Annotated in this window: 61 protein-coding genes (2 of these 61 cut by a window edge); 44 read left to right on the top strand and 17 right to left on the bottom strand. The window is 57.1% G+C overall.

The annotated features are described in order from the left end of the window. The 9 genes in view from RDL77_RS01095 to RDL77_RS01055 are tightly spaced (at most 29 nt apart) and all read left to right on the top strand, a layout consistent with a single transcriptional unit that may run on beyond the window. On the top strand, window positions 1-99 hold the end of the coding sequence (locus RDL77_RS01095) for a class 1 fructose-bisphosphatase (protein WP_288191498.1). The gene continues 951 nt to the left of window position 1, outside the view; 99 of the gene's 1050 nt are visible here — the last part of the coding sequence; its start codon lies off the left edge, out of view; it ends in the stop codon at window positions 97-99. Window positions 100-116: 17 nt separating this feature from the next. Continuing rightward, a complete protein-coding gene (locus RDL77_RS01090) occupies window positions 117-989 on the top strand; it encodes a phosphoribulokinase (RefSeq protein WP_288191497.1) in 873 nt (290 codons plus the stop codon). Between the two features lie 10 nt (window positions 990-999). Further along, window positions 1000-3024, top strand: coding sequence for a transketolase (tkt, locus tag RDL77_RS01085; RefSeq protein WP_288191496.1), 2025 nt, complete (start codon window positions 1000-1002; stop codon window positions 3022-3024). Between the two features lie 2 nt (window positions 3025-3026). Beyond that, window positions 3027-4106 (top strand): class II fructose-bisphosphate aldolase, encoded by a 1080-nt coding sequence (gene fba, locus RDL77_RS01080; protein WP_288191526.1) that lies wholly within the window; start codon window positions 3027-3029, stop codon window positions 4104-4106. Window positions 4107-4135: 29 nt separating this feature from the next. Continuing rightward, window positions 4136-5596 carry a form I ribulose bisphosphate carboxylase large subunit gene (locus RDL77_RS01075; protein ID WP_288191495.1) on the top strand — a complete coding sequence of 487 codons (1461 nt, stop codon included), beginning with the start codon at window positions 4136-4138 and terminating at the stop codon, window positions 5594-5596. Window positions 5597-5606: 10 nt separating this feature from the next. After that, window positions 5607-6026 carry a ribulose bisphosphate carboxylase small subunit gene (locus RDL77_RS01070; protein WP_223614374.1) on the top strand — a complete coding sequence of 140 codons (420 nt, stop codon included), beginning with the start codon at window positions 5607-5609 and terminating at the stop codon, window positions 6024-6026. Next, entirely contained in the window at window positions 6019-6957 is a 939-nt protein-coding gene (cbbX, locus tag RDL77_RS01065; protein ID WP_288191493.1) for a CbbX protein, read from the top strand. Before RDL77_RS01070 ends, cbbX begins: the two co-directional genes overlap by 8 nt. Beyond that, the gene (rpe, locus tag RDL77_RS01060; RefSeq protein WP_288191492.1) at window positions 6954-7643 is read left to right on the top strand and encodes a ribulose-phosphate 3-epimerase; all 690 of its coding nucleotides are present in this window, start codon (window positions 6954-6956) and stop codon (window positions 7641-7643) included. The genes cbbX and rpe overlap by 4 nt, the downstream gene beginning before the upstream one ends. A gap of 15 nt (window positions 7644-7658) precedes the next feature. Next, window positions 7659-8216, top strand: a complete 558-nt coding sequence (locus RDL77_RS01055; RefSeq protein WP_288191490.1) for a thioredoxin family protein — start codon at window positions 7659-7661, stop codon at window positions 8214-8216. A gap of 39 nt (window positions 8217-8255) precedes the next feature. On the opposite strand, the gene RDL77_RS01050 is transcribed toward RDL77_RS01055, so the two are convergent. Further along, a complete protein-coding gene (locus RDL77_RS01050; RefSeq protein WP_105734829.1) occupies window positions 8256-8645 on the bottom strand; it encodes a cytochrome c family protein in 390 nt (129 codons plus the stop codon). A gap of 634 nt (window positions 8646-9279) precedes the next feature. On the opposite strand from RDL77_RS01050, the gene RDL77_RS01045 reads away from it, so the two are divergent. The 5 genes from RDL77_RS01045 (at window position 9280) to RDL77_RS01025 (ending at window position 13671) form a co-directional block, all read left to right on the top strand. Next, window positions 9280-10233, top strand: coding sequence for an ABC transporter substrate-binding protein (locus tag RDL77_RS01045; RefSeq protein WP_288191489.1), 954 nt, complete (start codon window positions 9280-9282; stop codon window positions 10231-10233). Between the two features lie 81 nt (window positions 10234-10314). Next, the gene (locus tag RDL77_RS01040; RefSeq protein WP_223614369.1) at window positions 10315-11049 is read left to right on the top strand and encodes an ABC transporter permease; all 735 of its coding nucleotides are present in this window, start codon (window positions 10315-10317) and stop codon (window positions 11047-11049) included. Then, window positions 11009-11767: an ABC transporter ATP-binding protein gene (locus tag RDL77_RS01035; protein ID WP_223614368.1), complete on the top strand. Its 759-nt coding sequence runs from the start codon at window positions 11009-11011 to the stop codon at window positions 11765-11767. Before RDL77_RS01040 ends, RDL77_RS01035 begins: the two co-directional genes overlap by 41 nt. Continuing rightward, window positions 11764-12723, top strand: a complete 960-nt coding sequence (locus tag RDL77_RS01030; RefSeq protein ID WP_288191488.1) for a quinoprotein relay system zinc metallohydrolase 2 — start codon at window positions 11764-11766, stop codon at window positions 12721-12723. Before RDL77_RS01035 ends, RDL77_RS01030 begins: the two co-directional genes overlap by 4 nt. Next, window positions 12724-13671: a quinoprotein dehydrogenase-associated SoxYZ-like carrier gene (locus RDL77_RS01025; RefSeq protein WP_288191487.1), complete on the top strand. Its 948-nt coding sequence runs from the start codon at window positions 12724-12726 to the stop codon at window positions 13669-13671. Between the two features lie 17 nt (window positions 13672-13688). Here RDL77_RS01025 and RDL77_RS01020 read toward each other — a convergent pair whose 3' ends face one another. Continuing rightward, complete coding sequence (locus tag RDL77_RS01020) at window positions 13689-14039, bottom strand: hypothetical protein (RefSeq protein WP_288191486.1); 351 nt, start codon at window positions 14037-14039, stop codon at window positions 13689-13691. Between the two features lie 473 nt (window positions 14040-14512). On the opposite strand from RDL77_RS01020, the gene xoxF5 reads away from it, so the two are divergent. The 9 genes from xoxF5 (at window position 14513) to pqqE (ending at window position 21760) form a co-directional block, all read left to right on the top strand. Next, window positions 14513-16318 carry a lanthanide-dependent methanol dehydrogenase XoxF5 gene (gene xoxF5 / locus RDL77_RS01015; RefSeq protein ID WP_223614586.1) on the top strand — a complete coding sequence of 602 codons (1806 nt, stop codon included), beginning with the start codon at window positions 14513-14515 and terminating at the stop codon, window positions 16316-16318. Between the two features lie 146 nt (window positions 16319-16464). Further along, window positions 16465-16989 (top strand): c-type cytochrome, methanol metabolism-related, encoded by a 525-nt coding sequence (locus RDL77_RS01010; protein ID WP_288191485.1) that lies wholly within the window; start codon window positions 16465-16467, stop codon window positions 16987-16989. Between the two features lies 1 nt (window position 16990). Beyond that, window positions 16991-17851, top strand: coding sequence for a substrate-binding domain-containing protein (locus RDL77_RS01005; protein ID WP_288191484.1), 861 nt, complete (start codon window positions 16991-16993; stop codon window positions 17849-17851). A 49-nt stretch (window positions 17852-17900) separates the two neighbouring features. Beyond that, window positions 17901-18410: a PQQ-dependent catabolism-associated CXXCW motif protein gene (locus tag RDL77_RS01000; RefSeq protein ID WP_288191483.1), complete on the top strand. Its 510-nt coding sequence runs from the start codon at window positions 17901-17903 to the stop codon at window positions 18408-18410. 77 nt (window positions 18411-18487) lie between these two features. After that, window positions 18488-18583 (top strand): pyrroloquinoline quinone precursor peptide PqqA, encoded by a 96-nt coding sequence (locus tag RDL77_RS00995; RefSeq protein WP_223614361.1) that lies wholly within the window; start codon window positions 18488-18490, stop codon window positions 18581-18583. Between the two features lie 69 nt (window positions 18584-18652). Continuing rightward, window positions 18653-19591 carry a pyrroloquinoline quinone biosynthesis protein PqqB gene (gene pqqB / locus RDL77_RS00990; RefSeq protein WP_288191482.1) on the top strand — a complete coding sequence of 313 codons (939 nt, stop codon included), beginning with the start codon at window positions 18653-18655 and terminating at the stop codon, window positions 19589-19591. Continuing rightward, on the top strand, window positions 19588-20343 hold the full coding sequence (gene pqqC, locus RDL77_RS00985; protein WP_288191481.1) for a pyrroloquinoline-quinone synthase PqqC: 756 nt from the start codon (window positions 19588-19590) through the stop codon (window positions 20341-20343). The genes pqqB and pqqC overlap by 4 nt, the downstream gene beginning before the upstream one ends. Further along, the gene (gene pqqD / locus RDL77_RS00980; protein WP_288191480.1) at window positions 20340-20639 is read left to right on the top strand and encodes a pyrroloquinoline quinone biosynthesis peptide chaperone PqqD; all 300 of its coding nucleotides are present in this window, start codon (window positions 20340-20342) and stop codon (window positions 20637-20639) included. Before pqqC ends, pqqD begins: the two co-directional genes overlap by 4 nt. Beyond that, the gene (gene pqqE, locus RDL77_RS00975; RefSeq protein ID WP_288191479.1) at window positions 20636-21760 is read left to right on the top strand and encodes a pyrroloquinoline quinone biosynthesis protein PqqE; all 1125 of its coding nucleotides are present in this window, start codon (window positions 20636-20638) and stop codon (window positions 21758-21760) included. The genes pqqD and pqqE overlap by 4 nt, the downstream gene beginning before the upstream one ends. Window positions 21761-21763: 3 nt before the next feature. Here the strand turns inward: pqqE and RDL77_RS00970 are convergent, their stop codons facing one another. The 6 genes from RDL77_RS00970 to RDL77_RS00945 form a co-directional block, all read right to left on the bottom strand. Further along, a complete protein-coding gene (locus tag RDL77_RS00970) occupies window positions 21764-22291 on the bottom strand; it encodes a hypothetical protein (protein WP_288191478.1) in 528 nt (175 codons plus the stop codon). A gap of 95 nt (window positions 22292-22386) precedes the next feature. Continuing rightward, window positions 22387-23190: an ABC transporter permease gene (locus tag RDL77_RS00965; protein ID WP_223614585.1), complete on the bottom strand. Its 804-nt coding sequence runs from the start codon at window positions 23188-23190 to the stop codon at window positions 22387-22389. A 56-nt stretch (window positions 23191-23246) separates the two neighbouring features. Beyond that, window positions 23247-24053, bottom strand: coding sequence for an ATP-binding cassette domain-containing protein (locus RDL77_RS00960; protein WP_223614353.1), 807 nt, complete (start codon window positions 24051-24053; stop codon window positions 23247-23249). A gap of 55 nt (window positions 24054-24108) precedes the next feature. Then, a complete protein-coding gene (locus RDL77_RS00955) occupies window positions 24109-24603 on the bottom strand; it encodes a hypothetical protein (RefSeq protein WP_223614352.1) in 495 nt (164 codons plus the stop codon). A 30-nt stretch (window positions 24604-24633) separates the two neighbouring features. Continuing rightward, window positions 24634-25596, bottom strand: a complete 963-nt coding sequence (locus RDL77_RS00950; protein WP_223614350.1) for a YVTN family beta-propeller repeat protein — start codon at window positions 25594-25596, stop codon at window positions 24634-24636. A gap of 36 nt (window positions 25597-25632) precedes the next feature. Continuing rightward, a complete protein-coding gene (locus RDL77_RS00945) occupies window positions 25633-26865 on the bottom strand; it encodes an ABC transporter substrate-binding protein (RefSeq protein WP_374042634.1) in 1233 nt (410 codons plus the stop codon). 160 nt (window positions 26866-27025) lie between these two features. On the opposite strand from RDL77_RS00945, the gene RDL77_RS00940 reads away from it, so the two are divergent. From RDL77_RS00940 to RDL77_RS00920, 5 genes are read left to right on the top strand one after another with little or no spacing between them, the layout of a single operon-like run. Continuing rightward, window positions 27026-28195, top strand: a complete 1170-nt coding sequence (locus RDL77_RS00940) for a (5-formylfuran-3-yl)methyl phosphate synthase (protein ID WP_288191525.1) — start codon at window positions 27026-27028, stop codon at window positions 28193-28195. After that, on the top strand, window positions 28192-28827 hold the full coding sequence (locus RDL77_RS00935) for a dihydroneopterin aldolase (RefSeq protein WP_288191475.1): 636 nt from the start codon (window positions 28192-28194) through the stop codon (window positions 28825-28827). The genes RDL77_RS00940 and RDL77_RS00935 overlap by 4 nt, the downstream gene beginning before the upstream one ends. Continuing rightward, a complete protein-coding gene (locus tag RDL77_RS00930; RefSeq protein ID WP_288191474.1) occupies window positions 28824-29366 on the top strand; it encodes a flavoprotein in 543 nt (180 codons plus the stop codon). Before RDL77_RS00935 ends, RDL77_RS00930 begins: the two co-directional genes overlap by 4 nt. Window position 29367: 1 nt before the next feature. Continuing rightward, on the top strand, window positions 29368-30768 hold the full coding sequence (locus RDL77_RS00925) for a DUF6513 domain-containing protein (protein ID WP_288191472.1): 1401 nt from the start codon (window positions 29368-29370) through the stop codon (window positions 30766-30768). Continuing rightward, window positions 30765-31370 carry a DUF447 domain-containing protein gene (locus RDL77_RS00920; RefSeq protein ID WP_223614343.1) on the top strand — a complete coding sequence of 202 codons (606 nt, stop codon included), beginning with the start codon at window positions 30765-30767 and terminating at the stop codon, window positions 31368-31370. The genes RDL77_RS00925 and RDL77_RS00920 overlap by 4 nt, the downstream gene beginning before the upstream one ends. A gap of 1 nt (window position 31371) precedes the next feature. On the opposite strand, the gene RDL77_RS00915 is transcribed toward RDL77_RS00920, so the two are convergent. Further along, on the bottom strand, window positions 31372-32436 hold the full coding sequence (locus RDL77_RS00915; RefSeq protein ID WP_288191470.1) for a hydantoinase/oxoprolinase family protein: 1065 nt from the start codon (window positions 32434-32436) through the stop codon (window positions 31372-31374). 27 nt (window positions 32437-32463) lie between these two features. On the opposite strand from RDL77_RS00915, the gene RDL77_RS00910 reads away from it, so the two are divergent. After that, complete coding sequence (locus tag RDL77_RS00910; protein WP_288191469.1) at window positions 32464-33180, top strand: HisA/HisF-related TIM barrel protein; 717 nt, start codon at window positions 32464-32466, stop codon at window positions 33178-33180. Window positions 33181-33298: 118 nt separating this feature from the next. On the opposite strand, the gene fae is transcribed toward RDL77_RS00910, so the two are convergent. From fae to RDL77_RS00875, 7 genes are all read right to left on the bottom strand, one after another. Next, window positions 33299-33805: a formaldehyde-activating enzyme gene (gene fae / locus RDL77_RS00905; RefSeq protein WP_105734854.1), complete on the bottom strand. Its 507-nt coding sequence runs from the start codon at window positions 33803-33805 to the stop codon at window positions 33299-33301. 153 nt (window positions 33806-33958) lie between these two features. Further along, the gene (locus RDL77_RS00900; RefSeq protein WP_288191468.1) at window positions 33959-34822 is read right to left on the bottom strand and encodes a triphosphoribosyl-dephospho-CoA synthase; all 864 of its coding nucleotides are present in this window, start codon (window positions 34820-34822) and stop codon (window positions 33959-33961) included. Next, window positions 34819-35733: a RimK family alpha-L-glutamate ligase gene (locus tag RDL77_RS00895; RefSeq protein ID WP_288191467.1), complete on the bottom strand. Its 915-nt coding sequence runs from the start codon at window positions 35731-35733 to the stop codon at window positions 34819-34821. Before RDL77_RS00895 ends, RDL77_RS00900 begins: the two co-directional genes overlap by 4 nt. A gap of 8 nt (window positions 35734-35741) precedes the next feature. Continuing rightward, the gene (mch, locus tag RDL77_RS00890) at window positions 35742-36695 is read right to left on the bottom strand and encodes a methenyltetrahydromethanopterin cyclohydrolase (protein WP_288191466.1); all 954 of its coding nucleotides are present in this window, start codon (window positions 36693-36695) and stop codon (window positions 35742-35744) included. Further along, a complete protein-coding gene (locus tag RDL77_RS00885) occupies window positions 36692-37816 on the bottom strand; it encodes an ATP-grasp domain-containing protein (RefSeq protein ID WP_288191465.1) in 1125 nt (374 codons plus the stop codon). The genes mch and RDL77_RS00885 overlap by 4 nt, the downstream gene beginning before the upstream one ends. Further along, a complete protein-coding gene (locus RDL77_RS00880; protein WP_288191463.1) occupies window positions 37794-38690 on the bottom strand; it encodes an NAD(P)-dependent methylenetetrahydromethanopterin dehydrogenase in 897 nt (298 codons plus the stop codon). The genes RDL77_RS00885 and RDL77_RS00880 overlap by 23 nt, the downstream gene beginning before the upstream one ends. Beyond that, window positions 38687-39703, bottom strand: a complete 1017-nt coding sequence (locus RDL77_RS00875) for a beta-ribofuranosylaminobenzene 5'-phosphate synthase family protein (protein WP_288191462.1) — start codon at window positions 39701-39703, stop codon at window positions 38687-38689. The genes RDL77_RS00880 and RDL77_RS00875 overlap by 4 nt, the downstream gene beginning before the upstream one ends. A gap of 101 nt (window positions 39704-39804) precedes the next feature. Here RDL77_RS00875 and RDL77_RS00870 point away from each other — a divergent pair, with 101 nt between their 5' ends. The 13 genes from RDL77_RS00870 (at window position 39805) to RDL77_RS00810 (ending at window position 54785) form a co-directional block, all read left to right on the top strand. After that, window positions 39805-40203, top strand: coding sequence for a 4a-hydroxytetrahydrobiopterin dehydratase (locus RDL77_RS00870; RefSeq protein WP_288191461.1), 399 nt, complete (start codon window positions 39805-39807; stop codon window positions 40201-40203). An 83-nt stretch (window positions 40204-40286) separates the two neighbouring features. After that, a complete protein-coding gene (locus RDL77_RS00865; protein ID WP_288191460.1) occupies window positions 40287-41384 on the top strand; it encodes a tungsten formylmethanofuran dehydrogenase in 1098 nt (365 codons plus the stop codon). Further along, window positions 41378-43012 carry a formylmethanofuran dehydrogenase subunit A gene (locus tag RDL77_RS00860; protein WP_288191458.1) on the top strand — a complete coding sequence of 545 codons (1635 nt, stop codon included), beginning with the start codon at window positions 41378-41380 and terminating at the stop codon, window positions 43010-43012. The genes RDL77_RS00865 and RDL77_RS00860 overlap by 7 nt, the downstream gene beginning before the upstream one ends. Continuing rightward, a complete protein-coding gene (gene fhcD / locus RDL77_RS00855; protein ID WP_288191456.1) occupies window positions 43000-43908 on the top strand; it encodes a formylmethanofuran--tetrahydromethanopterin N-formyltransferase in 909 nt (302 codons plus the stop codon). Before RDL77_RS00860 ends, fhcD begins: the two co-directional genes overlap by 13 nt. Then, a complete protein-coding gene (locus RDL77_RS00850; RefSeq protein WP_223614331.1) occupies window positions 43905-44723 on the top strand; it encodes a formylmethanofuran dehydrogenase subunit C in 819 nt (272 codons plus the stop codon). The genes fhcD and RDL77_RS00850 overlap by 4 nt, the downstream gene beginning before the upstream one ends. Window positions 44724-44897: 174 nt before the next feature. Then, on the top strand, window positions 44898-46466 hold the full coding sequence (locus tag RDL77_RS00845; protein ID WP_223614330.1) for an ABC transporter substrate-binding protein: 1569 nt from the start codon (window positions 44898-44900) through the stop codon (window positions 46464-46466). 87 nt (window positions 46467-46553) lie between these two features. After that, window positions 46554-48113, top strand: coding sequence for an ABC transporter substrate-binding protein (locus RDL77_RS00840; RefSeq protein ID WP_223614329.1), 1560 nt, complete (start codon window positions 46554-46556; stop codon window positions 48111-48113). A gap of 55 nt (window positions 48114-48168) precedes the next feature. After that, complete coding sequence (locus RDL77_RS00835; protein WP_223614328.1) at window positions 48169-49137, top strand: ABC transporter permease; 969 nt, start codon at window positions 48169-48171, stop codon at window positions 49135-49137. 23 nt (window positions 49138-49160) lie between these two features. Next, window positions 49161-50120, top strand: a complete 960-nt coding sequence (locus tag RDL77_RS00830) for an ABC transporter permease (RefSeq protein WP_288191455.1) — start codon at window positions 49161-49163, stop codon at window positions 50118-50120. A 7-nt stretch (window positions 50121-50127) separates the two neighbouring features. After that, window positions 50128-51321 carry an amidohydrolase family protein gene (locus tag RDL77_RS00825; RefSeq protein ID WP_288191454.1) on the top strand — a complete coding sequence of 398 codons (1194 nt, stop codon included), beginning with the start codon at window positions 50128-50130 and terminating at the stop codon, window positions 51319-51321. After that, on the top strand, window positions 51318-52814 hold the full coding sequence (locus RDL77_RS00820; protein WP_288191453.1) for an amidohydrolase family protein: 1497 nt from the start codon (window positions 51318-51320) through the stop codon (window positions 52812-52814). The genes RDL77_RS00825 and RDL77_RS00820 overlap by 4 nt, the downstream gene beginning before the upstream one ends. A 4-nt stretch (window positions 52815-52818) precedes the next feature. Then, window positions 52819-53793, top strand: a complete 975-nt coding sequence (locus RDL77_RS00815) for an ABC transporter ATP-binding protein (protein WP_374042630.1) — start codon at window positions 52819-52821, stop codon at window positions 53791-53793. Further along, window positions 53790-54785 carry an ABC transporter ATP-binding protein gene (locus RDL77_RS00810; RefSeq protein WP_288191451.1) on the top strand — a complete coding sequence of 332 codons (996 nt, stop codon included), beginning with the start codon at window positions 53790-53792 and terminating at the stop codon, window positions 54783-54785. The genes RDL77_RS00815 and RDL77_RS00810 overlap by 4 nt, the downstream gene beginning before the upstream one ends. A gap of 11 nt (window positions 54786-54796) precedes the next feature. On the opposite strand, the gene RDL77_RS00805 is transcribed toward RDL77_RS00810, so the two are convergent. Beyond that, a complete protein-coding gene (locus tag RDL77_RS00805) occupies window positions 54797-55474 on the bottom strand; it encodes a GntR family transcriptional regulator (protein WP_223614320.1) in 678 nt (225 codons plus the stop codon). A 126-nt stretch (window positions 55475-55600) separates the two neighbouring features. On the opposite strand from RDL77_RS00805, the gene RDL77_RS00800 reads away from it, so the two are divergent. Then, entirely contained in the window at window positions 55601-56230 is a 630-nt protein-coding gene (locus RDL77_RS00800; protein ID WP_288191449.1) for a flavin reductase family protein, read from the top strand. A gap of 22 nt (window positions 56231-56252) precedes the next feature. Beyond that, window positions 56253-56380, top strand: partial view of an aspartate/glutamate racemase family protein gene (locus RDL77_RS00795; protein ID WP_288191447.1) — the 5' end (the start) only. It continues 616 nt past the right edge of the window; the window shows 128 of its 744 coding nt (coding positions 1-128); its start codon is at window positions 56253-56255; its stop codon lies off the right edge, out of view.

Raw genomic sequence — 56380 nt, 5'->3', positions numbered from 1 at the left:
GCACGGGAAGTGGCCCGGATCGGCCGCTACCATGCCGAACCCAGCAATATTGGCGAGCGTGCGCCGCTCTTCAGCAACCGTGGCCTGTTCAGGGCTTGAGGGGAGGGAGATCAATCATGTCAGCAAAGCATCCGATCATCTCCATCACCGGTTCGTCTGGTGCCGGCACCACGTCGGTCAAGCGCATCTTCGAACAGATTTTTCGCCGCGAGCACATCGAAGCCGCCTTCATCGAAGGCGATGCCTTTCACAAATATGACCGCAACACCATGAAGGTGAAGGTCGCGGAAGAAGAAAAGAAGGGTAATCCCAACTTTACGCATTTCCACGTCGATGCCAATGAACTCGCCAAGCTCGACGCGGTGTTTGAAGAATATGGTCGCAAGGGAACTGGCCAGACGCGGACCTACATCCATGATGATGTCGAAGCCGAGCAGTACAAGATGCCAGCCGGCACATTTACCGAATGGCGTGATTTTTCGCCCAGCACCCTTCTCTTCTATGAGGGACTGCACGGCTGCGCCGTCACGGAAGGCATCAATCTTGCTCGCCATGCGGATCTCAAGATCGGCGTGGTGCCCGTCATCAATCTCGAGTGGATACAGAAAATCCATCGCGACCGCTCGACCCGCGGATACTCCACCGAAGCGGTGATGGATGTCATCCTGCGCCGTATGCCGGACTATGTCCGCTACATCACGCCGCAGTTTACGCTGACGGATATCAACTTCCAGCGCGTACCCATTGTCGACACGTCCAATCCGTTCATCGCCAGGTGGATACCGACGCCCGACGAGTCAATGCTGGTGATCCGGTTTGCCCGGCCGCGCGGGATTGATTTTCCGTACCTGCTTTCGATGATTCACGACTCGTTCATGTCGCGCGCCAATTCGATCGTCGTGCCTGGCAACAAACTCGACCTGGCCATGCAACTCATCCTGACGCCGCTGATCATGCAGTTGATCGAGCGCAAAAACCGAGCCTCGTGAGGAGAAGATGATGAACACGCAAGCTCTGCTTCAAGACAAGCCGGATACCGAAATCCTTTCGGAACGGGACATGGCGAATGCGATCCGCGCTCTGGTCATGGATAGCGTCCAGAAGGCGAATTCCGGGCATCCCGGCATGCCGATGGGGATGGCGGATGTCGCGACCGTGCTGTTCAGGCGTTTCATCAAACTTGATCCGCTGCACCCGCAATGGCCCGACCGTGACCGGTTTGTCCTGTCGGCGGGACATGGTTCCATGCTGCAATATGCCCTGCATTATCTCGTCGGCTACCCCGACATGCCCATCGAGGAACTGCAGCGCTTTCGCCAGGTCGGTGCAAAAACCGCGGGTCATCCGGAATACGGTCATGCACAGGGCATCGAGATGACCACCGGGCCGCTTGGGCAGGGTATCGCGACCGCGGTCGGCATGGCGCTGGCCGAGCGCATGCAGGCCGCGCGATTTGGGGCGGATATCGTTGATCATCATACCTATGTCATGGCCGGAGATGGCTGTCTGCAGGAAGGTATCAGCCAGGAGGCGATCGACCTTGCGGGTCATTTGAGCCTGTCGAAGCTTATCGTGTTCTGGGACAACAATGCCATCTCCATCGACGGGCCGACGTCGCTCTCGACGTCGACGGATCAGCTGGCGCGTTTCAAGGCCGCTGGCTTCGACGTTCAGGACATCGACGGGCATGACTTCGATGAAATTGCCGGGGCGATTTCCCATGCCAAGGCCTCCGGACGGCCTTCGCTGATCTCGTGCCGCACCATCATCGGAAAAGGGGCGCCCAACCTGCAAGGCACCGAAAAGACCCATGGCGCTCCACTGGGCGCTGCGGAAATTGCCGCAGCGCGTCTGGCATTGGACTGGCCGTATGAGCCATTCACCGTTCCGGAGGATATCCTTGAAGTATGGCGCGATGTTGCACGCCGGGGTGCCGATGAACGGCGCGAGTGGTCAGTACGGGTATCAAAATCGCCGCTTGGGGACGATTTCAAGCTGGCGGTGCAGAAGCAGGTGCCGGCAACGGTGTTTGAAGAACTTGCCGCGTTTCGCCGCGACCATATCGAGAAGGCCACCAAGGTCGCGACGCGCAAGGCTTCGGAAATGGTGCTCGGCATCGTCAACACCGCTACCGATCTCACGATCGGCGGATCCGCCGATCTTACGCACTCGAACCTCACCGTAACGCCCGGCATGCGCAGTGTTGCATCCGGTGATTTTTCCGGCCGGTACATTCACTATGGGATCCGCGAGCACGGCATGGCCGCCGCGATGAACGGTCTCGCGCTGCATGGTGGTTTCATCCCGTATGGCGGTACGTTCCTGGCTTTCGCCGATTATGCGCGGGGCGCCATACGCCTTTCCGCCTTGATGGGCCAGCAGGTCGTCTATGTCATGACCCATGACTCGATTGGCCTTGGTGAGGATGGTCCGACGCATCAGCCGGTTGAACACCTTGCCATGTTGCGTGCCACACCGGGTATCAATGTATTCCGGCCGGCGGATATTATCGAGACGGCGGAATGCTGGGAACTGGCGTTGAAATACAGTGACCGTCCGAGCGTCATCGTATTGTCCCGCCAGAACCTCGCGATGCTGCGTCCCGGTTATACCGAGGAAAATCGGTCCGCTCGTGGCGCTTACGTGCTGCGTGAAACAGCCGAGCCGCGCGCGGTCACTCTGCTGGCCACGGGCTCGGAGGTCGAGATCGCCTGTACCGCTGCCGATATGCTGCGGGCGCAACACAAGATCGCAGCGGCTGTTGTTTCCATGCCCTCCTGGGAACTGTTTGAGGCGCAGACCCCGGCCTATCGCCGGTCGGTTCTTGCTGCAGCACCGCGCATCGGTATCGAGGCGGCGGCACGTCTCGGCTGGGACCGCTGGATCGGTGACAAGGGTGCATTCATCGGCATGCACGGCTTTGGCGCCAGCGCGCCGGCACCGGACCTCTATCGTCATTTCGGGATTACGCCCGAAAAGATTGTTGCCACTGCACGCAAGCTCATCAGCGAGAAGGAGTATTGATGATGGCCCGTATTACGCTGCGACAACTGCTCGATCATGCGGCTGAGCATGGCTACGGCGTTCCTGCCTTCAACATCAACAATATGGAGCAGGGGCTTGCCGTGATGGAAGCCGCGGCAGCCTGCGAGGCGCCGGTTATTCTGCAAGCATCCCGTGGTGCGCGCTCTTACGCCAAGGACATCATGCTGGCGCGGATGATCGACGCGCTGGTGGAATTGTACCCAGCCATTCCTGTCTGCCTGCATCAGGATCACGGCAATGATGAAGCCACCTGCATGACGGCGATCCGGCATGGATTCACGTCGGTGATGATGGACGGTTCGCTCGAAGCGGATGCGGCGACACCCGCATCCTACGAATACAATGTCGGTATCACCAAGCGGGTCACATCCATTGCGCACTGGCTTGGCGTCTCGGTGGAAGGTGAACTCGGCGTGCTGGGATCGCTTGAGAGTGGCGAGGCTGAGGCCGAGGACGGGCACGGCGCGAGCGGCGTGCTGAGCCATGATCAACTGCTGACTGATCCGGACCAGGCAGTCGATTTTGTGCTTCGTACGAAAGTGGATGCACTCGCAATAGCCTGTGGCACATCGCATGGCGCCTACAAATTCACCCGTGCGCCCGATGGTGACATTCTGGCGATGGGCGTGATCGAGGAGATCCACCGCAAACTGCCGAACACGCATTTGGTCATGCATGGGTCTTCATCCGTCCCACAACCCTTGCAGGACATCATCAACCGGTTTGGCGGCGAGATGCCGCAAACCTATGGCGTGCCAGTGGAGGAAATCGAGCGGGGCATTCGCCATGGCGTGCGCAAGGTGAACATCGATACGGATTGCCGGATGGCGATGAGCGGACAGTTCCGCAAGATAGCCGCCGAAAATCCGGCTGAGTTTGACCCGCGCAAGTTCCTGAAACCCGCCATGGATGCGATGCGCGATCTCTGCCGGGACCGCTTCGAGCGGTTCGGGACGGCAGGCCATGCTCTGAAAATCAAGGTCATCGGTCTCGATGACATGGCCAAACGCTATGCGGCTGGCAAGCTCGATCCACAAATCGCCGCAGCACAGGCTGCTTGAGTCCCGAATGAAACGGAAAGGACCTTATCATGTCAAACAAGTCGGAAACGGTCACAGGGAAGGACCGCTACAGGTCCGGTGTCATGGAATACAAGAAGATGGGCTATTGGGAGCCCGATTATGAGCCGAAAGACACCGATATCATCGCGCTCTTCCGCATTACGCCGCAGGATGGCGTTGACCCGATCGAGGCGGCTGCCGCCGTTGCCGGTGAATCGTCAACCGCAACCTGGACGGTTGTGTGGACAGATCGGCTGACAGCAACCGAAAAATATCGGGCCAAGGCCTATCGCGTTGATCCCGTTCCCAATGGCGATGGTCAATATTTCGCTTACATCGCCTATGATCTGGATCTGTTCGAGCCGGGCTCCATCTCCAATCTGACGGCGTCGATCATCGGCAATGTCTTCGGATTCAAGCCGCTCAAGGCTTTGCGGCTGGAGGACATGCGCCTGCCGGTCGCCTATGTCAAAACCTTCCAGGGGCCGCCGACAGGCATTGTCGTTGAACGCGAACGCCTCGACAAATTCGGCAGGCCGCTGCTTGGCGCGACCGTGAAGCCGAAGCTTGGACTGTCCGGGCGCAATTACGGGCGTGTTGTGTATGAAGCGCTGAAAGGCGGTCTGGATTTCACCAAGGATGACGAGAACATCAACTCGCAACCCTTCATGCATTGGCGCGAACGGTTCCTTTACTGCATGGAGGCCGTCAACAAGGCCCAGGCTGCCACCGGCGAAATCAAGGGCAGTTACCTCAACGTCACGGCGGCGACGATGGAGGACATGTACGAACGTGCTGATTTTGCCAAAGAACTGGGCTCCAACATCGTCATGATCGATCTGGTGATCGGCTATACGGCAATCCAATCAATGGCCAAATGGGCGCGTCGCAATGACATGATCCTGCATCTGCATCGCGCCGGCCATTCCACCTATACACGGCAGAAGTCACACGGTGTCTCGTTCCGCGTGATCGCCAAGTGGATGCGTCTCGCCGGTGTGGATCATATTCATGCCGGAACGGTGGTCGGTAAACTTGAAGGTGATCCGGCAACCACGCGTGGCTACTACGATATTTGCCGCGAGGATTTCAACCCGATGCGGCTCGAAAACGGTGTGTTCTTCGATCAGCACTGGGCTTCTCTCAACAAGATGATGCCGGTTGCGTCTGGCGGTATCCATGCCGGTCAAATGCATCAGCTACTGGATCTTCTCGGCGAGGATGTCGTTCTGCAATTCGGCGGCGGTACTATCGGTCACCCCCTTGGCATCGCGGCCGGAGCCACTGCCAACCGTGTCGCACTCGAATGCATGGTGCTCGCACGCAATGAAGGCCGGGATATCCTGCGCGAGGGACCGGACATCCTGCGGATGGCGGCCCGCAACTGTCAGCCTTTGCAGCAGGCGCTCGAAGTCTGGAAGGATGTTTCCTTCAACTACACTTCAACCGACTCGCCGGACTTCGTTCCGACGGCAACAGCAGCCGAATAGGAGAAACGACATGCGTATTACCCAAGGAGCATTCTCGTTCCTGCCCGACCTGACGGACGAGCAGATTGCCAGGCAAGCACAGTATTGCATCGACAAAGGCTGGGCTGTCAGTCTCGAATTCACCGACGATCCGCACCCGCGCAATACCTATTGGGAGATGTGGGGGCATCCGATGTTCGACAATCCGGATGCCGCCGCATTGATCATGGAACTGAAGGAATGCCGCAAGGTCTATGGCGATGGCTATATTCGCTTCGTTGCATTCGACAACTCGCATGGCTGGGAGTCGGTGAAGTTGTCCTTCCTCGTCAATCGTCCGCAGGAAGAGCCTGGCTTCCATCTCGCGCGTCAGGAAGGCGAAGGCCGTGTCGTCCGTTATACGACGAGATCCTACGCAACGGACAAGCCGGCAGGGCAACGTTATGGCTGACATCGGGATCGAGGAGCTCGCGCGTGCCAGCGAGGACATTCCAGCCGCGATTGATCTGCGTGCCGAATATGTTGAATCCGGCGTGAAAGATGTGCTCGACGAACTCGACCGCGATTTGATCGGCCTTAAGCCGGTAAAACTGCGGATCAAGGAGACTGCTGCCCTGCTGCTGGTGGAACGGGCGCGTCGGCGGATGGGTCTTGCCCACGAGACGCCGACGCTGCACATGAGTTTCAGTGGTAATCCGGGCACCGGCAAGACCACGGTGGCGCTGCGTATGGCCGATCTCCTGCACCGGCTTGGCTATATCCGCAAAGGTCATCTCGTTTCGGTGACGCGCGATGATCTGGTGGGGCAGTATATCGGCCATACCGCGCCGAAGACCAAGGAGATATTGAAGAAAGCGTTGGGCGGCGTGCTGTTCATCGACGAAGCCTATTATCTGCACCGGCAGGAGAACGAGCGCGATTATGGTCAGGAAGCCATTGAGATTCTGCTTCAGGTGATGGAAAATCAGCGCGAAGATCTTGTGGTTATACTGGCCGGCTATACGGATCGCATGGACAAGTTCTTCGAGAGCAATCCAGGTTTTCGCTCGCGTATCGCTCATCATATCGATTTTCCGGATTACAGCTCCGACGAATTGCTTCGCATTGCGGAAACGATGTTGTCGAAACAGAATTATAGCTTCGACGCGGAAGGCCGTGCGATCATGGCTGACTATATTGAGCGCCGCCGGCAACAGCCGCATTTTGCCAATGCCCGTTCCATCCGCAACGCACTCGATCGGGCCCGTCTGCGGCAGGCCAACCGCCTGTTCGAGACATCCAAGGGGCCGCTGGATGCTGACGCCTTGTCGACAATCACTGCAGCCGATATCGGCAGTAGCCGTGTCTTTTCAATGCCGCCTGTGGAGGGGCAAACGTCATGAACCGCAAGACGCTCATCGCGCCGTCCGTTCTGTCCGCGGATTTTTCCAGGCTGGGTGAAGAGGTGGAGGATATCATCGAGGCCGGAGCGGACTGGGTGCACCTTGATGTGATGGATGGGCATTTCGTTCCCAACATCACCTTCGGTCCTCAAGTCATAAAATCGATCCGCGGCCGGACCACAGCGGTGTTCGATTGCCATCTCATGATCGCACCGGCAGACGCCTATCTCGCGGCCTTTGCCGATGCCGGGTGCGACTTCATCACCGTTCATGCGGAAGCGGGGCCGCATCTGGACCGCTCGCTGCAGACCATTCGCAATCTCGGCAGGAAAGCAGGCGTGTCACTCAATCCGTCTACGCCGGAAACGGCAATAGAATATGTGCTGGACCGCCTCGACCTCGTATTGTTGATGACGGTCAATCCAGGGTTCGGTGGACAGGCATTCATCCCGTCGGTTGTCGAAAAGACACGGCGTTTGAAAGCACTGATCGGCGATCGTCCGATTCATATAGAAATCGATGGCGGTGTCACGCCGGAGACGGCGCCACTGGTGGCCGCTGCCGGCGCTGATGTTCTTGTTGCCGGATCGGCGATTTTCAAGGGAGGCAGCAAGGCTGCTTACGCCGCCAATATTGCTGCCATCCGCCGTGCTGCCGATGGCGCCAGGCGCCAGAAGGCTGCCTGAGAGAAGGGAACAACGATGGCGGCAGTCCCACCCCTTTGTGATTTCGGCTGGCAAGCTGTCGATGCAAGCTTGATCGGGACCGACGGCCAACGGCACTCCCTCCTGGCTCAAGCCGGACGGCAAGGACTTGTCATCGCGTTCATTTGCAACCACTGTCCCTATGTAAAGGCCGTCATCGGGCGTATCGTGCGTGACGCGCATGATCTCGCAGCGCTAGATATTGGCTTTGTTGCCATCAATGCCAACGATGCAGCAGCTTACCCCGCCGATTCCTATGAAAACATGCAGCGGTTCTCCCGAGAGAATGCGTTTCCCTTTCCCTATTTGCACGATGCAGACCAAGCGGTTGCACATGCCTATGGTGCAGTCTGCACGCCGGATTTCTTCGGGTTCAATGCAAGGGGTGAATTGCAATACCGCGGGCGGCTGGACGGCTCGCGCAAACAGGAAGCTATCGCGGACCTGCGCCGGGATTTGTTCGAGGCAATGCGCCAGATTGCGCGATCGGGCGCTGGACCACGCGAACAGATTGCCTCGGTGGGCTGCTCCATCAAATGGCGCGATTCGCCCTGACAGAGTGATGCCGCCGGCGATCCGACCGGCGGCAATCTGTTACTTCGAGTATTGTTTGAGATAGGCCTCGAGGTTGGTAATTTCCGTCTCATCCTTCAGGCCGGGAAAGGCCATCTTGGTGCCTGGAACCTTGGCCTTTGGATCATGCAAATAGTCGCGCAAGCTGGCAATGTCCCACACAAGACCGCCCGCACCGGCTGCCTTCATCGCAGGAGAATAGCCGAATCCCGGATGTGTACCGGCTGTTCTCCCAAACAGTCCGAACAGAGACGGCCCGACCTTGTTCTTGTCGGTGTCTGCCACGTGGCAGGCCATACATTTCTTGAAAACCGTTGCGCCTGCTGTTGCATCACCCGCATCTTGAGCGCGGGCACCGGCAACTGACAGAACGACAACTGACATACCAATCAGTAGTACAGGGTATCGCATGGCATTTCCTCATTTTCGCCAAGGGTGCCCTAGACGAAGACTGGCACCAATTTCCATGCATTGGCACCACCATTTTAGCCTGATCTTTTGTTGAAGAACGACTGATCATAGCGTTCCAAAACGTTACCCGCGACATTGCATAAGTCAATCGCCGGGCTGCGGAAATAACGCCGCAGCATCACGATTGCGTTTTCCGCTGAACGCATGATTGACGGCAGCGGGCGGGAACCGTAATTTGGATGCAACGATATTTCTCATCGGGCACCTTGAGAAATCCGTCGAATGGCTTCTGATCCAGTCAATCCACCTTGTGTATTCGAGGTATTGGGGGGAAGGGGTAGCGGATTGAAGGTGCTGAATGGACGTTATCGATCTTATCCTGACAGTCTGTCTCATATCCAACCCGTCAAGTTGCCGGGAGGAACGTCTGCATTTTGAGAACAAGGGTAACCTCCTCAATTGCATGTTCCTTGCTCCGGCCGAAATTGCAAAGTGGGCTGGAGAACATCCGAAACTGCGTGTTGCGCGCTGGAAGTGCGCCTATCCAACCAACGAGTTGACTTTATGACCGGATAATCCGGCAGCGATCTGTCTGGGAGGTGTTGTGACTGGCAAATATCAATATCGATTTTTCATGGCGTTGCTTTTCACATTGTCGATTGTGTGCAGCGGCACGGCGAGTGGTCTGGCATCGGAAACGATTCGCGTCGGTGTTCTCAAATTCGGCACGGTGAATTGGGAACTCGACACGATCAAGCACAACAAGCTTGATGAGAAATATGGTGTGCATGTCGATGTCCGGTTCTTCGCCGGTGAGGAGGCGACCAATGTGGCGATGTTGGCCGGGGATGTTGATATAATCGTCAGCGATTGGCTTTGGGTATCGCGTCAACGCGCCTCGGGCGAAGACCTGGCTTTCGTGCCCTATTCCAGTTCTGTCGGCGCACTCATGGTGCGCGATGGCTCGCCGATCAAAAGTCTCACGGATCTCAAAGGCAAGAAAATCGGCATTGCCGGCGGGCCTCTCGACAAGAGCTGGCTGCTCATTCAGGGGCTTGCCAAACGCCAGTCGCTCGATCTGGCGGCGCAAAACGACATTGTCTTTGGCGCACCGCCGTTGCTCGCTGAGAAAGCGGAACAGAATGAGCTCGATGCCGTTCTGAACTTCTGGAATTTATGTGCGCGGCTGGAGGCGAACGGCTTTCGCAGGGTGATCAGTACGAGCGAAGCCGCCAAGGCGCTCGGCGCCACCGGCACCGCATCGGCTCTTGGCTATATATTCCACGACAAATGGGCAAACGCCCATCCCGCGGCCATTGCGGGATTCATCAAGGCCAGCCGAGACGCCAAGGCGCTTCTTGGCAGCTCCGATGCGGAGTGGCAGCGACTCGCGCCGGTGGTGAAGGCAGAAGGGCGCGAACTCGATGTCTTGCGGGATCGTTATCGCGAAGGCATTCCTTCCCGATCCGTCGACGCCGAACAGGCCGACGCAGAAAAGCTCTATGCGCTTCTCGCGGAACTCGGTGGCTCGCGGCTGGTCGGTCCGGCGGTCACGCTGGCTCCCGGCACGTTCTGGAGGGCCCAATAGATGCCTGTGGTCTCCACCGAACGGCGAGGAGCACGTGAGGTAGCGCCGTTGCCGCGGTCACGGCGCTGGACCTCATCCGTCATGGTTTTGCTGTCCTTTGCGGCACTCTTGATCCTCTGGCATATCGGGGCCACATTTTGGCCAAGCCGATCGTTTCCGGCACCGCTGCTCGTCCTGCAAAAGTTCACAAGCGAGACCGCGAGCGGCGATTTACCCTATCATTTGGCAATCACGCTATGGCGCGTGGCGGCCTCGTTCCTCCTTGCCATGATCATCGGATCCGTGATCGGCGTTTTCTTGGGCACCCATCGGCGAGCCGACCAGTTCTTCAATCCCTGGCTCATTCTCTTCCTGAACATCCCGGCGCTCGTCATCATCGTCCTGGCTTATATCTGGTTTGGCCTGAACGAGGCCGCAGCGATTGGTGCGGTTGCCCTGAACAAAATCCCCAATGTGGTCGTGACAATGCGCGAAGGGACCCGGGCGCTCGATGGGCGTTATGCGGAGATGGCGCGGGTGTACCAGTTCGGCGCACTCGACCGTTTGCGACATATCCTGTTACCGCAGCTGCAACCCTACATCGCTGCAACGTCGCGTTCCGGCGTTTCGCTGATCTGGAAGATTGTGCTTGTTGTCGAACTCATGGGCCGGTCGAACGGTATCGGCTTCCAGATCAACCTGTTTTTTCAACTCTTCGATGTTGCTGCAATTCTCGCCTACACTCTGGCGTTCGTTGCCGTGATGCTTTTCATCGAACTTGTATTGGTACAGCCCCTTGAACACACATCAACGCGTTGGCGTCGCCGCCCGGCTTAAGGTCGATATCCAGGAAAAATCGTTTCGTTCATCCAATGGCGAAGTGATCGATGTCCTGCGCGATCTGCACTTCGAAGTCGAGCAGAACGAATTTGCCTGCATCCTTGGTCCTTCCGGATGCGGCAAGACGACAACACTGCGCATATTGCTCGGGCTCGAAGGGAGCTATGGCGGCTCCGTTCAGTTGCCGGGGCTGGCCGAACCACGCGTCGGGGCAGTGTTTCAAGAACCGATATTGTTGCCGTGGTGTTCAGTGGAGCAAAACGTGCGCCTTGCATTGCCGAAACGGGCAAGGGGCGCGAATCTCGATGCGCTGTTCCGTATCTTGGGTCTGGCCGCAATGCGGACGTTCTATCCCGGTGAGTTGTCTCTCGGCCTTGCGCGGCGCGTGGCAATCGCGCGGGCATTGGCAATCGAACCAGACATTCTGCTGCTGGATGAACCCTTTGTTTCACTGGATGAAGCAACGGCAGATCAGCTGCGTCACCTGCTTCTGTCGGTCTGGTCCGAACGTCCGACGACGGCGCTCATGGTGACCCACAATGTGCAGGAGGCAATCATGCTATCGGACCGGATCATCGTTTTCTCGGATCGTCCTGCCCATGTCGTCGGAACCTTCGACATCAGGGTGCCGCGACACAGCCGCAATGCACAGGTCAGGGCGGATCTCTTGCGTTCGTTCCACGCAAAATTTTCGGATAGAGGTGTCGGTCCATGAGCGGCACGACCCGGCGCGGTGTCCTCAAGACGGGCCTGGTCTTTGCCTGTTGCGGCATGTCGCATGTGCGTCTGGCGCTGGCGAAATCACGGCCAGGTGATCCATTGCCGGTGAAACAGGTTGCCGACGGGGTGTTTGCCTTTGCCGGCATCCCTGCAATGATGAACAATCAGAATGATGGCGAGATCTGCAATGTCGGTTTCATCATCGGTGACGAGGCGGTCGCTGTTATCGACAGTGGCGGCAGCGTGGTTGAAGGCAAGGCTTTGATCGGGGCCATACGCGTCAGAACCGACAGGCCGATCCGCTATCTGATCAACACCCATATGCATCCGGATCACCTCTTCGGCAACGCAGCGTTCGAGTCTACCAGCGCAATCATCGTCGGTCACCGCAATTTGCCGCGCGCTTTGGAAAGCCGCGGGGCTTATTATCTGCAGAGTTACAGGGACGCGATGGGCGATGATCTGATGGCGGACATCAGGATCGTTCCGCCAACCAAGCTCATAACCGATGAGGACGAGCTCGATCTTGGCAATCGCAAACTCACCTTGAAGGCATGGAAACCAGCGCATACCGACAATGATCTTTCCGTTTTTGACCACAAAACCGATACTTTTTTTACCGGCGATCTCTGCTTTATCGGCCATCTGCCAACGATGGATGGATCGCTGCTTGGATGGATCGCGCAACTGGACATCCTGAACGGGATCAAGGCGAAATCTGCTGTCCCCGGGCATGGACCCATACCATCACCATGGCCGCAGGCACTGGAAGCGGAGCGCCGTTACTTCGATGTGCTTGCGAGCGATATGCGCAAAGCCATTGCCGATGGCGTGCCGATGTCGGATGCCGTCAAGTCAGCGGCGCAACGCGAACGTGCAAACTGGAAGCTCTTTGACGAATACAATCAGCGCAATGCCACCGCGGCTTTCGCTGAACTCGAGTGGGAATGATTGGGCGGTGTTGGCATTTGCCAGACCGCTCGGATGGGTGGTATAGGTAGTAACAGCCGGGCACCGCCAAATTATCCTTGGTGGAGGCAGAACACGATGTTTACAATAGTACAGCCGCGTAACCGGATGGTTGCCACTGCGCTTTTTGTGTTGGTTTGTGCGGTTATTTCATTTCCCGTATGGGCTCAAAATGCGGCGCCTCCCGAAAGCACGACCTGGAACGGTATGAAGGGCGATGTCTTTGGACAGAAGCCCATCGAACCGGCAAACGGCATTGTGAGCATCGATGCGCCGAAGCGCGCCGAAGATGCTGCGATTGTGCCGGTTGACCTGCATTTCAAAACCGATGCCGGGACTGGCCGCATCAAGACTGTGACCTTGATCGTGGATGAAAATCCATCGCCGGTTGCTGCTGTGTTCAAGTTCGGTCCCGACGCCGGAGTGACCCATCTGGCAACGCGATTGCGTGTGAATGCCTATTCCTATGTGAGAGCCATCGCGGAAACCGAGGACGGCAAACTTCATATGATGGAGACCTTCGTCAAGGCATCGGGAGGGTGCTCGGCGCCGGCCATGAAGAACACCGACGAAGCTCTCGCCAATCTGGGCAAAATGAAACTGCGCGTGTTTTCGTCGAAAGCATCCGGTATGGAGCCAATGACCCGTGCGACGGAAATGCAGCTCATGATCCGCCATCCCAACAATTCCGGGCTGCAGATGGACCAGGTAACCCGGTACTACATCCCCGCGCACTTCATTCAGGGATTGACGGTGTCACAGGGTAATCGGCTGATCATGTCGATGGAAGGCGGAATTTCGATTTCGGAAGATCCGAACTTCCGCTTCGAATTTGATGCAAAGCCGGGAGAGGACATCAAGGTTGAAGCGGCCGACACCGAAGGCAAGCAATTCAAGGATGAATGGCCGCTTGAATCATCAAGTTTGTGATGAAGTGAACTGAGGATTCAGAAGCAGCGTATGTCCGCTTCGGCCTGCGCGCGTTTCAGTTCAGTGATGGAAGCTTTCGCCGGAGCGCTTTCGCGAAAGAGTGCGCCGTTTTCGCCGGGAACCATTCCCATTGATTTGTATGTTTCAGCGGCAACATAGTGATCGTAGGAGATGACAGAGGCAATGACATCGATCGAACAGGAACAGCGTTGCAGCGAATCCCGGTTCTCTCCGTTAGCCTTCATGCAGCCGTAAACGTACTCGGCGAGGGCTGGCGTGGGATAATCCGCGGCTGATTTTGCCGGCGAAGCATATGCAATTGCTGCGGTTGCTAACAGGCATAATTGCAGGGCTTTTGATACTGACATCGGGCCGTTGCCTTCGCGCTGGTGAGGTGCTGCATTTTTCAAATGGATAGAAAATAATAATATTGATTGGCAAGAATTGTCCAGTATTAAAGTATCAAATCATGATGATCATATAGATTGTAGAATAAAATAGGAAAATGCGATATATGTTGCGGTGCAAGATATATATATTGCAGCGCAGAAAATATAAATTGATAAACATGCTTGCCTAATGCAAATCTTTCTCCTATCGTCACCTTGTTTCCGGCTTCAAGGACGTTACCGTCAAGGGAGTGGTGACAGTCTTCGTAGGCCAAGCGGGGTGGGCAGTAACGGTGCCCTCTGCGCGCCTGGCTTAGGTCGTGACACGCTGCCGGAAATACTTCCCCATTTGCGTGAGCTAATGGAGCGGACCGCTGTGATAAACGGCTCCGCCCGATGGTTCATAAATGTGAACTTAGGGAGGACTCATAATGCGTGTACACAAGAATTTAATGCGAGCGTTGGCCACCTTTACTCTGTCGTTTTCATTGGCGGGAGGAGCTTTAGCCAATGACGATCTGCAGGCCCTGATTTCCAATTCGAAGGACTGGGCGATCCAGACCGGCGATTATGCCAACACCCGATATTCAAAACTCAATAAGATCAACAAGGACAACGTCAAGAACCTTCAGGTCGCCTGGACGTTTTCGACAGGCGTGCTGCGTGGTCACGAAGGTGGCCCGCTCATCATAGGGGATGTCATGTATGTCCATGCGCCCTATCCGAATACAGTCTATGCGCTTGACCTGAACAATGACGGCAAGATCCTGTGGAAATATGAACCCAAACAGGACCCCAATGTTATTCCAATCATGTGCTGCGATACCGTTAATCGCGGCGTAGCTTATGGCGATGGCAAGATTTTCCTGTACCAGGCCGATACAACCCTCGTGGCTCTCGATGCAAAAACCGGCAAGCCCGAATGGTCTGTGAAGAATGGTGAAGCTGCCGATGGCAGTAAAGGCGAATCCGGTACATCTGCTCCGATGGTCGTCAAGGACAAAGTCATCGTCGGTATTTCCGGTGGTGAGTTCGGCGTTCGCGGTGCTTTGACTGCCTATAATATCAAAGATGGCAAGCAGGCTTGGCGGGCGTGGTCAATTGGTCCGGACAAGGACACATTGATCGATCCGGAAAAGACGACCCAACTCGGTAAGCCGGTTGGCGCAGATTCCAGCACCAAGACGTGGGAAGGCGATCAGTGGAAGATCGGTGGTGGAACAACGTGGGGTTGGTATTCTTATGATCCCAAATTGAACCTCATCTATTATGGCACGGGTAACCCATCCACATGGAATCCCAGCCAGCGTCCCGGCGACAACAAGTGGTCCATGACAATCATGGCCCGTGATGCCGACACCGGTATGGCGAAATGGCTGTACCAGATGACCCCGCATGACGAGTGGGATTATGACGGCGTCAATGAGATGATCCTTGCAGATGATATCAAAATAGACGGCAAGGATCGCAATGTGCTGGTGCATTTTGATCGCAACGGCTTTGCCTACACTCTGGACCGTGCAACCGGCGAACTTCTGGTAGCCAAGAAATACGATCCGGCTGTGAACTGGGCAACAGAAGTCGTGATGGACAAGAACAGCAAGGACTATGGACGTCCTGTCGTCGTCGACAAATATTCGACGGCAAAACAGGGTGAAGACGTCAACACGACGGGTATTTGCCCTGCTGCACTTGGTACCAAGGATCAGCAGCCTGCCAGCTATTCACCAAAGACGAAACTCTTCTATGTCCCGACAAACCATGTCTGCATGGATTACGAGCCCTACAAGGTCAGCTATACCGCCGGTCAACCTTACATCGGCGCAACGCTTTCCATGTATCCCGCTCCGAACAGCCATGGCGGCATGGGCAACTTCATTGCCTGGGATGCGGCAAAGGGTGAAATCGTCTGGTCCAAACCCGAGCAGTTCTCGGTCTGGTCCGGTGCGCTGGCAACCGATGGCGATGTGGTGTTCTACGGTACGCTTGAAGGTTATCTGAAGGCAGTCGATAAGAACGGCAAGGAACTGTACAAGTTCAAGACTCCTTCCGGCATTATCGGCAACGTCACCACCTACGAACACAAGGGCAAACAATATGTTGCCGTTCTGTCCGGTGTTGGTGGCTGGGCAGGCATTGGTCTTGCTGCCGGTCTGACAAAAGGTACGGATGGTCTGGGCGCAGTCGGCGGTTATGCCGGTCTCTCCGACTATACGGCTTTGGGCGGTCAGCTGACCGTTTTCGCCGTCCCCGAATAAACCGGGGCGAGCAGACACTTGAACAGGGCGCCCGGTTTCAATCAGGCCGGGCCCCTCGTGTCACCTGACCGATACCTGATGATCAATCATAACCGTTGAGCTGGCGCCAACAGGTGTTGCCCGACGCGCGAATGCGAGGTTACCGAATGCCGATTCGAACAATCCTTCTGGCCGTCACTGCCACTCTTGCTCTCCTGATAGGGCAAGGCAGCAGCCGTGCCGATGACAAGGCCGCAGCTGCGGTTGTTTCCGACGACAATGGCAAATACGCCGACAAGGACGGAAATCCGACATTCAAGATACAACCGGATGGAACTGTTGATTGGCATACATACAGTGGTTACCGGCGGTTCAATTCGGAATGCAATGTCTGTCATGGAGCAGACGGTGCGGGGTCGTCCTTTGCGCCGGTTCTCGCCGATTCGCTCAAGACAATGTCCTACGCCGATTTCCTGTCGACGGTGGCGGGAGGCCGTAAGAATCTGTCGAATGGCAACGACAAGGTGATGCCGGCCTTCGGCGACAACAAGAACGTTTATTGCTACATGGACGATCTCTACGTCTATCTGCGCGCCCGTGCAGTCGGGGACCTTCCGCGAGGGCGTCCTGCAAAGCATGAAGACAAGTCAGCGACCGCCAAACAGGCGGAAGATTCATGCATGGGTGGATGAGATGATACAACGCGCGAAATCCCGCCAATACCGGATCGCAGCCTTGATTGCAGCGATGCTCGCTGTGCCGTCGGCTGCCTTGGCGCAGAGCGCCGGCCTGGGAGCTGCCGGTGAGCTTGTCGATCCGGATATACTGCGTGTGTGCGCAGACCCGTCGAATATGCCGTTTTCCGATCAAAGCGGCAAAGGGTTTGAAAACAAGCTGGCGGAACTGGTCGCGGCCAAAACCGGACGGAAATCGGTGGCCTACACCTGGTATCCTATGGCGACCGGATTCGTTCGCAATACACTGCGGTCCAACCATTGCGATATCATCATGGGATATGCCCAAGGCGATGATCTCGTGCAGAACACCAACGCCTATTATCGCTCTACCTATGTCATGGTCTACAGGAAGGGAGCCGGGCTCGACGATGTGGTGTCGATCGAGGACAAGACGTTGGAAGGCAAGAAGATCGGTGTTGTTGCGGGAACGCCGCCGGCTGCCAATCTTGCCAAGGCCGGTTACATGCGCAGCGTTGTTCCCTATCCCTTGATGGTGGACACACGCCTCGCACCGTCCATGGCTGACGTGATGATCAAGGACCTAATGAAGGGCACCATAGATGTGGCAGTCCTTTGGGGTCCAATGGCGGGCTATTATGCGCATGAGATCAATCCGGATCTGGCGGTTGTCTCGCTGGCAAAGGAAAAGTCCGGACATATGGCTTACCGGATCACCATGGGTGTGCGTCCGTCCGATCAGGAATGGAAGCGGACATTGAACAAGGTCATCAAGGAGAACCAGCCTGAGATCAATCGGATTCTGGGCGAATACCATGTGCCGCTGATAGACGAAAATGACAAGCCGATCACGCAATAGCCCGTTGGGCGACGCGCCGCCGATCTGCTTTGTCGTTGCAGTCCTTTTGATGAACACGGGTGTCAATCAGGCTGGTGCGGAAGGAAATGCGCCTGAACCGGAGGGATACCGGACAGAGATGTACCGGGCTCCCGTTCCTACGACGCTGAAGGGAGCGAAAGTGGTAACGACGGATGAGGCCATCGCTCTGTGGAAAGACAAGGAAACCGTTTTTATTGACGTGCTCCCGCATGATCCTAAACCGGCAAATCTTCCGGCCGGAACCATATGGCGAGACAAGGTGCGGGAGGACATCCCCGGGAGCGTCTGGCTCGCAAACACAGGGTACGGAATTTTGAACAAGGAGACGGAAGCCTATTTCCGCAAGGGACTGGAAACGCGGCTCGGGCATGAGAAGAATCGAAGGGTATTGTTCTATTGTATGGAGAATTGCTGGATGTCGTGGAACGCCGCCAAAAGAGCAGTCGAATGGGGATATCGTTCGGTCTTCTGGTATCCGCTCGGCACGGATGGTTGGATCGCGGCGGGGCAAGCCACACAAAAAAATGAACCCTATTAATTTAGATCCTGCGCCATGATGGCGTATGGTGGCGGAGAAAGATCACTGCGGTGATCTTTGGATAGAAGGAGGCTAGCATGAAGAAAATTTGGACAAAGCCGACCATGTGTCAGGTTGCTGCTGGTATGGAACTGACGCGTTACATGCCTGCTGAACTGAAGACGAAGAAGTAATCTCCAGTCTTCGCCCTGCGTGAGCCAATCACGCGGGGCGGATTCCGGCCTGTTGGGGTATTGCGCGCAATGCGATTGAAAATAATCGGCTCGGCGGCTGGCGGCGGGTTTCCCCAATGGAATTGCAATTATCAATTGAGCCGCCGCGCATGGAACGGCGATGAAAGCGTGCTTTCCCGCACGCAATCCAGTCTTGCCGTCAGCTCGAATGGAACGGACTGGGTTCTCTTCAATGCGTCGCCTGATATTCGCCAGCAGATCGCGGCAACACCGGAACTTCAGCCACAGGAGAACGGACGCTTGCGTTCGACGCCGATACGCGCGGTGGTCCTGACCAATGCCGATGTCGATCACATTGCCGGACTGCTCAGCTTGCGTGAGCGCGAGCCGTTCGTGATTTATGCGACGCGCCGTGTGCTCGATGTGCTTGAGGCCAATTCCATCTTCAACGTGCTTGATCGAGCGCTTGTTGACCGGCGTGAGCTGAAGATCGGCGGAAAAACCGATATTCTTGATGTCGCGAAAACTCCGACGGGAATTACCGTTGAAGCTTTTCCCGTCCCCGGCAAGGTGGCGCTGTTTCTTGAGGATAACAGCAAGGCAGGTGAAGGTTTCGGTACGCAGGAGGGCGATACAATCGGCCTTCACATTTCCTCGAGCGATGGCGAACAGGCAGCATTCTATGTCCCGGGTTGTGCGCGCATCGATGCGGCACTCAAGTCGAGACTGCACCGGGCCGATTGCCTGCTCTTTGATGGCACTCTGTACACCGACGACGAAATGGTTGCGGCGGGCGTCGGTTCAAAGACCGGCGCACGGATGGGGCATGTTTCCATTTCAGGTGAAAACGGGTCATTGGCTGCGCTGGCAGAACTTGGCATCAGCAACCGCATTTTCGTTCACATCAACAACACCAATCCCGTCCTTGACACCGCATCGGCCGCGCACGCCGCCACCGTCGATGCAGGCTGGAAAATAGCATTCGATGGCATGGAGGTCAGACTTTGAGCGAATTTGGCGATGCGGCACGTGGTGGACTATCTCCGGCCCAGCTTGAAAACGTTCTGCGTGACGTGGGTGCAGCGCGCTATCACAACCGGCATCCGTTCCATCACCAAATGACCAGCGGCGCTCTGAGCAAGGGTCAGATGCAGGCCTGGGCTCTCAACCGTTATTCCTACCAATCGGTCATTCCGCGCAAGGATGCCGCCATCATCATGCGGTCGGACGATCCCGCGTTCCGTGCCGAATGGCGCAAACGGATTGAAGACCATGATGGCGGTGACGGCTGGAGCGGCGGTATTGCCCGCTGGTTGAAGCTCGCAACGGGTCTCGGACTTGATGCCGATATGGTCAAAAGCGAGAAATTCGTGTTGCCGGGCACACGCTTTGCCGTCGGTGCCTATCTGTCCTACTGCACGAACCGGACAATGCTCGAATCCGTCGCGTCGTCGCTGACGGAACTGTTCTCGCCCATCATCATCGGCGAGCGCGTTCCGGCGATGCTGGCGAAATATGACTATATCACCGCGGACATTCTCGCCTATTTCGACAAGCGTCCGGCGCTTGCCTCGCGCGATTCCGATTTTGCACTCGCCTATGTAATGAAACATGCCGACAATGCCGAGAAGCAGCAGTCGGTGATCAATGCGCTTGTCTTCAAATGTGATGTCCTCTGGGCGATGCTGGACGCGTTGGCGCATGCTTATGGCGAGAAGGGCAATATACCGCCCGGTGCCTTTGTTCCGGAGGCAGCATGACTGCAGCAGTCCGCTCCCGAGTTATCGTGTCGATGCAGTCACGGCCTGCTTTGAGGCGTCATGTGCGGCTGCAATATGATGGTGTGCGCGAAGCTTGGGCGCTGTTGTCGCCGGAGAAAATATTTTGGCCGAATGAAGTCAGCCTCGACATTTTGCAGCTGTGCGATGGCCGCCATAATGTGGCACAGATGATTGCGCTTCTTGCCGATCAGTACACCGCGGAGCAGGAAGAAATCGCGCCTGATATCAGCGCCTTCCTGCAGGAATGGTCCGACAAGTTCCTGGTGTCGTTATGATGGGCCCTGTGCTGCCGCCGATTGGCATGCTGGCGGAGCTGACCCACCGCTGTCCCTTGCAGTGTGCCTACTGCTCCAACCCGGTTGAATTGCTCAAAGCAAACCGCGAGATGGATACGGCCGGCTGGCTTGCCCTGTTCGAACAGGCAGCGGATCTCGGGGTTCTCCAGGTGCATCTATCCGGCGGCGAACCGACACTGCGCACTGATCTTGCCGAACTCGTCGCCGGTCTGGCCAAACGCGGTGTTTACACCAATCTGATCACGGCCGGGGTCGGGATTGCCGAGGGGCGTATCGAAGCCCTCGCTGATGCCGGGCTCGATCATATCCAGCTGAGTTTTCAAGGCGCCTTTGCTGCAACGACCGAGAAGATAGGCAACGCTCGCGGCGCGCACGAAAAGAAGCTCGAAACGGCCCGTCGCGTTCGTGCGGCCGGTCTTCCACTGACCATCAATGCCCCAATACACCGCCATAATATGGAAGAGGTGCCGGATTTCATTGATCTGGCGCTTGAGCTTGGCGCGGAACGTCTGGAGATTGCCAATGTGCAATATGCGGGCTGGGCACTCGTCAATCGTAAGGTACTGATGCCCGAGCGGGAAGCTGTCGAGCGGCAGGTGCAGATCGTCGAGGAAGCACAGGAACGGCTTCGCGGTATCATGACGATTGACTTCGTCACACCCGATTATTTCGCCGTGTATCCCAAGCCATGCATGGGGGGATGGGCGCGGGATGCCTTCATGGTTGCACCGGATGGAACCGTATTGCCGTGCCACGCGGCCGCATCGATCAAATCACTGCATTTCGAACGCTTCGGCGCGTGGAGCCTCAGTCGCATCTGGCATGAATCCCCGGCGTTCAATGCGTTTCGCGGGACAGACTGGATGCAGGAGCCGTGCCGCAGCTGCGAACGGCAGGAAATAGATTGGGGCGGCTGCCGCTGTCAGGCCATGGCGATCGCGGGGGATGCCGCCGCGACTGACCCGGCCTGCATCAAATCACCGTTGCACGCGCGGATGGCCGCGCTGATCGATGAAGCTGTGACAGCAAAATCCCCGGACGTGACACCGGATGGCTTCATCTATCGCCGTATTGGCAAGACGGCTGGGCCCATTGCCTGAAGGCTATTGCTTGAGCATGGATTGGCCGATGGTCTTGGACAGGCTGTAAAGCCTCTGTTCGATGATTGTCGGCACCTCACAAACATAGGTTAAGGACTGCACGCGTTCTTGGAATATCCGTGTTTCCCAGGTCAATCGCTCATTGGCCCGGTCCAGATCATCCGGGTCTGTATCAGGTTTGCCGCGCATGGCATCGACCCTGGCCGCTTCCTTGCGCAGATCATCCGCTATTTCGCGCTGTTTGCCGGCATAGCGTGAAATGCCGGAGATGACCTGTATTCGCTCGCGGTTCAGTGTGTCGAACAGACCCTGGAACAGTAGCAACATCTTGTCATTCACCTGGTCCCTCGGCAGGCCGTTGGCAAATTCGACGATTCTGGTCCGGGCTGTATCGAGCGGATTGCGGCGCGCCGCCAAATCATCGACCAGAGCATGGATTGCAGCATCGTTGTCCCAGCCCTTTGCGGAGTCGGGAATATCCGGACCATTCCAAACCTGACCAACAGACAATTCGGGCACCTTGCGCTGCACGCAGGGCCAGGTCGGATCATTCTGCGCCGCGCCAAAAGACCCTCCGGCCGAAGCGGTGCAGATGAGAAGACTGGTTGCGATAATGCGACACTGTCTCAATTGTTTCCTCCCTCTTGTTTCTTGATGACGAGGCCCCTCGAGGGATCATAGGCGATGATGGCGCCGGCAATGAACACGAGAGTGAATCCGCAGACGACGGCAAGAGATATCCATTCGATCTTCCCATAGAAGGCGAACCGCACCAGCTCGACGGCATAGGTAAAGGGATTGAGCAGGCATATCTTGTAAAGCAGTGGACTGGCCTCCTGCACGCGCCAGAGTGGATAAAGTGCGGAGGAGGCGAAATACATTGGAAAGATCACGAAGTTCATGATCCCCGCAAAGTTTTCCAACTGTTTGATCATGGATGAGAGCAGCATGCCGAGCGCACCCAGCATCATACCTGCGATGAAGAGTGCCGGCAGCGTCAAGATGTAGCCGGACGCCGGCGCCTTGACGCCCCAGAACCAGGCAATGAACAGGAACGCATAGACTTGCACAATCGAGACGGCGACACCGGCGAGCAGCTTGGACATAAGCAGAAACCAGCGGGGAAACGGGCTGACCAGCAGGGTGCGCATATTGCCCATCTCCCTGTCGTAGACCATGGACAGCGAGGACTGCATCCCGCTGAACAGCAGGATCATCCCGCATAGGCCTGGCGTGATATAGACCTCATAAAGTACGTAGGTTTGATAAGGCGGGATGATTGAGACGCCGAGAACCTGACGGAAGCCTGCTGCAAAAATGAACAGCCAGAGCAGGGGCCGGACAAGTGATGAAATGAAGCGCTCGCGCTGATGCAGATAGCGAAGTCCTTCCCGCACGAGAATACCTTTGAGGCACACCAGATATTGCATGGGGCCAAAGCGGTTGTGTCCAATGCTCCTGATGGAAAGGTTGCCGGGGATATCGGTCATAGACGACCTCCGGCGTTCAAAGAGATGATACCGGTGAGGCGTGAGAACGCCTCGTTCATGGTGTCCGCGCCAGTATCCTTGATGACATCGTGCATTGTGCCATTGGCGACCAGCTTACCCTGATTGAGAACAATGATCTGATCGGCGTGGCTGACCTCATCGATCAGATGGGTTGCCCACAAAACGCTGATACCCTTTTCCGCTACCAGCCTGCGAATATCGGCAAGGATCGTCGCCCGCGATTTGATATCAAGTCCGACGGTTGCCTCATCGAGCAGCAACAGGGACGGCTGATGCAACAAGGCGCGAATGATTTCGACTCGTCTGATCTGGCCGCCGGAAAGATTGCGGGCTTTTTCATGCAACCGGTCGCTCATGTCGATCGACTGCATCAGCTCATGAATGCGCCGATCGGTTTCGCGTGACCCGATCCCGTGCAGAGAAGCGTGATAGGCCAGATTCTGGTGGATCGTCAGGTCGAGATCGAGTGTGCGGGCCTGAAAGACGATTCCAAGACGCCGCAACGCTTCGCCGGATCTGCGATCGATGTCGTTGCCGAAGACGTGGATGCGGCCATTGCGGGTGGCAAACAGATGGCTGATCAGGGAAAACAACGTTGTCTTGCCCGCGCCGTTCAAACCGAGGAGCACGGCAAAACGACCGGGCGCAATTGAGAATGAGATATTGTCCAGCGCCTGTCGCCTGCCATAGGAATAACTTACCGAGGCAAGTTCCAGCGCCGGTACGCTCGCATCCGTAGCCGGCTTGTCATGAATAGTCTTCAACTCAACGTCCGGACCCATCAAGCTCCACCCCTTGGTTACCCACTGCAGTTGCCGCGCTTGCCGATGTTAGCGCTTATTTGATGGTAATTGTCCCCTTCATTCCTTTGTCAGCAAGATCAGGCACCGACCAGGTGTATTTGCCTGGACGCACTGTCGTGAATTGAACACTCATTGTACCCGGGGAGTCGAATTCAAGCCAGGCGGGAGCGCCGTTCATATGCACTTCGAGGTTATTGATGACGATTTGATTCATCCAGACATTGCGGAAGAGGTCGGTGACGAATTTATACTCGAGGCCTGCGGCCGACGTAATCTTCCAGCGATAGCCCTGTCCGGCAACCAGCTCAAAATCCTTTTGGTTCACCGTGAACTCGCTGTCTTTGGAGCCAAGGATGAGTTCCGGCAGGTTCTTGCTGGAGCGGGTGACCGCAGGTGTCTTGGCTTCGGTTGCAGCCTTTGGTTCGGGTGCTGCTTTGTCGTCGTCGTCATCTGCCTGAGCCAAGGCAAAGGACGGGGCAAGCGCTATCCCAAGAAATCCGGCCAGTGCAAATCTTCTGAAAGTCGACATATGGTTCCTCCCTTTGGTCGATGATTTTGTCTAGTTCGGCGCAACCGCAACACCCCACGGCAATTGGCCTACGGTGACCGATTTGATCGGCTCATCCGTTGCGGTGTCGATGAATGTGATATCGTTGGACAGGCCGTTGGTGCTGATGATGGTTTTGCCGTCCGGCATGAAAGCAAGCTGCCAGACCCGCTGACCCACCAGGACATATTTTTCCACCTCGTAAGTCTCGGCATTGATAACGGCAACCCGGTTGGCGGGGCCAAGCGCCACGTAGGCTTTCTTGCCGTCTGCGCTGATACGTATACCGACCGGCTGGATTTGTTCTGAGCGCAATCCTTGAATGTCGAAGGTAATCTTGTGCTTTACCGCACGTGTCTTGTTATCAATGACAGAGACCGTGCCGCCAATCTCTGCCGATACCCACACTTCCGAACCGTCTGGCTTGAATTGCGCGTAACGCGGGCGTGAATCGACAAGCACGTTATCGGTGATCTGGTGCGTGGAAGTATCGATGAAATGCGCCATGTTGGTTGTTTCCGACGTATTGACGATGGTCTTGCCGTCGGGGCTCACACCCATGCCTTCCGGTTCCACGCCAACGGGAATTTCCGCAACAACCGCCCGTGTTTCTACATTGATGACCGTGACGAGATTATCGTTCTCATTGGCCACATAAAGCGTCTTGCCATCGGGGGACAGGATGAAGAGTTCGGGATCCGGACCGGAAGGCAAAGTGCCTACAATCTTGCCTGTGCTCGTATCAATCATTTGCACGGTGTCGTCGTCACTGGCACAGACATAGACTATTTTCCCGTCCGGCGAGATCGTGATGCCGCGCGGGCGCTGCCCGACGTCGATGGTCTTCACCACTTCCATTGATGTGGAATCGACGACGGTAATCGAATTGCCCTTCTCGTTGGAAACATAAACCATATTCGCCCAGCCAGGTTGCGCAAGAAACGGCAGCGCTGCGGCCGCAGCAAGTAGGCACATGTGATGTCGCATCCAGTCCTCCCATAGGTTTATCGTTTATTTGAGCCTGCACTTGGTTTCCGGCCTGTCGACACCCAGCGTATCCAGCTCCGAGAACTGGTGCAGGAAGCCTGCTTGCGGTGACGTCGAAACGACGCCGTGTCCGTCACCGATCAGGATCGGCTGCCGCAATTGCCAGTTCCAATTGCGGAATGTGAGCTTCTGGCCTTTGAAAGCCGCAATGGAGAATTCATCGGATTTGATGTAATCCTCGACCTGTTTGGTCTCGGCGCTTTTCGTCCGTGTTATCGCTTCCCCCAGAATGCGCGCAGCCGTCCATGCCTGCATGTCTTTCGACAACATGCGCCGTCCGGTCATCTTGGCGAAACGGCTCTGGATCTGAACGCCGCCCCATTGTTCGCTGGCCGGATGCCAGCTCGAGGCCACGAGACCTGCGGTTCCCGCCACCGGCCGCGGCGTCCATGTCCTGTAAGGAACATAGCTGCCGAAGACTTCGCTTTCATCGGCAACAATGACGACGTCATGCTCGGGCAGGTTTTGTGTGAAAACCGGCATCTGTTGCTGGACAAGGACGACGCCACTGTCGGTTCTTCGTGCCGTACCCCGGTCTTCGTACAGGCGTTCCTCAACGATTGTTGCACCGAAGCGGCTCGCGGCACGCCGGACGGCGTCAGCATAGAGCTTGTCATTCTCGTGCGAGCCATAAAGCAGCACCCATTTGCGCCATTGCTTCCAGACAAGATATTGCGCCAGCCCGTCTGCAAGCATGCTGCGTGTCGGTGCAGTGTGGAAGACATTTGGGCGGCACTCCTCCTCGCGTAAAATGTCATCGGTCGCGCCAATGTTGAAAAGCAGCACGCCGGCGTCCTTTGCGATATCCGCTATGGACAACAATTGCTTGGCGGAAACATCCGCAAGGATGAAGCGATCGCCGCGCGCAACCATCTCCTTGAAAGCCGGAACCACATCGGCGTTGAATTTTGTTTCCGTGACATCGAGCGTGAATTGCTGGCCGAGAAATTTGCCTGTCGTGTTGTTGTCGCTAATCGCGACATTCGCACCGGCAACACCTTCGTCGCGCGGCGGTATATCCAGAACCGAGAGGGCCAATTGCGGTTCGTAGGCGCGAAGATAGCCAATGCGCGCGTCCACACCCGGCTTTGCTGATTGATTTGCTGCTGGCTGCTGCGCCGATAACTCAGACACGTTGACGAACAGCAAAAAAAAGCCGAATAAAAACGTGAGAGTAATTGGCACCGTACTCTTCATGACCAAACCATTCATACTGCCGCCATTCAAGTAATGGCGGTGGGTTAAGAACAGAGGTGCCCATAGTGTTTTTAAACAACCCCACCACAATCTCAACCCTTCGAGTCAGCTTTTCTTGCATGCGAGGCAAAGTTTCTCGGTTTCATGCGGGGGCAAGCCAATGACGAAGATGTTGGCCAGTGTGCAGAACCGTCAGGAAGCTGAAATTGTCTTTCAAAGCGGTGCGGATATCATCGATATGAAAGATCCGGCCAACGGCGCACTTGGCGCGGTTGACCTGAGCAAGGTCTTGGAAGTGAAGGACTTTATATCAGGCAGGCGGCCCATCAGTGCAGCGTGCGGCGATCTTCCCATGCATCCGGAAACGATCTGGCGGACGGTGAAAGAGTTCGCAGCAGCAGGTCTGGACTATATCAAGATAGGTTTGTTTCCGTCCGGGCAGTTTGAGGCTTGCGTAACGGCGCTGCAGCCTCTCACCTTACACAATAAATTGATTGCCGTCGTCTTTGCCGACAATTGGAGCGATTACAGTCAAAACTTGTTTGAAATCTTGGCAGTTGGCGGATTTCATGGCGTGATGATCGACACCGCCGACAAATCCAAGGGCCGCTTGCTCAATCATCTGTCTCCAGACCAGATCGGCAAATTCATCAGGAATGGCCAGTCGAACGGATTGATGGTCGGCGTCGCGGGATCGCTCGAAGCACCGGATATCTCGCGGCTGTTAACCCACGATCCGGATTTTATGGGGTTTCGTGGGGCGCTCTGCGCTGACCTTGACCGCAAGGCATCCATTGATGCGCTGGCAACGGTGAAGATACGTGGTCTGATTCCCGAAGTGCTCGAGCAGGGACTGCCTGCCAGCGTCGATTACAAACTGCTTGCTGCGCGGGGGTATTTTCCTGAACCGGAAGAGGCGGGACTAGGCACGGACAAGATTTTCGTTCGTGATTTTGTTTTGCCTGTGCATATCGGTGCCTATCGTTTCGAGCATGGGAAATCACAGAAGGTACGGTTCGACGTGACGGCCGAGGTTTTGCGGGTCACGCGCAATCCCGAGGATATGCGGCACGTGGTTTCCTACGATCTCATCATGGACGGAATTCGTGCCATCGTTGCCGAGGGCCACGTCGAGCTTGCCGAGACATTGGCGGAACAGGTGGCCGCACTGGTGCTTAGAAATCCACGGGTGACGCGGGTCTTTGTCCGCGCGGAAAAACTCGAAATTGGGCCCGGCGGCGTCGGTGTCGAGATCGAGCGTACGCGCGATGTGAAAAATTCAGCCAAGCTGCGGTTTGCGCAGGTGCATGGGGGACGGAAGTCCTCATGAGGCTGCTTGTCGTGAAGCTTGGAGGAAGCACGGCGGGCCATGTGGAAATGCGGCGCTGGATCGAGGTGCTGGCAAGCGCAACGTTTCCGCTGGTGATTGTTCCCGGAGGCGGCCCTTTTGCCGATCAGGTGCGGGTCTCGCAAAAGCGTCTTGGCTATTCGGACGAAGCAGCGCATGCGATGGCAATCCTGGCGATGGATCAGTTTGGCATTGCTGTTGCTGAACGTCATGAACGTTTCCAAACGGCGCGGTCCATCGTGGAGATCGCTGACGCACTTGAAGCGGGGCTCATACCCGTCTGGTTGCCATCTGTGATGACAGCCGGAGCACCGGACATTCCCATGTCGTGGGATATCACTTCGGATAGTTTGAGCGCGTGGCTCGCCGGACAATTGCAAGCTGACGCAGTGCTGCTCATCAAGCAGACCGATGAACACCACTACTATTCATCGGTAGAAGATGTTGCCGCTGCGGGCATCGTCGACAGTATGCTTCGGGATATGCTTGGAGACGGCATGACCCTTCATATTGCCGGGCCGGCGATGTTGGATGCATTGGATTTACCCTTGGCAGGCTTTCCCGGACGCGTGATGATGCGCAGCAGTTATTTCGAAGCAACGGGTGAGCAATGACACGACTGCATACGCCGCGATGGGCTTGGGCGCTGACCGGCTCCGGCCATTTCTTCGTGGAGAGTTTCGAGCTCATAAGAACACTCGAACATTGTGACGTGTTCGTCTCCAAGGCCGCCAATGAAGTCCTGCGCATGTATAAGGTGAAGCTCGATTTTCCCGAGACGACACGGGTTTTGCATGACAAGACCGCAAGTTCCGTGCCGGTTGGCGGCTTCTACAACGGGGTTTATCATACTGCGGTTGTTGCCCCGGCGACGTCGAATACCGTCGCCAAATGTGTCGCCGGCATTTCGGATTCCCTTCCGACCAATGTTTATGCGCAAGCGGGCAAATGCCGGGTGCCGTCCATTGTCTTTGCCTGTGATACGGCACCTGAGCTTGAGACGATGGCACCTGGCGGCATGGTCAAAGTCTATCCGAGGCCGATCGATCTTGAAAACACGGCACGTCTCAAGACCTACGAGCGGACCGAGGTCGTCGAGTCTCTGGCAGAGTTGAAGGCAGCCATCGGGCGCCGTGCCAAAGAGGTCGCTTGATATGGCGGAGCATCTCCTGTTCCTGACCGGGCATTTGGCCCGTTCACGGCTGGAGCGCATCCTTGCCGGCCTCAATGACGTGGCGTTCACCTATGAAATCGTCGACATCGGCGTGAAGGTTGCGGCGCTTATGAGTGAGGAGATTATCGCGCGTCGGTTGAAATTGCCGGTGACCGCCGACCGTGTCATTCTGCCCGGGCGATATCGCGGCGATCTTGATCGTCTGGGCCAGCGCTTTGGCGTTCCTTTCGTCCGGGGCCCCGATGAAGTTGCCGATCTGCCTGTCTTTCTCGGCCGGGTGGGCAACCCCGTTGATCTATCCAGGCACAATATGCGTATCTTTGCAGAAATCGTCGATGCGTCGGCATTGTCGCTGGAGGCATTGACGCAGCGCGCTTTGAAACTTGCCGCTGCAGGTGCCGATGTCATCGATCTCGGCTGCCTGCCTGAAACGCCGTTTCCGCATCTTGCCGACGCCATTCGCCGTTTAAAGGCGCAAGGCCTCTCCGTCAGCGTGGATTCCGCCAACCCCGGGGAACTTGAAACCGGTGCCGCGGCTGGTGCGGATTATCTACTAAGTCTGACTGAGGAGACCGTTGATCTGGCGGTAAGATACAACGTTACCCCAATCCTCATTCCTGCGATTGCCGGCGATCTCGATTCGCTTGGCCGTGCGATTCACAAGGCACAGACAGCCGAAATTTCTTTCATCGCCGATCCGGTTCTCGATCCCATCCATTTCGGTTTTACCGCGTCGCTTGGCCGATTCATGGAGGCACGCCGCCGCTGGCCGGATATCCCGATGATGATGGGTACGGGCAATCTGACCGAGCTCACCGATGCGGATTCCTCCGGTGTAACGGCGCTGCTCTCGGGTATCTGCTCGGAACTGTCGATAGACAATGTTCTGGTCGTCAATGTCAGCCCCCACACCGTTCGCACGGTCGAGGAGCATGACCACGCCCGCCGCATGATGTTTGCAGCCAAACAGGATCATGCCCTGCCGCGTGGCTATGACGCGGGCCTGTTGCAGGTTCATGATCGCAAACCCTATCCGAACAGCGTTGAGGATATCGCCGCGCTGGCCGGTGATGTGCGGGATGCCAATTTCCGCATTATGACCGCGCCGGATGGCATCCATGTTTTCAACGCCAGTGGTCACGCGACTGCGCAGGGTGCATTTGAACTTTTTCCGCGCCTCGACGTTGAATCGGATGGCGCTCACGCATTTTATCTGGGTGCGGAACTGACCAAGGCTGAAATAGCCTGGAAACTGGGCAAGCGTTACGCGCAGGACGAACCACTCTCCTGGGGAGCGGGTGCGCCGGAAGAGCAGGCGGACCGCCTCAGGTTAAAGGAAGCGGGCCACACGTTGCGATCAAAGAAGGATAGGGCGACTTGACCTATATCAGGGAAACCATCGTCACCACGGTCGATGCCGCCGGTATTGTTCACATTGCACCGCTTGGTATCATCGAGCAGGATCATGGTTGGATCATCGCTCCGTTTCGTCCTTCAAAGACACTGGAGAACCTGGCGGCCGTCCCCTTCGCCATTGCCAACTATACCGACGATATGCTGGTGTTTGCCGGTTGCCTGACGGGACGCAAGGACTGGCCGACTGTTGCCGTCGCGGATTGTCCGGTCCCGCGTCTCCAATCCGCGCTCAGCCATTCCGTGCTCGAGGTGGTGTCTGTCGATGATGACGGGCTGCGGCCGCGTCATTTCTGCAAAGTGGTTTCCGAGGCGACGCACGCCCCTTTTACCGGGCTCAACCGTGCCAAGGCTGCAGTGCTCGAACTGGCTATTCTGGTCAGCCGGCTGCACATGCTGCCGCAGGACAAGATCGAGGCGGAAATCGCCTATCTTACGATTGCAATTGACAAGACTGCTGGACCGGATGAACTGCTGGCCTGGTCATGGCTGCTGCAGCGGGTAAAAGAGCATCAGGAGACGGCCGATTCCAAAGGCAAGAGCGCGGCCCATCCTTCCGGCACAGCCTAGGTTATCCCTGCAAGTACATTGAAGCGAGCAGCGCGACCGCTGCCGCCGGCGCAGCTTTGCTGGCATCGTCGCGTGCACCTGGCGCTGCCGGTATCAACGTTCCGAAATCGACATAGGGCCGGTCCATGCGCTTGGCGAGCTGCCTGATCTGCGGTCTGCCAATACCGGCACCGACAATCGGCGCATCGGCAGCCGGCGCAAGATCGCTTGCGATGCGAAATGCGCCATCATGGATCATTCGCAACTGGTGCTCGCTGAACCACCGGGCAATATCGATCCATTCCGCCTCTTTAAGGTCACTGCTATCGCGCCCGACCATGCGCGCCAGTCTCTGGATCGATCCGGCGAGCGTTTTCGGCTGGCGGTCGGCGGATGGATATTTATCATCTGCTTCATCCAGCGTGCCGAGAATGCGGCCGAGATCGGCGGTGTTGGCGAAATATTCGTTCATGAGCGGCGTCATATGCCCCCCTACCGGGACGAGCGCCGCGATGCCGATCAGCGCCGAGCGGGCAAATCCCGTATAGACCAGTTCACCCGTCAACAGTCGCTCCGCATCGGAATAGCCGCGATGGATGAGGTTGCCGTTCATGAAGGCAAGAATATCCGTCGTTGTTGACCCCATATCGACAAAAAGACCGGTATCGGCCAGCTTTGCACTCAGTGATGCCGTTGCGTGCCAATTGGCCGAGGCGATATCGCTCCCCAGGCCACGGGCGGTAGCAATGTCGCAGAAACCTCCACGACCCGCATAGATAAGCGTGTTCTCGTCGCCGAATTTCTCTCCGATGAAATCGAGGAGGCCGGCAACTCCCGCATCGCGGGACGTGAATGTATCCGAGAGTTCTCCAGTCATGGTGAATACATTGAAAGTGCCGTCTGCCTGCAAAGGCCCCAGCTCGCGTAGAGCCTCGCGCACCTGATCGACACCAAGCCAAAGCGGTGTCTTGAAGATTCTTGCCGAGACAATCTCGCCATTTCGGCATTGTGCCATCTTGAGATGGGCACCGCCCACATCCCAACCTGTGATCAGGGGCTTTCCTTTGCTGGCAAATCGGGATTTCATGGCTGTATCATTCCTTGGATTCTGCTCGTGCATATCATTCCGGTACTCGACATAAAAGATGGTCTCGTTGTCCGTGCTCACATGGGCAATCGCGCGGCCTATCGGCCCATCGAAACACCGCTCAGCCCAACGGCCGATATCCTCGATGTCGCGCAAGGCCTACGCCAGCTCTACCCCTTTCCTGCATTTTATGTCGCTGAACTGGATGCCATACAGCAAGGACTTGCCGCCGGTGCGCTGGAGCGTCTGAAGCCATTGGTTGCCGTGGCTGATGTCTGGCTGGATGCCGGCTTCGCAAGCCTGCGCCAATTGGAAGGCGTCTTGACGATGGACGGTGTCTGGCCGGTATTGGGTTCGGAGTCCCAGGCCGATACCTCCGTGCTTGGGCATTTGAGCGGAAATCCGCGGCTGGTTCTCTCCTTGGATTTTCGTGGGGATGAGTTTGTTGGACCTCCCGCGCTTTTCGAGAATGCGGATCTTTGGCCTTCCCGGGTTATCGTGATGACGCTTCGCCGCGTTGGTAGCAATGCGGGGCCGGATTTCGAACGATTGACCGAGATCAAGCGCCGCGCCGGTGATCGCGCCGTCATTGCGGCTGGGGGCATTCGACATGCCGCCGATCTTGAACAACTGGAAGCGCTTGGCATTTCAGCAGCACTTGTGGCGACCTCTCTGCACAACGGCTCCCTTTCCCCGGAGGCGATCTCATCGCTGATGAACGGGAACGATTCCAGGACGGGGTGAACAAGGGGATTGATTGCTCTTCCCCTTGTCCGGGTCAGAAGCCCAAACTTTTTGCCAACCGGCGCAACAGGCCATCCGGTGCAACAGAGGGCATACTCTGTGCGAGGTTGTCTCTTGTCTAAGCGCTGAAGGGATGTTTCACGGAATCGCGCTGCGCGGTTGCTTCGGCGGCAGTCGGCTTGCCCGTTACTGCGCGCTCAAGAGCTTCCTTGGTTGCACGATAATTGAAGTCCTGAATCTTGGCGTCGTCTTCAGCCTCCCAATGGATGAAAACACCGACGCAGATAAACAGATCGTCTGCTTCATCTGCTGGAATCGTGCCGTCTGCAACGCTGTCCTGGACCGCTTTAGCCACCGCATGCTGTGCCGGGCCAAACATCTGGACCGCCTGCTTGGCTCCTTTGATGGTAACCTTGTTGAACAGAATGGTGTTTGGCTTGCACGCCAAATTCGGCGCGATGACTGCAAGCAGGGATGTGAAGCCATCCTTGTTGTTCGTCAATGCATTGCAGAATGCTGTTTCAACTGCACTGCCGCGCGGTCCGATCAGAAGATCGATATGCGCAACTTCGTTCCCATCGCCTACAAGCGACTCGCCAACCATAACCTTATTGATTTTAGCCACAGCCAAATTCCTCCCTAAACTGTTTCCAAGTGGTTTGTCCAAAGACGCCGTACCTCGAGACACGACTCTCGATGGACAGCTATCCTTGTTCACAGCACCCTCAGAACGGGGTCGGTTGGCCAGATAGCAGCGGACAAAATCCGCTGGAGAAATTCAAGCATTTACCTCGCCATTATGCAAGAGCCAGATAAGTCTGGATGCAAAAAGGGTCGCAACTGTAAGATCAGCCGAGGTGCCTGGATTGATATCTTGAGCTTTAAGTTGAGCATCGAAAGCAAGGAGCAGTTTTTCTCGCTCGCGGCCGTCGTGCATCTCCATCATCCGCGCAAGGATTTTCTCTGCGGCCAGTCGCGTTTCTTCGGCAATTGGCGTGCCGTGTTTGCGGATGATATGGCTATCGGGAAAATTCGAGAGAAAATACAGATAAACCAATACGCTCGGCCACATCGCTGGTTCATTGCGCTCGATGGCTGCGCCATGAGCTGACAAACCGCCGGTGAAGATGTCGGAAAAGTTCGTCGCATATTGCCGGGCAATCATGTCCCGCTCGGATGCAGCACGCATGGCTTCCAGAAGCGGCACATCCGGTTCATTGGCAACATCATGTTCCGGCGCCGATCCGAGGCCGCCTGGCTGCGCCAATGTGATCGCCGCGAATACGTCGCGCGCATCCTTCATGTCGAGTTGGGCGAGTGTCGCGGCGAGGCTGAGTGGCAGGTCTGATGTCTCACTAGCAGCTGCCCGCGCAAGCGGAGCGCACAGGAGAAGAATGCCCAGATTCGTGTTGGTCTGAACCTTCAGTCGCGTCGCGGTAACGGCCGCAAGAATACGCTGGCCGACAGAATCGGCGGGATCGCTCAGCGGGCCGGATGAGACCTGCGCGCTGTCGAAAAACTGCTGCGCATTCATGCGATGACCATCCGCGAAAACATGCACGTTGCCTGGTTTCAGTGCCTCGATCTCCTGATAGCAGGCGTCGATATAGGCGCGGCGGATGTGTTCGCGTGTCAGGCTCACGCTGCAGGCCTCTCACCGATGTCAGGTTCAATCCGGGTGACAAGTGCGGCGGCAATGCAGTCTGCAATGCGAACCGGCACAACCGATTGAAGCCCGGACCAGGCCGGCATGCTGTTGACTTCGAGAACAAGAAGTTTGCCATCAGCCGCAGGGATGATGTCGATCCCGGCAAAATCCGTGCCGATGGCGGCCGACGCGGCGAGCGCAAGTTCTTCCAGCTTGCTCATCAACGGGCCAATGACCGGCTCCGCTTTCGCGCCCTTGGCAATGTTGGTGATCCATCCTTCGGCCCGGCGTGCCATCATACCCAGCACTTCTCCCGCGCAGGTGAAGACCCGATAATCGCAGTAAGGTGGTCCTGGCCGTGCCACGAAACGCTGTAAATAATAAACATCATCCATTTCCTCCGGCTGCGGCAGGTCCTCAATGCTGCGGATCAGCCGGATCCCCCGGCCTTGCGAACCGAAAAGCGGTTTGAGCACCAGTGGTCCATGCGTAAGTTCCCGCTCTGCAATGATTTTGGCATTGGCCAGACTTTCAACCGCAAAAGTTTCCGGTGTCGGTAACCCTGCCTGTGCCAGGAAGAATGTCGTCGTGGACTTGTCGACGCACCGCTCGATCGCCTTGGCAGAATTCCAAACAGGAACGCCAAGATGAGCAAGGGCGTGCAGGATCCCGAGACGGCGCGTGATCGCCTCGAATGTTCCTGATGAAATCGACCGTACGATCACGGCTGCGGGTAAGGCGCCGTTCATGCGCGGGACGGCAATGCCGGAGGGGTACCGGGTATCAAAACCGATATCTGCCAGCGGCAATGTCTGAACATTGAAGCCATGCGATCGCAGTGCGGTGCGCAGTTGTTTCACCTGACCGTCGGGCCGGTCGGAAAGGATCAGTATTGTTTCTGTCATTGTGTCCGTCAGTCCAGGGATTGTTTGAGCATTGCTTCATGGATTCCGCCGCTGCGGAAAGTATCGCCGGTTTCGATCGCGGTAACAATGACCTCGGCGGGGCTGAACAGATGTGGGTCGATCGCGTAGAAATCACCTTTGAACTTCTTGAATATGTCGGCAAAAGGCTGGCCGTGGTCGCGTGATGTATGGCTGGGAAGCTGTTCAGCGAGTGTGCGTGCGGCTTCTGAGGTGCCGCGCACGAAAAGCTGGACGGTGCCGCCATAGATGATCGCGTCGTTGGTTCTGCCCATCGCCTTCAGAAAGTCCGGATGCGGAGCAGGGATGGGCGCGCGGCCCGCGCCGTCAACGATGTCACCCAGCGGAAATTTCAGATCGTGCGCCTTGTGCATTGCGACTTCAAGGACACGCCCGACAATCTGCACGGCACCCGTCAGACTTTGCGTCGGTGCATAGATGAATGTCAGGTTCTCGGGTGCAAATCCTGTCGCCTTGGACACTTTCTCAACGATGGCTACAGGCGGCGGCGTCGTGGTTTCAAGCACGATGACCGACGATTTCGCCTCAGGTTCACGATAGGCAATTTCATCAAAGAGTGGCTCGACCCGCGCCAGTGTCCTGGCTGGCCCCGATCCCATGGCGAAGTATTTCTCGTGCGAGAGGTTCCAGCCGGCATACTGGCTGGCAAGGCAGGCCAAAACCGGTTGTGAAGATCTGACATTCACGCTGTAGGGCCATTTGCCTGTATCGAGTGTTGCCGAAACCACGCCAAGACCGCCCATGCAGATTTCGACAATCCGCAGTCCGGCTTCGACGCCGCCCGTACAACTTGCCCCTGCGTCAATCACATGCTCGCCAAGGTTGCCACGACTGTGATTGATGCCAAGCCGTTCCGCTTGCTCGATCATCTTATCTGCCAGATGTTGAGCGCTTCTGTTGAGATAGGCGTGACCGTCTCTCATGAAAACTCCTCCCTCCAATTAACCGCGAGTTGTTTGACGCGGCCCTTCACGGCTTTCATCGCTGCGGAGGCAGAGGGAGCCGTGGCGAAAACGGTACAAACAGGATCACCGGCTTGAAGGGAGGTGCCTGCTGTTTGGTGGTCTGCGGTGAGCGTCGGCCAAACAACATCCGGAAATGCGCTGATGGCTTTTGCGGTATAGGCGATTGCCGAGGCCGCCGAGATTTTGTAGCTGGGTATCGAGAAATCCGATCCGGTGACCGCATGTAAATGCTGGCGCAAAAGAGGCGTTTCTTCCGTATCGAAAATATCAAGCGTGGCACCTGGTCGTGGATTGATTTCGATGAGATGCAGACCCTCTGCGCCAGTGATGAAATCGGCGCTGCATAAACCGGTCAAACCGGTCCGTCGGGTCAAAGCCGTCAGCCAATCGCCTATCTGCTGTGTTCTGCGCGGGTTGTAGCGGAGTAGCCGGACCGCGCCTCCATAGCGAAAGGGGCTGTTTTCCGACGGAGAAAACCATTGCCGGCTCAGGCCAATCACGTGCGCCTTGTCCCCATTGGCCAGAAACAGGGCAGAGAGATTCCTGCCTCGAACGAACCGCTGAAAATAGTATTCTTGTCCCGATGTTCCGCGATGCGCAGGCCTGACATGTGAACCGCCTGCACCACCGGTCAACTTACTCAGCCAATCCCGAGGATTGTCGGGAGTGTCGAAACATATATCGGGATGCGGTATGGCAAACTCGGTGCACAGCTGCGACAGAGAGATGGGGTCCTTGACGAGACGAACCGTCCTGGCGCCGTTTCCTGCAACGGCAAAGTGTTGTGAAATCGCCTCTATCATCTGCGGATCGCGCTCGAAACCAGAGCCGTAGATCACGGCCACCGGGTCATCATCCCCGGCCAGTTTTTGCAGCGTTTCAACGAGATGTTTTCGGTCGATACCGTTCTGCAGGCTTCCCGAGAGTTTCACGGCGCGTTCCGCCAATGCCAGCGTGTCAGCATCGTTGAAGAGGTCGGCAACCAACGGCCGCAAGCCAGCCCGCCGCGCTGCCGCGGCAAGCGAGCGTCCAGAGACAGCGGCTATCAGAACCGCATTATTTGGCGAGTTCGCGAGCAAGGGCAAATGCGTCCCGAAAATCAAAGATAACCGGCTTCTTCGCCTTGATCATCTGTTCGAACAAACCGGCTTGAGTCTTGTATTTGACATTACCGATAGAAAGCGGGCCAATGCCGACAGCTTCTGTCGCATCGAGCGGATCGGCATTGGCGTTGACCTTCAGTCCTTCGATACCAGCTGGCGGAACGGCGTTGACGTCGGCAGCGATCAGAAGCTTGCCGGCCTTGCCGAGTTGTGCGGCCGATATGACCTGCACACCCGCTTTTGCGGCGGCCAGCACGACCTCAGCGGTTCGCAGGACCTCCATCTTTTTCGCTTCGGTTGACCCGTCGGCTGGCTCAACAGTCAGATTGAACCTTTGCTTGATCGACGCGGCGATCGCCTTCACCCGCTCAATGCCGTCATGGCCGATGACCGTCACGTTTGCCCCCTGCTGGGCTGTAATCACCGCGGTGCAATAGCCGACCACGCCTGTCGCGCCGAAGACTGCCACGCTGGTTCCTTCCAGTTTGCGGCCGTGAATTTTGGCGAGGGCCTTTTCGACTTTGGCCACCATGGCGGCGGCGGTTGTGAATGATCCCGCCGGGTCGGCAAACACCGAGATTTCGAAGGGCGGAACCATGGCATTCCTTGCTGCATCCAGCATGTCGAGCGCTGCGGGCGCGTCCTTGCCAGCAAGGAAAATGCCCGTGGCCACACCCGCATCCGGTGGCCGCGAGAATATGGCGTCTTGAACAAGATTTCCGACATCCGAAAGAGTGACGTCGGTGTAGGGAACAACGGCGTCATAACCTGCGTCGAGCGCCATGTTGACGTCGAAAGGGCTCATTTGCCGAAGCGGGGTTAGCATATGCAGGATCGTTTTGCGGCTCACGGTATCCGCTCCTTCTTGATGACGGCGCCCATGGTACAAGCTCTGGCAAGATTCAGAGCGGTATGCGTGATATCAGCCCCGGCATTTCTTCCTGCGACGATTTGAATGGCCGTGCCATGCGGGTTGCTGTGGATGGTATTGACGATCCGCTCGGCTTCCGCCTGTGACGCGGCGAAGGCGAAGCCCGTCGGTCCCCATGAACTCTGGCCAATACCGACTGCGCCAGCCTCTGCAAGCCGCCTTATGGTGGTTTCAACCCGTTTGCTGGTGAAAATTCCACCCTGTGCGGGTGCAAAGTAATTGCCGATCTCGGTCTGGATGGCGGCGATCGATCGGCCAAACGAGGCGAGGTTCCGTTCGATCAGGCCGGGCATGGCGCTCATCAGCACAAGACGGCTGATCGCTGCCGATGTCGCCACCGGGAACGGTGGTAACGCCTTGAAAGCTTCGACCTCGGCATTGCCGTGAATGCCTTGGGTTGACGTGTCGAAGACCAGAATGATTCGCCATTCCTCGGGAAATGCAATCCGCGAGATAATGGTGGGTGCAGCGCCGTGGGTGGCTTTGCCCGCATCGATAATGACACCCCCCGCGTCGAAAGCAGCTATGCCGATGCCGGATCGCGCCCCGCGTCCCAGCAGATGGGCATCGTTCACGATATCAAGCGGTATCGCATGCAGGGTGCGCAGCGCCGCTGCAACGGCAAGGGCAATCTGGGTGCCGGAGCCGAGGCCGATATGTCGGGGAATGGTTCGATGCACGACAACCCTGTGGTGCGCCGTGATCCCAAGATGACGGGAAAGGGTTGCAACATGCTGCGCAACGCGTTCCCGCTCGTCTCCTTCGATATGGGCTTTTGCCGCGCGGGAGATCGTCAGAACGGTCGAAATGTCCTGAATGGGTAAGCCAATACTGCCGAACCGGTCCTGACCAGGTTCGGGTACGTTGCGTGGTATATCAAGGAAGCCAAGGTGAAGACGGGCCGGGACTTCGATCGTGACGGATTCCGACATTTGCTTAATTTACACAATCTCAGAAATCGGGCCCTGCGGTATGATATCGTCTTTCGGGCGAGGCGCAAGCACCATGAGCAAAGAAGTGGAGGATTGGTCAAATGGTTGAAGAAGCGAAAGGGGCGAGGCCCGCTGAAAAGGTGTATTCAGAACCTGAAATTATTGCGAGACTCGAGAAAGATCTGCCGCACTGGCGCTATGAGAACGGCTGGATTCGCCGGAAATACAAGACGCATGGCTGGAAATCGACCCTGATGGTCATCAATACTATCGGTCATCTGGCGGAGGCGGCCTGGCATCATCCGGATCTTAAGGCATCGTATGCCTGGGTGGAGGTGCTGTTGATGAATCATGCTGCCAAAGGCGTTACAGACAAGGACTTCGATCTTGCAGCGAAGATTGAAAGCGTTGTCCAATGGCAGCCGGGCCAGGAGGCGGGATCGCTTGAAGGGACGCCGCAAACTGACCAGCGCTTTGCCTATATCAAGTACGACAATTGATCCCGTAAACTTTTGCGTCTCCACAGGGTTCACATTCGAGAAAAAATAGCTAAGCTCAGGTTGGCACCAGAAAGTTGCGGAATATGTCGGTTGCATGGATTGGCAGCCAGCCGGTACCTTTGACGGATGCAATTCGGAATGCTGCGAAGCTTCTGGCATCATGCCGCTGCCCAGTTTTCACTCTCGATACGGATGTGCATGGTACGCGCAGCACCATCGCGTTGGCGACCATGTTGGGCGGCGCTTACGATCACGCCAAAGGTCAGGTGCTTGCAAATGAAGTTGCATTGTTCACGGATCATGGCGGCATGTTCACGACACCGGGAGAAGCGCGCCGTCGCTCCAGCCTGATCATTCTGGTCGGTGAAATCCCGCCCCTGCACCACGACCTTTTGCAGGCCTGGGCGGCCTCGCAACCCGATCTTGGTGACAAACACAGCCGTCGCTGGTTTCACATCGCGAGCGATGAAACGAGTTCATCGCATGGCAAGCTTCTGCGGCAGTTGAAGGCTAAACCGCTGCGCGGCGAGGGCCTTTCGCTGGAAGCGACGCTGGCGCTTCTGCGGGCTCGATTGCAGGGCCGTCCTGCATTGTCCTCGCTGAGCAATATCGATTCTTTTGAAAAGGCCCTGGCGACCGCGCAATTCCCGGTTTTCGCGTTTTCCGGCAGTTCAGTTGAAACTGCGGGTCTCGTCATGTTGCAGGGGTTGATCGCCGACCTGAACAGAAAGGGGCGTGCCAGCAGTGTATTCCTGCCGGCTGATGACGATGCATGGGGTTCTGCTCTTGCCTCGCTGTGGATGACCGGATTTCCACTCCGGACAGGTTTTATCAATAGCCTCCCAAGCTATGACCCGGTGCAATGGGACGTCCAGCGCATGATTCATGCGAAGGAAGCGGATCTTCATGTCTGGGTGTCGGGGCGCGGCGGTCAAACTCCCCCCAAGGGGGAAAAGATCGCCTTGATTTCGTTGAGCCGGACCGAAGTACCAACAGCTGGCGCGTCGGTAACGATTGCCGTTGGTCAGGCTGGGGTGGATCATGATGGTGTTGCCTATTCGAGCCGGATCGGCACGTTCAGAGCGGTACAGGCCGTCACGCCGTCGCATCTGCCCAGTGTTTCAAAGGTCATAGGCCAATTGGCTGATGCATTGCCTGGAAGAAGGGAATTCGCATGCTGATCCGCTTGTCAGGTGGTGACGTCGTCGACCCAGTCAACGGCAAAACCAGCCAGCGTGACGTTTGGATCAGGGATGAGGTGCTCATCGATGCGCCAAAGGGTGAAGCGGCAGATCAAACCCATGATGTTTCGGGTTGTATCGTCATGGCTGGCGCTATCGATATTCATTCCCATATCGGTGGCGGCAATGTGAATACCGCGCGGCTGCTCCTGCCGGAGCATCACGCGGCACACATGCCAAGGCCTGCCAATACGCCACTGTCGAATGCAGGCTGGTCGACTTTCCAGACCGGCTGCCTCTATGCGCAAATGGGTTTCACGACGGTGGTGGAGCCGGCCATGGCGCCCTACACCGCGTTGCATACGCATCTGGAGCTGGCCGATATTCCGATTATCGACAGGGCGACATTGGCGATACTCGGCAATGACGATTTTACCCTGTCTTTGCTGCGTGACGGCAAATCGTCGGCAATGATCGACGACTATGTGGCGTGGGTGGTTGGTTCAACACGCGCTCTTGGCGTCAAAGTCATCAATGCCGGCGCAGCTGCGGCGTTCAAGGACAATGTCCGCTCCTTCGCGCTGGATGACGTGGTTCCGGAATATGGCGTCAGTTCACGCAAAATCGTTAAGTCGCTTCAGTCCTCCGTGACCCGGCTTGGCATCCCGCATCCGCTGCATGTCCACGCCAACAATCTCGGCATTGCCGGCAGCGCCGATACGGCGGCTGCAACCATCGCGGCAACGGAGGGCGTGCCCCTGCATCTGGCCCATCTGCAATTCTATGGCTATGGCACCGGAGGCAAGCGGAAGTTCTCGTCGGAGGCAGCGCGGCTGGCCGAAGCCGTCAATGCCAATCCCGATGTCACAATCGATGTCGGTCAGGTCATGTTCGGCCAGACCGTGACAATTTCCTCAGACGTGATGCGGCAGTTTTCCGCCATCGGCAACGCCAGTCCGAAGAAGACGGTCATCTTTGATGGCGACGGCAATGGCGGTGGCGGAATCGTGCCCTACCGCTACAAACAGGATTATTACGGTTCGCTGCAATGGGCTATCGGGCTTGAGCTCTTCCTGCTGATCACCGATCCATGGCGGGTGTTCTTCACGACCGATCATCCCAATGGCGCACCATTCACGGCCTATCCGGAATTGTTCGAGCTGCTGATGAGCAGTGCGTCCCGCGACACGAAATCGGCGGAGCTCAATGCTGCCGCGCTTGAACTGACGACGCTCGCGTCGGTTCGTCGCGAATATACCCTGGAAGAGATCGCGATCATGACCCGGGCGGCGCCCGCCAAATTGCTTGGCCTCAAGGATCGCGGTCATCTGGGAGCAGGGGCGATTGCCGATATCGCCATATACCGGAAGGACAGGGATATCGCCAAAATGTTCCGCGAGGCCGCATTGGTTTTCAAGAATGGCGATCTGGTCGTTAAAAATGGCAAGGTCAGTCGATATCGTTGGGGCAAAACGCTTCGGCTCAATCCGCCGCCCGACAAGGCAATAATCAAGCGCATGAAGACCTATCACGAAGAGCGTTATGGACTGTCACTGGACTGGTTCACATTTCCGGATTCTGCCATCCAGCGCGACGAACCGTTTGCCGAGGTGCCATGCAACAGCTGAGCCGCAATGGCGTTCTTATTGACGATACCTTCGCCGAAGCTTTCGGCATGCGTGCGACGGCGATCATCATCACTGCGCCGAGCCTGAAATGGGCGCGGCAGGCCGCCATCACCATGACAGGCTATGCGACCTCGGTTATTGGCTGCGGTTGCGAGGCCGCTATTGATGTCGATTTGCCCGCATCCAAGACGCCGGACGGGCGGCCGGGATGCCGCGTGATGATTTTTGCCATGGGAACCGACGATCTGCAGAAGCAATTGAAAAGCAGGCTTGGCCAATGCGTGCTGACTTCGCCGGGAAGTGCCTGTTTTGCCGGTCTCGAAGGTACGGCACCGCTCGACCTCGGCAATTCGCTGCGCTATTTCGGCGACGGCTGGCAGATATCGAAGAAATTTGGCGGAAAGCACTATTGGCGCGTTCCGGTCATGGATGGCGAGTTCCTGTGTGAAGCAACAACGGGGCTGACCAAGCTTGCGGTTGGCGGTGGCAATCTGCTGTTTCTCGCGGCCGATAACGCCAAAGCCTTGAATGCAGCGGAATACGCGGTTGCCGCCATTGAGAAAGTAGCGGGAGCGATCATGCCATTTCCCGGCGGTATCGTCCGTTCCGGTTCGAAAGTGGGCGGAAAATACAAGGGGATGATGGCTTCTACCAATGACGCATTTGCACCGACATTGCGCGGCGTTGTTGACAGTGCCTTGACGCCCGGGGTCAACGCGGTGCTTGAAATCGTCATTGATGGAGAAACCAGTGATGCTGTTGCGGCTGCCATGCGCGCGGGGTTGAAGGCGGCCATTGATCTTGGCCCGGAGAAGGGCGCGTTGCGGATAAGCGCTGGCAACTACGGCGGCAAGCTTGGCAAATTCCATTATCATCTGAAGGATTTGCTGCCATGAAAGCGTTGACCTTCTCGCTGTTGGCCCTACCGGACGAACGTCTGGATCTATCATGCCTCACGCCTGCTGCTTTGGCCGGACTGACGGATGTCCAGATTGCCAAATTGCGCATCGGGACGAGTCGCAATCCGGCTCTGGTCGGCGATGTGTTCAGGATCACCGGCAAAGACGTGAATAATATCGTGTTCGAGGGCGGCAGTTCGCGGTTTGACAAGGTGGGGGCAGGGTTGAGTGCCGGATCAGTCCGAGTGATGGGCGATGTCGGCAACCAGGCGGGCAGAAGGCTGTCCGGCGGCACGCTGTATGTGGACGGGAGTGCCGGAACCCATGCCGGTTCGGGCATGATCAATGGACGGCTCGAGATCAAAGGCAATGCCGGAGACTATCTCGGTGGGCCGCTTGCCGGTGAAATCACCGGCATGGAGGGCGGCCTGTTGATCGTCCGCGGGAAGGCCGCAGATTATGCGGGGGACCGCCTTCGCCGCGGAACAATCGCGATATTCAAAGGTTGTGGCGATTATGCCGGCTATCGCATGATCGCCGGAACAATTGTCATTACCGGCCGTACCGGCGCCATGGCTGGCTATCTCATGAAGCGCGGTTCATTGCTGCTTGATCGCCCGCCGGAGAATTTGTCGCCAACTTTCATGCCGTGCGGCGAGCCTGATATTGCTTTTTCCCGGCTGTTCGATCGCTTTCTGATGGATGAGAAAATCATGGACAAGCCGCTTCTCGGTCCAAAACCGGGAAGATATGGTGGCGATACTGCGGTGTCTGGTAAAGGGGAAGTGCTATTTCGACAACAGCATCGTTGAAGGCCTGAGCCGAATTCAGCGATGGCTGCGCATGAACTGTATACTTTATTGGTGCCAATAACAGAGAAAATTGTCGACAATATCGTTGACAAAGCAAAATCCTTGTGGCCTATGGAGGGAAATAAAAGTCGCGGGCAAGCCTAGCGACGGGGCACACATGAGGAGGAAATGCCGATGACGCGACTGCGAAAATCCGTCTTGGTGGCAATGACATCGTTGCTATTGTTTGGAACAGCGGCAGAGGCTGCGACACTGCGGTGGGCCGGGCAACGGGACATATTCTCCCTCGATCCCTATTCCTACGGTTCGACATCCAATCTGGCATTTCTCAATCATATCTATGAAGGCCTGGTCCGTTACACGCCTGAGTTCAAGGTTGTTCCGGCGCTAGCCACGGAATGGCAGCTGATCGACAACAAATACTGGCGTTTCAAACTCCGCCAGGGCGTGAAGTTCCATAATGGCGCGGATTTCAATGCCGATGATGTCATTGCATCGCTCAAGCGTGTGAGTGATCCGAGCTCACCGCTCAGGGGCAACATTCCTCTCTACGTCGGGTCGAAAAAGGTCGACAATTATACGGTCGATATTGAAGTCTCGGCACCGTCGCCGCTCTTTCTCAACGATCTGACGAACATCTTCATGTTCAATGCGCAATGGCTGATCGACAACAAGAGCGAAAAGCCCACCGACGTGGGCGCGCAAGTCGAGGGCTACACAACCTACCACACCAACGGGACCGGGCCTTTCAAGCTTGAAAGCCGCGTTCCAGACAGCAAGACAATCCTTGTCGTGAACGACGGCTGGTGGGACGAGAAGAAGCACAATATCGATCGCATCGAGTTTACACCGATTACATCTGCGGCAACGCGGGTCGCCGCTCTGTTGTCCGGGGAAGTCGATCTGGTTGATGCGGCGCCTATCCAGGATATTGGCCGGCTTGAATCAACGCCGGGCATCAAGGTCGACAAGCGCTCGGATCTGCGAACCATTTCCATCGCATTCAATCGCCGGGAAAAACTGACGGACGGGCGTGACAATCCATTCAACGATCTGCGGGTGCGGCAGGCGTTCGATCATGCGATTGATCGGGACCTCATCAACAAGAAGGTGATGCGCGGGCTGGCGCATCCAGCCGGGGCCCTGGTTGCGCCGGAGATACCGGGCTACAGCGCGGAACTGGACAAGCCTGCAACCTATGATCCGCAATTGTCGCGCAAGCTTCTGGCCGAGGCTGGAAAGAGCGATCTTGCCTTTACCTATCTTTGCATGAACGATGAAAGTGTGAACGAGGAGGACGTTTGCTCTGGTGTCGTCAACATGCTGACGCGCGCCGGCTTCAAGCCGACGCTCGATATCGGCCCGCGTGCCGTGCAGACACCAAAACGCTCGAGCGGTAAATCCGACGTGTACATGGTGGGCTGGGCCAACGAGCCCACGCTCGATGCCTATTCGATTCTGGTTCAGGTGCTTTCCACCCGTCACGGTGCCGATGGTGTCGCAAACTATGGCGGCTGGTCGTATCCCGAACTCGACAAGATGGTCAAAGAGGCCGCCACGGAGCAGGATCGCGACAAGCGTCTGGCGATTGAAACCGCCGCGCTGAAATTTGCGAAGGATCAGGCAATCATGATCCCGCTGCACCAGCAGCCGATGGCATGGGCCATGACCAGTAAAATCGAAAATGTCGTGATCCGAGCCGACAACAAGCCGCGGCATTGGCTGACACGCATGACAGACTGATCTGCAGCGCCTTTGGCGCTGTCTGATAACCAAGGCAAGACCTCCGTTCAAGGAGGCGGCAAACGTCCAGAAGCGGAGCAAACCACAATGTTGAAGCAACTAGGCCTCGCGGCCACGGTGGCAATGAGCCTGATTTTTCCAGGCCAAGCCGCAACACTTAAATGGGGTGCGCCCCATGATATATACTCACTCGATCCCTATTCCTACGGTGACAGCTATACGCTTGCTTTCCTGAACCACGTCTATGAAGGCCTGGTCCGGTACGACGCCAAGCTGAAGATTGAGCCAGCCCTTGCCACATCGTGGGAGACGGTGTCGGACACGGTCTGGCGGTTTCATCTGCGCAAGGGTGTGAAATTCCACAACGGCGCGGGTTTTACTGCCGATGACGTCTTGGCGTCGCTCACACGCGTGAGTGACAAGACCTCGCCCTTGCGTGGAAATCTGCCCGCCTACAAATCGGCAAAAAAGGTCGATGACTATACGATCGACATCGAGCTGACGGGTCCGTACCCGCTTCTGCTCAACGATCTGACCAACATTCACATCTTCAATGCGGCTTGGCTTGCGGAGAACAATTCTTTGAAGCCGACCGACGTCGGCGCAAAGCTCGAGGGCTATGCGACCTATCATGCCAATGGAACCGGCCCCTTCACCATTGAAAGCCGGGTGCCGGACAGCAAGACGGTTCTCGTCAAGAATCCGAATTGGTGGGACAAGTCTGAAACCAATATAGACCGTATCGAGTTCACCCCGATAACATCGGCAGCCACCCGCGTTGCGGCTCTCCTGTCGGGGGAGATCAATTTTACCGATAACGCGCCCTCCCAGGACCTGCCCCGCCTCTCGGCCCAACCCGAACTCAAGGTCATGGAACGGACCGATCTGCGGACGGTCATGATGGGGTTCAATCGCAAGCCGAAGCTCACCAACGGCGATGACAATAAGTTCAATGATCTGCGTGTCCGGCAGGCATTCGCCCATGCACTGGACCCGCAACTGATCCAGAAGCGGATCATGCGCGGTAAATCACGTACGGCGGGTGCGATTATTGCACCGGAAATTCCGGGCTATACCGAGGCGCTCGACAAGCCGGTTTCCTATGATCCGGAACTGTCCAAGAAGCTGTTGGCAGAGGCTGGGGCAAAGGATTTCGCTTTCACGCTCGTGTGCACGACAGACGCCTATGTCAACGAGGAAGAGCTCTGCCAGGGCATGGTCAACATGCTGAGCCGTGCGGGCTTCAAGCCGCAGCTTGACATTGCACCGGTGGCGGCACAAACGCCCAAACGGACCAATGGCAAGGCTGATGTCTATCTGATCGGTTGGGCGAACGAGCCGATGCTCGACAGCTACTCCATTCTGCTGCAGATGATTGAGACGAAGTCGGACAATGCCGGTGTCTTCAATTGGGGCGGCTGGAGCTATCCCGAAATCGACAAGCTGGTCATACAGGCCTCGACGGAGATGGACAGGAACAAGCGGCTGGCGCTGCAGACCAAGGCCCTGCAGATGGTCAAGGATGAGATCATCATGCTTCCCTTGCACCAGCAGCCCATGGCTTGGGTGATGACGGACAAGATCGATCATATCGTTCAACTGCCCGACAACAAGCCTCGTCACTGGTTGACGCATTTTGCCAAGTAGATGTGGCGGTCTGCCTTGACGGGTTCAGGGCAGACAGAATTAAGGGAGGCGACAGATGCTGGTTTTTATTGTGAGGCGCTTGGCAAACGCAATCCTGGTGATGCTCGCAGTGGCTATGCTCGCCTTCCTGATTTTCCGGCTCGCCGGCGATCCGGTTGAGCTTATGGCGAATGAACAGATGACGCAGGCCGATCGCGACAATCTGCGTGAACGGCTGGGTCTCAACGATAACCTGCCTACCCAGTACGTCCGCTTTGTCATCCATGCGGCTGAGGGCAATTTCGGTATCTCCTATCGCAACGGCCAGGATGTTCTGACGCTGATCGCAGACCGGTTTCCCGCAACCCTGGAACTGGTGCTGGTGGCAACACTGATTTCTCTGGTGTTCGGCATTCCTCTTGGCGTTCTTACGGCGATCAAGCGCGGTAAGTGGTACACGGAAGGGCTTCAATTTCTCTCCATTGTCGGCGTGTCGTTGCCGAGTTTCGTCGTCGGTATCCTGCTGATCCTAGTGTTCTCGGTCAGCATGGGGTGGCTGCCGGCATTCGGACGCGGCGACGTCGTCAAACTTGGCTGGTGGTCGACCGGGTTGCTGACATCGTCGGGACGGGCCGCCCTCATCCTGCCGTCAATCGCGCTGTCGCTCTACCAGATCACGCTGATCATGCGGCTGGTGCGGGCAGAGATGCTGGAAGTGCTCCGGTCCGACTACATTAAATTCGCCCGGGCGAGAGGCATTCCCCGCTGGCGCATCTATTTCCGCCACGCACTGAGAAACTGCCTCATGCCGGTTGTCACGATGACGGCAATGAATGTGGGCTCATTGATCGCTTTCGCGCTCATCACGGAAACCGTGTTCCAGTGGCCGGGTATGGGCATGCTGTTCATCCAGGCTGTAACATTCATCGATATCCCCGTGATGGCGGCCTATCTGTGCATCATCTCTTTCATTTTCGTTGTTCTGAATATGCTCGTGGATATCGCTTATGCGGTCATCGATCCGCGTTTGCGCAGCACACGCTAGCCCCAGAGTCAGGGACCTGTCCGATGACAACAGACGTATCGAAGACACCGAAAGCGCCAAGGCCTGCACGAGCGCCGCTTCTCAGGCGCATGCGCAACAGCGACCTCTGGTGGTCATTCACGCACAGCAAGGTAGCAATCGCGGGCGCCATCATTCTGGCAATCCTGATCTTGACGGCACTGTTTGCGCCGCTGATCGCGGCTCAAAACCCCTATGACGGGGCACAGCTGGACATGTGGAAAGCGGAGCTGCCGCCGATCTGGGAGCAAAATGGTGAATGGCCCTATCTGCTCGGAACCGATACGCAAGGCCGCGATATGCTCTCGGCCATCCTTTACGGGACACGCATCTCCATTTTCATCGGCATTGCGTCGGTCGCCCTGTCCCTGGTGATCGGCATGAGTGCCGGCCTCGTGGCGGGTTATTTCGGCGGCTTTGTCGACAATCTTCTGATGCGCATCGGCGATGTCACGCTTTCGATCCCTACCATTCTCGTCGCCATTCTGGTTTCGACGGTCGTCCGGCAAATGCTTCCCGCGGAACTTCGGGAAATGGGGGCTTCGGCCGTGCTGGTGTTTGCTATCGCGCTGTCGGCATGGGTTCAGTATGCGCGCACGGTTCGCGCCCAGACGATTGTGGAGAGCGGCAAGGACTATGTGCACGCAGCCAGGCTCATCAAGGTACCGGCTCGCCGGATCATGGCCAACCATATCCTGCCAAACACGCTCACACCGGTCCTTGTGGCAGCGACATTGAACTTCGGCATGGCGATTTTGACTGAGGCGACGCTGTCTTTCCTCGGCATAGGTATGCCACCCAGTCAGCCGTCGCTGGGAACCTTGATCCGCATCGGCAACCAGTTCCTGTTTTCCGGTTCGTGGTGGATCGTGCTGTTTCCCGTGCTCCAGCTTTGCCTTCTCGTCGTTGCGGTGAACCTGTTGGGCGACTGGTTGCGCGACGCTCTAAACCCGAAATTGAGGTAGATGACACATGACCAATCTATTGCTCCGTAATGTACGGCCCATGGCTGGCGACAGCTGTGATGTCCTGATCAAGGATGGGAAAATAGCCGGTTTCGGTCAATTCGCACCGGAGCCCGGCATGCCGGTCGAGGATGGAGGCAACTCCATTGTCATTCCGGGTCTCATCGATGCCCATACGCATCTCGACAAGACGACATGGGGCATGCCGTGGCACGAGAACAACCGGGCGGCCGTGCTGCGCGAGCGCATTGATTTTGAGCGCGAGAACCGCAGTGCGATCGGCATTGATCCGCACCGGCAGTCCATGCGGCATGCGATCGGGCTGGCGGCGCATGGTGCAACCCATATCCGCAGCCATGTCGATATCGACCCGACCCACGGCCTGTCCATCGTGGAAGGCGTTTGGGAAACCCGCGAGAAATTGCGCGGCATCATCGATATCGAAATCGTTGCCTTCCCTCAGTCCGGTGTCATGGTCATGCCCGGCACCGCCGAACTGCTTGACGAGGCGCTGCGGCAAGGTTGTGAGGTGCTGGGAGGTATCGATCCCTGCGGTATAGATCGTGACCCGAAGGGCCAGCTCGACACGATATTTGCGCTTGCCGTCAAACATCAACGGCCGATCGATATTCATCTGCACGAGGTCGGGGATCTCGGCGCATTCACCATGGAGCTCATTTTTGAGCGTATCCGCGCAAACGGCATGCAGGGTAAAGTTGCCATTAGCCACGCGTTTGCGCTCGGGATGAACGACTATCTGCGGGTCGGAAAGCTGATGGATGAACTCGCAGCACTCGATGTGGCGATCCTCACTACGGGCGCGCCGTCTGCTTCGGTTCCGTCAGTCATGCGACTGAAGGAAGCCGGCATACGCGTCGGCGGCGGCTGCGATGGTATTCGCGACACCTGGGGGCCATGGGGCCAGCCCGACATGCTCGACCGTGCCAAGATCATCGGCATGAAAAACGGGCTGCGGAAAGACCGCGAACTCGAACATGTTCTGCATATCGTCTCGCAGGGCGGCGCTGACGTGATGCAGATCGAGGGCTATGGTCTGCAAGTCGGGTGTACGGCCGACCTGACCCTTCTGACGGGTGAGACCCTGGCGCATGCGGTTGTCGACATTGCCCCGCGTCCGCTGGTCATCAAGGGCGGACGTGTCACGGCACGGCAAGGCCAAGCCATTGTGGACATGCCATGACAAAAGCCGGATTCGAGACGCTGACGCTTGGCCGCAGGCCCGAAGGGCGGACGCTGTTGACTGCCGATTGGGTGCTTGGCCATCGTGATGGGGCCCATAGGCTTGTCCATAAAGGAGAAGTTGTATTCGAGAACGGCGAAATTCTGTTCGTCGGGCATCACTTTCCAGGAGAGGTGGCACGCCGTGTCGATTTCGGGAGATCGCTGATCAGTCCAGGGTTCATCGACCTTGACGCACTCTCCGATCTCGACACGACGATCCTCGGCATCGACAACCATCCGGGTTGGGCCAAGGGGCGGGTCTGGCCCCGCTCTTATGTTGAGGCGGGCCCCTACGAGATGTATACGCCGGAAGAGTTGGCCTTCCAGAAGCGGTTTGCCTTCGGTCAGCTTCTGTTGAACGGCATAACCACCGCCGCGCCGATCGCGTCGCTGTTCTATCGCGAGTGGGGTGAGACCGTTGCCGAGTTCGATGCCGCTGCGGATGCGGCTGGAGACCTCGGCTTGCGGGTCTATCTCAGTCCCGCCTATCGATCGGGCGGCATGGTCCTTGAAAATCCAGGGCATATACGCCCGGTGTTCGATGAGCAGCGCGGCTTGCGCGGCCTGGAAGATGCCGTGCGCTTCATCGAACGGCAGACCGGCCGTCACGGAGATCTCGTGCGGGGTATGCTTGCGCCCGACCGTGTTGAGACATGCACGGCCGGATTGCTGCAACGTACCGATGCCGCAGCACGCGAACTCGGTTGCAAGATCCGCCTGCACATGGCGCAAGGCGTCATGGAGGTCGATACGGTCCGTGCGCTGCATGGCTCGACAGCGCCGGTCTGGCTCGCGAAATCGGGACTTTTGAGCGAGCGGTTGATTGCGCCGCACGCAACCAGCGCAACGGACGAAGATCTTCGCCTTTATGCGGCCAACGGTGTTTCAATTGTGCATTGTCCGCTGGTGTCTGCCCGCGGCGGCAACACGCTGAACTCGTTTTCCGCATGCCGGAACCGCGGGATCAATATTGCGATGGGTACCGACACAGCACCGGCCGACATGTTGATGAATCTGCTCATCGGCCTGATCACATCGCGTATCAATGACGGGGTGCCGGACCGGGTGCGCAGCGCTGATCTTTTCGACGCCGCAACGCTTGGCGGTGCGCGGGCGCTCGGCAGAACGGATCTTGGCCATCTTTCACCGGGGGCGCGCGCGGATATTGCGGTGTTCGGCCTTGACGATGCGATCATGGCGCCATCAATCGATCCGATCACGACGCTTGTTACCGGCGGATCTGGCAAGGTGACACGGGCGGCCTTTGTCGACGGGCGTCCTTCCATGCTGTTCGGTGAGGTTGCAGGCATCGACATGATGTCTGCCCGGGAACGCATACAGAAACAGTTTGACGGACTGATTGCCAAATATCCCGAGCGAAGCTGGGCGCATCCATCGGTCGCCGAAATATTCCCTCCGAGTTATCCAATAGAGAGCAGCGCACATGGGTGAAACAATGGATCAGCCCATCCTTGAGGTTCGCAATCTCACGGTGGAATTCCCCGGACGCCACGGAACGGTGGCCGCGCTTTCGGATGTGAGTCTCGACATCCGGGCAGGCGAGATTCTTGGCGTGGTCGGCGAATCCGGAGCCGGCAAGTCGATGACCGGTCTGGCCATTCAAGGTCTTCTTGAGCGCCCCGGCCATATCAGCGGCGGCGAAATCTGGCTCGAAAATCGCCGGATTGATACCCTTGATGACTATGAGATGGAAAAAATCCGCGGCCGCAAAATCGGTGCGATCTTTCAGGATCCACTGACCTCGCTGAACCCGCTGTTCACGGTGGGTGCCCAACTGAGCGAGACAATCCGCCAGCATCTCAACATGAGCAAATCGCAGGCGAAAGCCCGGGCGATCGAATTACTCGGAGAGGTTGGCATTCCTTCTCCGGATGAGCGGGTGAACCATTATCCGCATCAGTTCTCGGGCGGGATGCGGCAGAGAGTGGTCATCGCCCTGGCACTCGCGGCCTCGCCCAAGCTGGTGATCGCCGATGAGCCAACCACGGCGCTGGACGTATCCATTCAGGCGCAGATCATTTCGCTGCTGCGTAAACTTTGCAAGGAGAAGCGCACGGCTGTCATGCTGGTCACCCATGATATGGGTGTCATCGCAGAAGCAGCCGACAGAGTGGCGGTCATGTATGCGGGCCGGTTGATCGAGGTTGGTTCGGTCAATCAGGTGTTGCACGCGTCGGCGCATCCCTACACGCGCGGCCTCATGGCTTCCATTCCGGCACTTGCTGCCCGCGTGGAACGCCTCAACCAGATCGACGGATCCATGCCCCGGCTAGATGCGATTCCGGATGGGTGTGCTTTCAATCCGCGCTGCAAATCGGTCGGACCGCGTTGTATTCGAGAGCAACCTGAACTCATGCCGGCGGGCGATGGCGCAAGCGCCTGCTGGCTCAACGCGGGAGGAACAGCATGACCGGGACCGGACAAAAAATGCCGGCTTTTACCGCCGAACGTCTCGTCAAGACATTCGACGTCTCGGCACCGTGGCTGAGCCGGGTTATCGAGCGCAAACCGCGTCAGCTTCTGCAAGCCGTCAATGACATCAGCTTCACCGTGCCCACAGGCGGATGCCTTAGCATCGTCGGAGAAAGCGGCTGCGGCAAATCAACGGTTGCGCGTCTTGTAACCGGGTTACATAAACCCAGCAGTGGCGAACTTCGCTTTGCACCGGGACGCAATGGGGCGCCACTTTCGGTGCAGATGATCTTCCAGGATCCCTATGCCTCGCTCAATCCCCGGTGGCGTGTGAAGAACATCGTTGCCGAGCCGCTGCGCGAGATGAAGCTGCTCAAAACGTCGAATGAAATCGCTGATCGCGTTGAGGAACTGCTCGAGACCGTCGGGCTATCGGCTTCGGATGGCGAAAAATATCCGCATGAGTTTTCGGGCGGTCAGCGCCAGCGTATTTCAATCGCACGGGCGCTCGCCAGCGAACCCGAATTCCTCGTATGCGACGAGCCGACATCTGCGCTCGATGTGTCGGTGCAGGCGCAGGTTCTCAACCTTATGCGCAAGCTGCAGGACGAACTCGGTCTTACCTATCTGTTCATCAGCCATGACATGAGCGTTGTCAGGCATATGTCGGACCGCATTGCGGTGATGTATCTCGGGCGTATCGTGGAAGAGGGGGATACGGAAGAGCTGTTTGCCAATCCGCTGCATCCCTATACGCGGCTTCTCTTGCAGACGATCCCCAATGTTCAGAAGCCGAACAGGGACCGGGTCGTTGGCGGCGGCGAGGTGCCGAGTCCGCTCAAGCCGCCATCCGGTTGTACTTTTCACCCGCGGTGTCCGGTTGCCATTGGACGCTGCTCGGCCGAAGTGCCAGAGGTTCGTACTCTCCAGGGCGGCACGCGCGTGGCATGCCATCTGGTCGAGGAGAAGATTGCAACTGCAGCAGAATGACGGTCAGCGGTTCAGGCCAGCGCGGAACGCAAATCGTGCGGAAGATCACGGATTTCGCTCAGATCGAGCTCGGCCTCCACATGTTCAAGGTGGTGCTCCATGAGCCCTGTTGCCTTGGAAAGATCGCCATTTGCGATTGCGTCGACAATTTCGGCGTGTTCGTCCGGCCCGCAGTTGAAGCGATTGGTGTTGCGGTAGACCGCAGTGATGAGGGAACTTCTTGCGATCAGATCGCGCATCGTGGCGAAAAGAAAGTCCGAGTTCGCGACCTCTGCAAGCAAGAGATGGAAGCCGCCTGACAGCTTGATGATATCGGTCGTGCTATCCTGTGCATTGGCGGTTCGTTCTTTGGAAACATGGGTTCGCAGCCGCGTGACATTTACCTTGGAGATTGATTTGCAAAGCCGCTCGACAATACAGCGTTCGACCGCACGGCGGACAAAGAAGACATCCCGTGCTTCATCCACCGAAGGTTGGCAGACAAATGCGCCGCGGTTCGGGATGATCGTGACGAGCCCATCCCGTTCAAGTGCAACCAATGCCTGGCGGATGCGGGCACGACTGACGTCGAAGATCGCTGCCAGTTGCCCTTCCTTGAGTTGCACGCCGGGCCGAAGCCTGCGCTCGGCAATGGAAAGCCATACCCGTTCAACAATCTGCTGTGTTGAAGCCCCTGCTTGTTCAGTCATGTACCTGTCTCCCGATTGTGACAGACAATCGCGATCAAATGGAAAATGTCAACTCGTTTTGTCTGCATGATTGTAGACAATAATGCCCAATAATTGTATACTATATAGCGAAACGGGAGAGTCGGCATGCAGTTTGATTTTACAGAGCTTGAACCGGAGAGCCGATATCGTCTGCTGACGAATTTTATCGGCCCGCGGCCGATCGCCCTCGTAACGACCCGTTCAAGCGCCGGCCACAGCAATGCGGCGCCGATGAGCTTCTTCAATGTGTTCTCGCATGATCCGCCGATCCTGATCCTCGGTGTACAACCACGGCCATCGGGGGAAGAGAAAGACACGATCGCCAATATCCGCCGTACGGGTGAGTTTGCCGTCAACATGGTGGATATGAGCATGGCGCAGCAGATGCTCATTTGCGGGCTGGGTTTCGACAGCGAGGTCGATGAACTGGAGATGGCCGGTCTTGAGGCGGCCGCATGCAATCAAATCGATGCGACGTATGCTGCCACGGCTCCCTGTGCCCTGGAATGCCGCGTCGAGCGCCTGATCGAATTTCCGAAGCGGGTGCTTGTCCTTGGCGAAGTCGTCCATATGCATGTGCGCCGCGATTGCCTTGACGCGGAGGGGCGCTATGTCAATCCGGACGTTTATCAGCCCATCGCCCGTCTCCACGCCGATAATTACATCACATCCGATCGACAGTTCGTTCTGGCGCCTCCGCCAATTGCCGATTTTACCAAATCCCGCCGCGATTAAGTGGCGCTGAAGGAACTCGACCGTGCATATTCTTCTCATCAATCCAAATTCCACTGCGTCCATGACTTCCCAGGTTCTGGAAAGTGCCGTCCGGGTGGCCTATCCGACAACGCGCGTCACCGCGGTTAATCCCGTGGATACGCCGGTAAG

The sequence above is a fragment of the uncultured Phyllobacterium sp. genome (assembly GCF_902479695.1).
Lineage (GTDB): Bacteria > Pseudomonadota > Alphaproteobacteria > Rhizobiales > Rhizobiaceae > Phyllobacterium > Phyllobacterium calauticae.
Note: the sequence above shows the minus strand (reverse complement) of the source record. Positions and strands in the feature narration are given on the sequence as shown.

Coding starts and splice junctions, on each gene's coding strand:
- RDL77_RS01020 (WP_288191486.1), bottom strand. CDS start 14,039: ATGTCAGTATCAAAAGCCCTGCAATTATGCCTGTTAGCAACCGCAGCA.
- RDL77_RS00865 (WP_288191460.1), top strand. CDS start 40,287: ATGTCGGTTGCATGGATTGGCAGCCAGCCGGTACCTTTGACGGATGCA.
- pqqD (WP_288191480.1), top strand. CDS start 20,340: ATGACTGCAGCAGTCCGCTCCCGAGTTATCGTGTCGATGCAGTCACGG.
- RDL77_RS00930 (WP_288191474.1), top strand. CDS start 28,824: ATGACACGACTGCATACGCCGCGATGGGCTTGGGCGCTGACCGGCTCC.
- RDL77_RS00845 (WP_223614330.1), top strand. CDS start 44,898: ATGACGCGACTGCGAAAATCCGTCTTGGTGGCAATGACATCGTTGCTA.
- RDL77_RS00940 (WP_288191525.1), top strand. CDS start 27,026: ATGACGAAGATGTTGGCCAGTGTGCAGAACCGTCAGGAAGCTGAAATT.
- RDL77_RS00915 (WP_288191470.1), bottom strand. CDS start 32,436: ATGAAATCCCGATTTGCCAGCAAAGGAAAGCCCCTGATCACAGGTTGG.
- rpe (WP_288191492.1), top strand. CDS start 6,954: ATGAACCGCAAGACGCTCATCGCGCCGTCCGTTCTGTCCGCGGATTTT.
- RDL77_RS00995 (WP_223614361.1), top strand. CDS start 18,488: ATGAAGAAAATTTGGACAAAGCCGACCATGTGTCAGGTTGCTGCTGGT.
- RDL77_RS00960 (WP_223614353.1), bottom strand. CDS start 24,053: ATGGGTCCGGACGTTGAGTTGAAGACTATTCATGACAAGCCGGCTACG.
- RDL77_RS00925 (WP_288191472.1), top strand. CDS start 29,368: ATGGCGGAGCATCTCCTGTTCCTGACCGGGCATTTGGCCCGTTCACGG.
- RDL77_RS00850 (WP_223614331.1), top strand. CDS start 43,905: ATGAAAGCGTTGACCTTCTCGCTGTTGGCCCTACCGGACGAACGTCTG.
- cbbX (WP_288191493.1), top strand. CDS start 6,019: ATGGCTGACATCGGGATCGAGGAGCTCGCGCGTGCCAGCGAGGACATT.
- RDL77_RS01030 (WP_288191488.1), top strand. CDS start 11,764: ATGAGCGGCACGACCCGGCGCGGTGTCCTCAAGACGGGCCTGGTCTTT.
- RDL77_RS00955 (WP_223614352.1), bottom strand. CDS start 24,603: ATGTCGACTTTCAGAAGATTTGCACTGGCCGGATTTCTTGGGATAGCG.
- RDL77_RS00965 (WP_223614585.1), bottom strand. CDS start 23,190: ATGCAATATCTGGTGTGCCTCAAAGGTATTCTCGTGCGGGAAGGACTT.
- tkt (WP_288191496.1), top strand. CDS start 1,000: ATGAACACGCAAGCTCTGCTTCAAGACAAGCCGGATACCGAAATCCTT.
- pqqE (WP_288191479.1), top strand. CDS start 20,636: ATGATGGGCCCTGTGCTGCCGCCGATTGGCATGCTGGCGGAGCTGACC.
- RDL77_RS01010 (WP_288191485.1), top strand. CDS start 16,465: ATGCCGATTCGAACAATCCTTCTGGCCGTCACTGCCACTCTTGCTCTC.
- RDL77_RS00800 (WP_288191449.1), top strand. CDS start 55,601: ATGCAGTTTGATTTTACAGAGCTTGAACCGGAGAGCCGATATCGTCTG.
- mch (WP_288191466.1), bottom strand. CDS start 36,695: ATGAGAGACGGTCACGCCTATCTCAACAGAAGCGCTCAACATCTGGCA.
- RDL77_RS00945 (WP_374042634.1), bottom strand. CDS start 26,865: ATGAAGAGTACGGTGCCAATTACTCTCACGTTTTTATTCGGCTTTTTT.
- RDL77_RS01005 (WP_288191484.1), top strand. CDS start 16,991: ATGATACAACGCGCGAAATCCCGCCAATACCGGATCGCAGCCTTGATT.
- RDL77_RS00805 (WP_223614320.1), bottom strand. CDS start 55,474: ATGACTGAACAAGCAGGGGCTTCAACACAGCAGATTGTTGAACGGGTA.
- RDL77_RS00840 (WP_223614329.1), top strand. CDS start 46,554: ATGTTGAAGCAACTAGGCCTCGCGGCCACGGTGGCAATGAGCCTGATT.
- RDL77_RS01045 (WP_288191489.1), top strand. CDS start 9,280: ATGGCGTTGCTTTTCACATTGTCGATTGTGTGCAGCGGCACGGCGAGT.
- RDL77_RS01070 (WP_223614374.1), top strand. CDS start 5,607: ATGCGTATTACCCAAGGAGCATTCTCGTTCCTGCCCGACCTGACGGAC.
- RDL77_RS00935 (WP_288191475.1), top strand. CDS start 28,192: ATGAGGCTGCTTGTCGTGAAGCTTGGAGGAAGCACGGCGGGCCATGTG.
- RDL77_RS00825 (WP_288191454.1), top strand. CDS start 50,128: ATGACCAATCTATTGCTCCGTAATGTACGGCCCATGGCTGGCGACAGC.
- RDL77_RS00820 (WP_288191453.1), top strand. CDS start 51,318: ATGACAAAAGCCGGATTCGAGACGCTGACGCTTGGCCGCAGGCCCGAA.
- RDL77_RS00815 (WP_374042630.1), top strand. CDS start 52,819: ATGGATCAGCCCATCCTTGAGGTTCGCAATCTCACGGTGGAATTCCCC.
- RDL77_RS01055 (WP_288191490.1), top strand. CDS start 7,659: ATGGCGGCAGTCCCACCCCTTTGTGATTTCGGCTGGCAAGCTGTCGAT.
- RDL77_RS00830 (WP_288191455.1), top strand. CDS start 49,161: ATGACAACAGACGTATCGAAGACACCGAAAGCGCCAAGGCCTGCACGA.
- RDL77_RS01000 (WP_288191483.1), top strand. CDS start 17,901: ATGAACACGGGTGTCAATCAGGCTGGTGCGGAAGGAAATGCGCCTGAA.
- pqqB (WP_288191482.1), top strand. CDS start 18,653: ATGCGATTGAAAATAATCGGCTCGGCGGCTGGCGGCGGGTTTCCCCAA.
- RDL77_RS00810 (WP_288191451.1), top strand. CDS start 53,790: ATGACCGGGACCGGACAAAAAATGCCGGCTTTTACCGCCGAACGTCTC.
- RDL77_RS00870 (WP_288191461.1), top strand. CDS start 39,805: ATGGTTGAAGAAGCGAAAGGGGCGAGGCCCGCTGAAAAGGTGTATTCA.
- RDL77_RS01090 (WP_288191497.1), top strand. CDS start 117: ATGTCAGCAAAGCATCCGATCATCTCCATCACCGGTTCGTCTGGTGCC.
- xoxF5 (WP_223614586.1), top strand. CDS start 14,513: ATGCGAGCGTTGGCCACCTTTACTCTGTCGTTTTCATTGGCGGGAGGA.
- RDL77_RS00835 (WP_223614328.1), top strand. CDS start 48,169: ATGCTGGTTTTTATTGTGAGGCGCTTGGCAAACGCAATCCTGGTGATG.
- fhcD (WP_288191456.1), top strand. CDS start 43,000: ATGCAACAGCTGAGCCGCAATGGCGTTCTTATTGACGATACCTTCGCC.
- RDL77_RS00860 (WP_288191458.1), top strand. CDS start 41,378: ATGCTGATCCGCTTGTCAGGTGGTGACGTCGTCGACCCAGTCAACGGC.
- RDL77_RS00950 (WP_223614350.1), bottom strand. CDS start 25,596: ATGTGCCTACTTGCTGCGGCCGCAGCGCTGCCGTTTCTTGCGCAACCT.
- RDL77_RS01050 (WP_105734829.1), bottom strand. CDS start 8,645: ATGCGATACCCTGTACTACTGATTGGTATGTCAGTTGTCGTTCTGTCA.
- RDL77_RS01075 (WP_288191495.1), top strand. CDS start 4,136: ATGTCAAACAAGTCGGAAACGGTCACAGGGAAGGACCGCTACAGGTCC.
- RDL77_RS01040 (WP_223614369.1), top strand. CDS start 10,315: ATGGTTTTGCTGTCCTTTGCGGCACTCTTGATCCTCTGGCATATCGGG.
- RDL77_RS00875 (WP_288191462.1), bottom strand. CDS start 39,703: ATGTCGGAATCCGTCACGATCGAAGTCCCGGCCCGTCTTCACCTTGGC.
- RDL77_RS00895 (WP_288191467.1), bottom strand. CDS start 35,733: ATGACAGAAACAATACTGATCCTTTCCGACCGGCCCGACGGTCAGGTG.
- fba (WP_288191526.1), top strand. CDS start 3,027: ATGGCCCGTATTACGCTGCGACAACTGCTCGATCATGCGGCTGAGCAT.